The organism is Pseudaminobacter soli (ex Zhang et al. 2022) (assembly GCF_014595955.1).
In the GTDB taxonomy this organism is placed as follows: domain Bacteria; phylum Pseudomonadota; class Alphaproteobacteria; order Rhizobiales; family Rhizobiaceae; genus Kumtagia; species Kumtagia pseudosoli.
Genome location: NZ_JABVCF010000001.1, coordinates 457,692 through 512,149, shown reverse-complemented (window position 1 = coordinate 512,149; position 54,458 = coordinate 457,692). Strand labels below are relative to the sequence as shown.

At 63.7% G+C, this 54,458-nt stretch carries 61 protein-coding genes (2 of these 61 cut by a window edge); 34 read left to right on the top strand and 27 right to left on the bottom strand.

The features are described 5' to 3' along the window. The 9 genes from argS to tatC all read left to right on the top strand — a co-directional run. Window positions 1-1,477: the 3' portion of an arginine--tRNA ligase gene (argS, locus tag HUI96_RS02445; RefSeq protein WP_188253011.1), read on the top strand. The gene continues 281 nt to the left of window position 1, outside the view; 1,477 of the gene's 1,758 nt are visible here — the last part of the coding sequence; its start codon lies off the left edge, out of view; it ends in the stop codon at window positions 1,475-1,477. Window positions 1,478-1,576: 99 nt separating this feature from the next. Continuing rightward, window positions 1,577-6,076, top strand: coding sequence for an SPOR domain-containing protein (locus HUI96_RS02440; RefSeq protein ID WP_188253010.1), 4,500 nt, complete (start codon window positions 1,577-1,579; stop codon window positions 6,074-6,076). 103 nt (window positions 6,077-6,179) lie between these two features. Continuing rightward, window positions 6,180-7,199, top strand: a complete 1,020-nt coding sequence (nagZ, locus tag HUI96_RS02435) for a beta-N-acetylhexosaminidase (protein ID WP_188253009.1) — start codon at window positions 6,180-6,182, stop codon at window positions 7,197-7,199. Between the two features lie 53 nt (window positions 7,200-7,252). Beyond that, window positions 7,253-8,050, top strand: coding sequence for a segregation and condensation protein A (locus HUI96_RS02430; RefSeq protein ID WP_188253199.1), 798 nt, complete (start codon window positions 7,253-7,255; stop codon window positions 8,048-8,050). Continuing rightward, on the top strand, window positions 8,047-8,772 hold the full coding sequence (gene scpB / locus HUI96_RS02425) for an SMC-Scp complex subunit ScpB (protein WP_188253008.1): 726 nt from the start codon (window positions 8,047-8,049) through the stop codon (window positions 8,770-8,772). Before HUI96_RS02430 ends, scpB begins: the two co-directional genes overlap by 4 nt. Window positions 8,773-8,857: 85 nt before the next feature. Then, on the top strand, window positions 8,858-9,961 hold the full coding sequence (locus tag HUI96_RS02420) for an ABC transporter ATP-binding protein (protein WP_188253007.1): 1,104 nt from the start codon (window positions 8,858-8,860) through the stop codon (window positions 9,959-9,961). Window positions 9,962-9,996: 35 nt separating this feature from the next. Then, window positions 9,997-10,230, top strand: a complete 234-nt coding sequence (locus HUI96_RS02415) for a twin-arginine translocase TatA/TatE family subunit (protein ID WP_188253006.1) — start codon at window positions 9,997-9,999, stop codon at window positions 10,228-10,230. 34 nt (window positions 10,231-10,264) lie between these two features. After that, window positions 10,265-11,020, top strand: coding sequence for a Sec-independent protein translocase protein TatB (tatB, locus tag HUI96_RS02410; protein ID WP_188253005.1), 756 nt, complete (start codon window positions 10,265-10,267; stop codon window positions 11,018-11,020). Then, window positions 11,017-11,850 carry a twin-arginine translocase subunit TatC gene (tatC, locus tag HUI96_RS02405; RefSeq protein ID WP_425299181.1) on the top strand — a complete coding sequence of 278 codons (834 nt, stop codon included), beginning with the start codon at window positions 11,017-11,019 and terminating at the stop codon, window positions 11,848-11,850. The genes tatB and tatC overlap by 4 nt, the downstream gene beginning before the upstream one ends. Window positions 11,851-11,979: 129 nt before the next feature. Here tatC and fba read toward each other — a convergent pair whose 3' ends face one another. Beyond that, window positions 11,980-13,044 carry a class II fructose-bisphosphate aldolase gene (gene fba, locus HUI96_RS02400; protein ID WP_188253004.1) on the bottom strand — a complete coding sequence of 355 codons (1,065 nt, stop codon included), beginning with the start codon at window positions 13,042-13,044 and terminating at the stop codon, window positions 11,980-11,982. Window positions 13,045-13,359: 315 nt separating this feature from the next. Here fba and HUI96_RS02395 point away from each other — a divergent pair, with 315 nt between their 5' ends. Then, entirely contained in the window at window positions 13,360-14,373 is a 1,014-nt protein-coding gene (locus HUI96_RS02395; RefSeq protein WP_188253003.1) for a glycoside hydrolase family 25 protein, read from the top strand. Window positions 14,374-14,507: 134 nt separating this feature from the next. On the opposite strand, the gene HUI96_RS02390 is transcribed toward HUI96_RS02395, so the two are convergent. The 3 genes from HUI96_RS02390 to HUI96_RS02380 form a co-directional block, all read right to left on the bottom strand. After that, window positions 14,508-14,957: a hypothetical protein gene (locus HUI96_RS02390; protein WP_188253002.1), complete on the bottom strand. Its 450-nt coding sequence runs from the start codon at window positions 14,955-14,957 to the stop codon at window positions 14,508-14,510. Window positions 14,958-15,167: 210 nt separating this feature from the next. Continuing rightward, the gene (locus HUI96_RS02385) at window positions 15,168-15,734 is read right to left on the bottom strand and encodes a type 1 glutamine amidotransferase domain-containing protein (protein ID WP_188253001.1); all 567 of its coding nucleotides are present in this window, start codon (window positions 15,732-15,734) and stop codon (window positions 15,168-15,170) included. 96 nt (window positions 15,735-15,830) lie between these two features. Then, window positions 15,831-16,121: an acylphosphatase gene (locus HUI96_RS02380; protein WP_188253000.1), complete on the bottom strand. Its 291-nt coding sequence runs from the start codon at window positions 16,119-16,121 to the stop codon at window positions 15,831-15,833. A 203-nt stretch (window positions 16,122-16,324) separates the two neighbouring features. On the opposite strand from HUI96_RS02380, the gene HUI96_RS02375 reads away from it, so the two are divergent. The 3 genes from HUI96_RS02375 to HUI96_RS02365 all read left to right on the top strand — a co-directional run bounded on the left by HUI96_RS02375 (window position 16,325) and on the right by HUI96_RS02365 (window position 19,243). Then, a complete protein-coding gene (locus HUI96_RS02375) occupies window positions 16,325-17,236 on the top strand; it encodes a DMT family transporter (protein WP_188252999.1) in 912 nt (303 codons plus the stop codon). Window positions 17,237-17,334: 98 nt separating this feature from the next. Next, window positions 17,335-18,207 carry a glutathione-dependent disulfide-bond oxidoreductase gene (yghU, locus tag HUI96_RS02370; protein WP_188252998.1) on the top strand — a complete coding sequence of 291 codons (873 nt, stop codon included), beginning with the start codon at window positions 17,335-17,337 and terminating at the stop codon, window positions 18,205-18,207. Window positions 18,208-18,604: 397 nt separating this feature from the next. Beyond that, window positions 18,605-19,243 carry a 2OG-Fe(II) oxygenase gene (locus HUI96_RS02365; RefSeq protein ID WP_210319994.1) on the top strand — a complete coding sequence of 213 codons (639 nt, stop codon included), beginning with the start codon at window positions 18,605-18,607 and terminating at the stop codon, window positions 19,241-19,243. Between the two features lie 111 nt (window positions 19,244-19,354). On the opposite strand, the gene HUI96_RS02360 is transcribed toward HUI96_RS02365, so the two are convergent. Further along, on the bottom strand, window positions 19,355-20,245 hold the full coding sequence (locus tag HUI96_RS02360) for a hypothetical protein (RefSeq protein ID WP_188252997.1): 891 nt from the start codon (window positions 20,243-20,245) through the stop codon (window positions 19,355-19,357). A 270-nt stretch (window positions 20,246-20,515) separates the two neighbouring features. After that, window positions 20,516-21,928: a PLP-dependent aminotransferase family protein gene (locus HUI96_RS02355; RefSeq protein ID WP_188252996.1), complete on the bottom strand. Its 1,413-nt coding sequence runs from the start codon at window positions 21,926-21,928 to the stop codon at window positions 20,516-20,518. 82 nt (window positions 21,929-22,010) lie between these two features. Here HUI96_RS02355 and HUI96_RS30015 point away from each other — a divergent pair, with 82 nt between their 5' ends. Then, window positions 22,011-22,256, top strand: a complete 246-nt coding sequence (locus HUI96_RS30015; RefSeq protein ID WP_188252995.1) for a DUF1127 domain-containing protein — start codon at window positions 22,011-22,013, stop codon at window positions 22,254-22,256. Between the two features lie 19 nt (window positions 22,257-22,275). Here the strand turns inward: HUI96_RS30015 and HUI96_RS02345 are convergent, their stop codons facing one another. From HUI96_RS02345 to purC, 5 genes are read right to left on the bottom strand one after another with little or no spacing between them, the layout of a single operon-like run. Next, complete coding sequence (locus HUI96_RS02345) at window positions 22,276-22,677, bottom strand: hypothetical protein (protein ID WP_188252994.1); 402 nt, start codon at window positions 22,675-22,677, stop codon at window positions 22,276-22,278. A 38-nt stretch (window positions 22,678-22,715) separates the two neighbouring features. Then, a complete protein-coding gene (gene purQ / locus HUI96_RS02340; RefSeq protein ID WP_188252993.1) occupies window positions 22,716-23,390 on the bottom strand; it encodes a phosphoribosylformylglycinamidine synthase subunit PurQ in 675 nt (224 codons plus the stop codon). After that, the gene (locus HUI96_RS02335) at window positions 23,387-23,620 is read right to left on the bottom strand and encodes a hypothetical protein (RefSeq protein ID WP_188252992.1); all 234 of its coding nucleotides are present in this window, start codon (window positions 23,618-23,620) and stop codon (window positions 23,387-23,389) included. Before HUI96_RS02335 ends, purQ begins: the two co-directional genes overlap by 4 nt. Window positions 23,621-23,639: 19 nt before the next feature. Further along, window positions 23,640-23,882 carry a phosphoribosylformylglycinamidine synthase subunit PurS gene (gene purS, locus HUI96_RS02330; protein WP_188252991.1) on the bottom strand — a complete coding sequence of 81 codons (243 nt, stop codon included), beginning with the start codon at window positions 23,880-23,882 and terminating at the stop codon, window positions 23,640-23,642. A 49-nt stretch (window positions 23,883-23,931) separates the two neighbouring features. Further along, window positions 23,932-24,723 (bottom strand): phosphoribosylaminoimidazolesuccinocarboxamide synthase, encoded by a 792-nt coding sequence (purC, locus tag HUI96_RS02325; RefSeq protein WP_188253196.1) that lies wholly within the window; start codon window positions 24,721-24,723, stop codon window positions 23,932-23,934. A 270-nt stretch (window positions 24,724-24,993) separates the two neighbouring features. On the opposite strand from purC, the gene HUI96_RS02320 reads away from it, so the two are divergent. Further along, a complete protein-coding gene (locus HUI96_RS02320; protein ID WP_188252990.1) occupies window positions 24,994-25,314 on the top strand; it encodes a DUF1476 domain-containing protein in 321 nt (106 codons plus the stop codon). Window positions 25,315-25,349: 35 nt separating this feature from the next. Then, a complete protein-coding gene (locus HUI96_RS02315; protein ID WP_188252989.1) occupies window positions 25,350-26,180 on the top strand; it encodes an HpcH/HpaI aldolase family protein in 831 nt (276 codons plus the stop codon). Here the strand turns inward: HUI96_RS02315 and HUI96_RS02310 are convergent. Both HUI96_RS02310 and HUI96_RS02305 read right to left on the bottom strand, forming a co-directional pair. After that, window positions 26,150-27,223, bottom strand: coding sequence for an NAD(P)/FAD-dependent oxidoreductase (locus tag HUI96_RS02310; RefSeq protein WP_188252988.1), 1,074 nt, complete (start codon window positions 27,221-27,223; stop codon window positions 26,150-26,152). The genes HUI96_RS02315 and HUI96_RS02310 overlap by 31 nt on opposite strands. A gap of 87 nt (window positions 27,224-27,310) precedes the next feature. Further along, window positions 27,311-27,865 (bottom strand): RBBP9/YdeN family alpha/beta hydrolase, encoded by a 555-nt coding sequence (locus HUI96_RS02305; protein WP_188253195.1) that lies wholly within the window; start codon window positions 27,863-27,865, stop codon window positions 27,311-27,313. Between the two features lie 199 nt (window positions 27,866-28,064). Here HUI96_RS02305 and HUI96_RS02300 point away from each other — a divergent pair, with 199 nt between their 5' ends. Further along, window positions 28,065-28,877 (top strand): VOC family protein, encoded by an 813-nt coding sequence (locus tag HUI96_RS02300; protein WP_188252987.1) that lies wholly within the window; start codon window positions 28,065-28,067, stop codon window positions 28,875-28,877. A 5-nt stretch (window positions 28,878-28,882) separates the two neighbouring features. Here the strand turns inward: HUI96_RS02300 and HUI96_RS02295 are convergent, their stop codons facing one another. From HUI96_RS02295 to HUI96_RS02275, 5 genes are all read right to left on the bottom strand, one after another. After that, on the bottom strand, window positions 28,883-29,056 hold the full coding sequence (locus tag HUI96_RS02295; protein WP_188252986.1) for a hypothetical protein: 174 nt from the start codon (window positions 29,054-29,056) through the stop codon (window positions 28,883-28,885). A 65-nt stretch (window positions 29,057-29,121) separates the two neighbouring features. Next, window positions 29,122-30,429, bottom strand: coding sequence for an adenylosuccinate lyase (gene purB / locus HUI96_RS02290; protein ID WP_188252985.1), 1,308 nt, complete (start codon window positions 30,427-30,429; stop codon window positions 29,122-29,124). Between the two features lie 59 nt (window positions 30,430-30,488). Continuing rightward, on the bottom strand, window positions 30,489-30,902 hold the full coding sequence (locus tag HUI96_RS02285) for a hypothetical protein (protein WP_237683909.1): 414 nt from the start codon (window positions 30,900-30,902) through the stop codon (window positions 30,489-30,491). A gap of 181 nt (window positions 30,903-31,083) precedes the next feature. After that, a complete protein-coding gene (locus HUI96_RS02280; protein WP_188252984.1) occupies window positions 31,084-32,091 on the bottom strand; it encodes a P1 family peptidase in 1,008 nt (335 codons plus the stop codon). Continuing rightward, window positions 32,088-33,140, bottom strand: a complete 1,053-nt coding sequence (locus HUI96_RS02275; protein ID WP_188252983.1) for a branched-chain amino acid ABC transporter substrate-binding protein — start codon at window positions 33,138-33,140, stop codon at window positions 32,088-32,090. The genes HUI96_RS02280 and HUI96_RS02275 overlap by 4 nt, the downstream gene beginning before the upstream one ends. Before the next feature lie 181 nt (window positions 33,141-33,321). On the opposite strand from HUI96_RS02275, the gene HUI96_RS02270 reads away from it, so the two are divergent. From HUI96_RS02270 to HUI96_RS02225, 11 genes are all read left to right on the top strand, one after another. Further along, entirely contained in the window at window positions 33,322-33,816 is a 495-nt protein-coding gene (locus tag HUI96_RS02270) for a flavin reductase (RefSeq protein ID WP_188252982.1), read from the top strand. Between the two features lie 18 nt (window positions 33,817-33,834). Further along, on the top strand, window positions 33,835-34,761 hold the full coding sequence (locus HUI96_RS02265; protein ID WP_188252981.1) for an AAA family ATPase: 927 nt from the start codon (window positions 33,835-33,837) through the stop codon (window positions 34,759-34,761). Between the two features lie 50 nt (window positions 34,762-34,811). After that, the gene (locus HUI96_RS30220) at window positions 34,812-35,084 is read left to right on the top strand and encodes a DUF4258 domain-containing protein (protein WP_425299184.1); all 273 of its coding nucleotides are present in this window, start codon (window positions 34,812-34,814) and stop codon (window positions 35,082-35,084) included. Then, on the top strand, window positions 35,081-35,293 hold the full coding sequence (locus HUI96_RS02260) for a hypothetical protein (protein ID WP_188252980.1): 213 nt from the start codon (window positions 35,081-35,083) through the stop codon (window positions 35,291-35,293). The genes HUI96_RS30220 and HUI96_RS02260 overlap by 4 nt, the downstream gene beginning before the upstream one ends. Window positions 35,294-35,298: 5 nt before the next feature. Beyond that, entirely contained in the window at window positions 35,299-36,555 is a 1,257-nt protein-coding gene (locus tag HUI96_RS02255; RefSeq protein WP_188252979.1) for a vWA domain-containing protein, read from the top strand. A gap of 67 nt (window positions 36,556-36,622) precedes the next feature. Next, window positions 36,623-36,958 (top strand): XdhC family protein, encoded by a 336-nt coding sequence (locus HUI96_RS02250; RefSeq protein WP_188252978.1) that lies wholly within the window; start codon window positions 36,623-36,625, stop codon window positions 36,956-36,958. A gap of 2 nt (window positions 36,959-36,960) precedes the next feature. Then, complete coding sequence (locus HUI96_RS02245) at window positions 36,961-37,671, top strand: XdhC family protein (RefSeq protein WP_188252977.1); 711 nt, start codon at window positions 36,961-36,963, stop codon at window positions 37,669-37,671. Continuing rightward, the gene (locus HUI96_RS02240) at window positions 37,668-39,284 is read left to right on the top strand and encodes an NTP transferase domain-containing protein (protein WP_188252976.1); all 1,617 of its coding nucleotides are present in this window, start codon (window positions 37,668-37,670) and stop codon (window positions 39,282-39,284) included. Before HUI96_RS02245 ends, HUI96_RS02240 begins: the two co-directional genes overlap by 4 nt. Next, on the top strand, window positions 39,266-40,246 hold the full coding sequence (locus HUI96_RS02235; protein ID WP_337917862.1) for an alpha/beta hydrolase: 981 nt from the start codon (window positions 39,266-39,268) through the stop codon (window positions 40,244-40,246). Before HUI96_RS02240 ends, HUI96_RS02235 begins: the two co-directional genes overlap by 19 nt. A 430-nt stretch (window positions 40,247-40,676) precedes the next feature. After that, window positions 40,677-41,129, top strand: coding sequence for a hypothetical protein (locus HUI96_RS02230; protein ID WP_188252975.1), 453 nt, complete (start codon window positions 40,677-40,679; stop codon window positions 41,127-41,129). A gap of 112 nt (window positions 41,130-41,241) precedes the next feature. Then, on the top strand, window positions 41,242-42,294 hold the full coding sequence (locus HUI96_RS02225) for an aldo/keto reductase (protein WP_188252974.1): 1,053 nt from the start codon (window positions 41,242-41,244) through the stop codon (window positions 42,292-42,294). A gap of 179 nt (window positions 42,295-42,473) precedes the next feature. On the opposite strand, the gene HUI96_RS02220 is transcribed toward HUI96_RS02225, so the two are convergent. Next, window positions 42,474-43,088: a DUF922 domain-containing Zn-dependent protease gene (locus HUI96_RS02220; protein WP_188252973.1), complete on the bottom strand. Its 615-nt coding sequence runs from the start codon at window positions 43,086-43,088 to the stop codon at window positions 42,474-42,476. A 119-nt stretch (window positions 43,089-43,207) separates the two neighbouring features. Between HUI96_RS02220 and folK the strand changes: the two genes are divergently transcribed. Further along, a complete protein-coding gene (folK, locus tag HUI96_RS02215) occupies window positions 43,208-43,717 on the top strand; it encodes a 2-amino-4-hydroxy-6-hydroxymethyldihydropteridine diphosphokinase (RefSeq protein ID WP_337917897.1) in 510 nt (169 codons plus the stop codon). 4 nt (window positions 43,718-43,721) lie between these two features. Here folK and HUI96_RS02210 read toward each other — a convergent pair whose 3' ends face one another. The 5 genes from HUI96_RS02210 to HUI96_RS02190 form a co-directional block, all read right to left on the bottom strand. Further along, window positions 43,722-44,261 carry a DUF924 family protein gene (locus tag HUI96_RS02210; RefSeq protein WP_237683908.1) on the bottom strand — a complete coding sequence of 180 codons (540 nt, stop codon included), beginning with the start codon at window positions 44,259-44,261 and terminating at the stop codon, window positions 43,722-43,724. Window positions 44,262-44,362: 101 nt separating this feature from the next. Next, window positions 44,363-44,908: a hypothetical protein gene (locus HUI96_RS02205; RefSeq protein ID WP_188252972.1), complete on the bottom strand. Its 546-nt coding sequence runs from the start codon at window positions 44,906-44,908 to the stop codon at window positions 44,363-44,365. A gap of 149 nt (window positions 44,909-45,057) precedes the next feature. Then, window positions 45,058-46,149, bottom strand: coding sequence for a YcjF family protein (locus tag HUI96_RS02200; protein WP_188252971.1), 1,092 nt, complete (start codon window positions 46,147-46,149; stop codon window positions 45,058-45,060). Beyond that, window positions 46,146-47,561, bottom strand: a complete 1,416-nt coding sequence (locus HUI96_RS02195) for a YcjX family protein (protein WP_188253190.1) — start codon at window positions 47,559-47,561, stop codon at window positions 46,146-46,148. Before HUI96_RS02195 ends, HUI96_RS02200 begins: the two co-directional genes overlap by 4 nt. Window positions 47,562-47,739: 178 nt before the next feature. Further along, a complete protein-coding gene (locus HUI96_RS02190) occupies window positions 47,740-48,243 on the bottom strand; it encodes a SixA phosphatase family protein (RefSeq protein ID WP_188252970.1) in 504 nt (167 codons plus the stop codon). 250 nt (window positions 48,244-48,493) lie between these two features. Here HUI96_RS02190 and dksA point away from each other — a divergent pair, with 250 nt between their 5' ends. Continuing rightward, window positions 48,494-48,910, top strand: coding sequence for an RNA polymerase-binding protein DksA (gene dksA, locus HUI96_RS02185; protein WP_188253189.1), 417 nt, complete (start codon window positions 48,494-48,496; stop codon window positions 48,908-48,910). 84 nt (window positions 48,911-48,994) lie between these two features. Here dksA and HUI96_RS02180 read toward each other — a convergent pair whose 3' ends face one another. From HUI96_RS02180 to purM, 3 genes are all read right to left on the bottom strand, one after another. Then, complete coding sequence (locus tag HUI96_RS02180) at window positions 48,995-49,510, bottom strand: SixA phosphatase family protein (protein ID WP_188252969.1); 516 nt, start codon at window positions 49,508-49,510, stop codon at window positions 48,995-48,997. Window positions 49,511-49,630: 120 nt separating this feature from the next. Continuing rightward, window positions 49,631-50,341: a phosphoribosylglycinamide formyltransferase gene (gene purN / locus HUI96_RS02175; RefSeq protein ID WP_188252968.1), complete on the bottom strand. Its 711-nt coding sequence runs from the start codon at window positions 50,339-50,341 to the stop codon at window positions 49,631-49,633. Next, window positions 50,338-51,402, bottom strand: a complete 1,065-nt coding sequence (purM, locus tag HUI96_RS02170; protein WP_188252967.1) for a phosphoribosylformylglycinamidine cyclo-ligase — start codon at window positions 51,400-51,402, stop codon at window positions 50,338-50,340. Before purM ends, purN begins: the two co-directional genes overlap by 4 nt. A gap of 143 nt (window positions 51,403-51,545) precedes the next feature. Here purM and HUI96_RS02165 point away from each other — a divergent pair, with 143 nt between their 5' ends. The 4 genes from HUI96_RS02165 to iolG form a co-directional block, all read left to right on the top strand. Beyond that, window positions 51,546-52,100, top strand: a complete 555-nt coding sequence (locus HUI96_RS02165) for a CDP-alcohol phosphatidyltransferase family protein (protein ID WP_188252966.1) — start codon at window positions 51,546-51,548, stop codon at window positions 52,098-52,100. Beyond that, a complete protein-coding gene (locus HUI96_RS02160; protein ID WP_188252965.1) occupies window positions 52,075-53,244 on the top strand; it encodes an AI-2E family transporter in 1,170 nt (389 codons plus the stop codon). Before HUI96_RS02165 ends, HUI96_RS02160 begins: the two co-directional genes overlap by 26 nt. A gap of 60 nt (window positions 53,245-53,304) precedes the next feature. Continuing rightward, the gene (hdaA, locus tag HUI96_RS02155) at window positions 53,305-54,015 is read left to right on the top strand and encodes a DnaA regulatory inactivator HdaA (RefSeq protein ID WP_425299179.1); all 711 of its coding nucleotides are present in this window, start codon (window positions 53,305-53,307) and stop codon (window positions 54,013-54,015) included. 241 nt (window positions 54,016-54,256) lie between these two features. Next, a protein-coding gene (iolG, locus tag HUI96_RS02150; protein ID WP_188252963.1) for an inositol 2-dehydrogenase crosses the window boundary here: on the top strand, window positions 54,257-54,458 show its start. It continues 788 nt past the right edge of the window; 202 of the gene's 990 nt are visible here — the first part of the coding sequence; the start codon lies at window positions 54,257-54,259; its stop codon lies beyond the right edge, outside the window.

Genomic DNA, 54,458 nt, shown 5'->3' with positions numbered 1-54,458 from the left:
CAGGAACTCCTACTGGCACGGATATCTGCGGGACCTCGTGAGGCTCGGTGTGGATTTCGGACGCTCCGACATGGGGCGCGGTGCCAAGGTCAACGTCGAATACGTCTCGGCCAACCCGACGGGACCGATGCATGTCGGCCATTGCCGTGGCGCGGTGGTGGGCGACACCCTCGCCAACCTGCTCGCCTTCACCGGGCATGACGTGACCAAGGAATACCTGATCAACGACGCCGGCGCGCAGATCGACGTGCTCGCCCGCTCGGTGATGCTGCGCTACCGCGAAGCGCTGGGCGAGAACATCGGCGAAATTCCGCCCGGTCTCTATCCGGGCGATTACCTGGTTCCCCTCGGCCGGCAGTTGGCGGTGGAATATGGCGACGGCCTCCTGAAGATGCCGGATGAGGAGGCGATGGAGATCGTCAAGGACCGCGCGATCCACGCCATGATGGCCATGATCCGCGAGGATCTTGCGCTGCTCAACGTCCACCACGAAGTGTTCTTCTCGGAACGCACGCTGCACGCCAACAACGAGCAGGCGATCCGTGCCGTCATTGCCGAACTGACGATGGAAGGGCATATCTACAAGGGCAAGCTGCCGCCGCCGAAGGGCGAGAAGCCGGAAGACTGGGAGGACCGCGAGCAGACGCTGTTCCGCTCGACGGCGGTCGGAGACGACATCGACCGGCCCTTGGTGAAGTCGGACGGGCAGTTCACCTATTTCGCCGCCGACGTCGCCTATCTGAAGGACAAGATTAGGCGCGGCTTCAATCACACGATCTTCGTGCTCGGCGCCGACCATGGCGGCTATGTCAAGCGCATGGAGGCGCTGGCGCGGGCGTTGGGTGGCGACAAGCTCAAGCTCACCGTGCTCCTCTGCCAGTTGGTGAAGCTCTACCGCCAAGGCGAGCCGGTGCGGATGTCGAAGCGCTCCGGCGATTTCATCACGCTGCGCGAAGTCGTGGAAGAGGTCGGTCGCGATCCGATCCGTTTCATGATGCTCTACCGCAAGAACGACGCTCCCTTGGACTTCGACTTCGCCAAGGTCACTGAGCAGTCGAAGGACAATCCGGTCTTCTACGTCCAGTACGCTTCCGCGCGTTGCCATTCGGTCTTCCGGCAGGCGAACGAGCAGTTTGGGAGCGTGCCGAACGCGCGTGAGGAACTCTGCGCAGATGCGCAACTGCTCACCGAGGAAAGCGAGATTGCGCTGATCCGCAAGCTCGCAGAATACCCCCGTCTCATCGAACAGGCGGCGCAGTCGCTCGAGCCTCACAGACTGGCGTTCTACCTTTATGATCTTGCCAGCCTGTTCCATGCGCAGTGGAATCGGGGGACAGACAACCCCGACTTACGCTTTGTTAAGGTTACCGACCCACAATTGAGCTATGCCAGGCTCGGACTGGTCCAAGCGGTATTGGACGTGATCACGTCCGGACTTGGGCTGATCGGGGCCGAAGCGCCAAGCGAGATGCGATAGCCGAGGGTGACCGGGTCACCTTTTGCCCACATTACGCTGGTACGGCGCGGCCACGCCTGACGCTTACGCGTCCTTTTGTGTCGAGATTCGGTACCAAGCATGGCAGAGCAAGCATCCCGCAAGATCGCCGACCAGTCTGCAATTTCGGACGACGATCCCTTCGCGGAACTGACCAGGATAATGGGCTTCGATCCGCGCGAGCCCGCAAAGCCGGCGGCCGTCAAGGAGGTCAAGCCGGCGGTACAGTCCGATCCGGACCCTGCCCACTTCGAGCAATCGGATCTGAGCCTTGATCTTGAGCGCGAACTTTTGGGCGATCTGGCCGACGACACTTTCCATGCTTCCGAGCAGGTGGATTGGCAGTTCAGCGCTGCGCCGGAGGCTCTTTCGCACGAAGCTCAGTCAATCGAGCAGCCCGCAGCCGCGGAAATGGAACTCGCGGATCAGTATCAGCCCGATGAAACGGCGGGCGACCTGTCGGCACAGAGCGCTGAACTTACCCTCGACTATCCTCACGAGGGTTTCCCCGAAGAGGGGAATACAGCGACCGCCGAGGCTTACACATCCAGCGTGGATAAAGAGATCGGCATCGACGAGACCTTCCAGCACGACGGATTCCCGGACCAGGCCAGCGCTGCGCCCGAGGAAGGTGCATGGGCGCAGTCCGAACTAGCGCCTCATTTCGCGCAGGCGGACCCGTCCCTTGATTTCGCTTTCGATGAGCAACTGGACGTTGTGGCCGAGGGTGAGTCGGAAGGCGAACAGATCGCGGAAGATCGCGCCTGGTCGGAAGCTGCTGATCCGGAGTTGCCGCTGGCCGAGGCCCAGACGGAATATGCGGCCGAGGAAACTGCGTGGGCGCAGCCCGAAGCAGCGCCGCTGGCCGCGCAGCCGGAAACCTCCATTGAGATTGAGTCCGATTTCGCTGCCGCTTTTGATGAGCAGTTGAGCGCTCTTGTCGAGGCGGAACCCGAGATCGAGCAGGTCGCGGAAGGCCGCGCTTGGTCGGAAGTTGGTGATGCGGAGTCGCCGCTGGCCCAAGCCCAGACGGAATATGCGGCCGAGGAAACTGCGTGGGCGCAGCCCGAAGCAGCGCCGCTGGCCGCGCAGCCGGAAACCTCCATTGAGATTGAGTCCGATTTCGCTGCCGCTTTTGATGAGCAGTTGAGCGCTCTTGTCGAGGCGGAACCCGAGATCGAGCAGGTCGCGGAAGGCTGCGCTTGGTCGGAAGTTGGTGATGCGGAGTCGCCGCTGGCCGAAGCCCAGACAGAGTATGCGGCCGAGGAAACTGCGTGGGCGCAGCCCGAGCCAGCGCCCCTGGCCGTGCAGCCGGAAACCTCCATTGAGTCCGATTTCGCTGCCGCTTTCGATGAGCAACTGAGCGTTTCTGTCGAAGCCGAACCCGAGGTCGAACAGGTCGCGGGAGACCACGCTTGGCCGGAAGCTGCCGATGCGGAGTCGCCGCTGGCCGAGGCCCCGACGGAATATGCGGCCGAGGAAACTGCGTGGGCGCAGCCCGAAGTAGCGCCCCTGGCCGCGCAGCCGGAAGCCTCCATTGAGTCCGATTTCGCTGCCGCTTTCGAAGAGCAACTGAACGTTTTTGTCGAGGCCGAGTTCGAAGTCGAACAGGTTGCAGAGGACAGCTCTTGGTCGGAAGCTGCACAAGAAGTACCGCAGGGCGAGGCCCGGACGGAGTATGCGGCCGAGAACCAGACTGGCGAGCAGTGGAACGAGGATAGCGACATTGGCCGCTCCTTGACCGAAGCCGCGGATTTGCAGGCGCCGCAGGGCGAGGCCCAGACGGAGCATGCGGCCGAGTATCAGGCCCCCGAACAGTGGAACCAGGAGGGCGTCACAGATCGCACCTGGCCCGAGGCCGCTGATCTGGATGCGCACCAGGTCGAATTTCAGGCTGCTGCTGAGGCCGGTTACCAGATCGGCGAGGAATGGAGCCAGGAGGTCACCCCGGATCACGTCTCCCTCGAAGCCGGCGAATTGGAACTGCCGCAGGGCGAGATTGCGGCAGCCTATGACGTCGCATATCAGGCCGGCGAACAGCATCAGGACTGGATTGGGGAACAGCCTCAGCCGTGGGCCGGTCAGGATGCTATTCAGGAAGAAGAAGCGGCTGGAGTCGGCGAGGCTTCGGAGATTGCCGGGGCGGTTATCGACGATACGGATCATTCCGAGCCGCATGTCGTCGCCGCACCCGAGTGGCATCAGGCGCCGGTAGCCTGGGAAGAGACCAGCGCCTCCTTTGAACAGGCTGCCCACGAAGAGGGGGGGGCGAGCAACGAAGCCTACCCCGCAGCGGTCATACAGCCTTTGGTCGAGCATTGGCCCGAGACCGCAGAAGTGCATGCCGGGAACGCGTCCGCGCCGATTGATCAGCCCTCGCCGGCTGAGGCTCTGGAACTCAGTCTCGAGCAGGAGTTGAATGCGCTTCTCGGCAACGATTTAGCGGCCGAAGACCAGCCGCAGGCCCCTGAGGAGCCGTCGTTCGAGGAAAGCGCCGCTGAAATTGCGCCTCAAAGCGATGTCGAGGACGATTGGGTCCGCGTGCCGCTGCGTGGATCGCTCGCCGGCGATAACGAATGGCGCGCTGCTGAAGCCAGCGATAACCATCGCGCCTCCGCGGCGTATTCAGAAGAAGACCGGCAGGCTGCGCAGTATCATCACGACATTCCGGGGCCGCACGCTTTTGAGGAAGCGCCGGAACCTGATCTGGAGTTTGCTTTCGACGACCATGCGTTTGAAGCCGCTCTGACGAGTGCCGCGGCAGACGGGAGCGTGGACGAGAGGCAGTCCACCCCGGTCGCCGAGCAGGCCGAGGAGCCCACGCATAGGGACGATCCCTACGCCGCGCTCGCAGCTCTGTCCGCGAGCCTGCAGAACCCTCATTTCAACTCTCCAGCGCATGCGCGCGGCGAGCCGCAGTATCCGGAGCACGCTCCGTCCTTCGCGAGTTCCCTGGCGAGGCCTGCCATCCGGGAGGACGTGCCGGAGATCGAAACAATCGACGTGCCGGAGCAGGCGGTAGCGCTGGCGGACGACCTGGAACTGCCGGAGATAGCCTTTGAACCCGAGCCGGTTCCGGCAGCGCCATTCGACGATCTGGACGCCGAGTTTTCGTCCCTGCTCGAGGACATGAATGTCCGCGGTGCAGAAATCGCCTCGGCGGCACCGCAGGCGGACGCTTCGCGAGAGATCCGTTTGAAGGGGCAGGCGGAAGCCGATCCATATGGCGACGACGCGGCTTCGGCAGCGGGTGCGGCTATGACGGCAGCCGCCCTCGCGGCAGGGGCCGCACAGCCTCAGGGCTACGATGTCGGCTACGCGAGCAAGCCGGATGCGGCCACCTACCTGCGCCAGCAATCGGCAAACCAGACCGAACCCAATGATGTCGAATTTGCCTTCGATCCGGACCAGGAGGAGGATTTTTCAGAGCCGGCCTATGCTCCCGTCGGCGAAAGATCGTCGCGCAGGCGCGGAATGATAATCGCGGCAGTTGTAGGCGGCGTTGCCATGCTGGGCGGCATCGGCGCCTTGGCAATGTCGTTCGGCTCCGGGCCCGGCGGCGACGAAGTCGCCTTGGTCAAGGCCGATCCGTCGCCGGTGAAGGTCAAGCCGGAGAATCCCGGCGGCGTCAGCATCCCGAACCAGGACAGCAAGGTCTATGACACGGTGGCTGGCGCCGGGACAGCCGCCGAGCCGACCCAGGAGAAGCTCATCTCCAGCGCCGAGGAGCCGGTCGAGATTCCGATGCCGCAGGATGATCCGTTCGATCTTCCCGGCGTTGACAACGCGGATCTGGAGAGCGCCCAGGCGATGCTGGCTGACGAGGCAGGCTCCGATGCTGCTGCGGCGCCCTCCGCCAAGAGCGAGGACAGGGTCGAGCAGGCCGCGGGCGCCGGCGTGGACGAGACCATGGAAGTCGCCGCCGTTGCGCCTCGCAAGGTCCGGACCATGATCGTCAAGGCTGACGGCACGCTGGTGCCGCGCGAGGAGCCCGCTCCGGCGGCCGATCAAGCCGCGGACTCAGCTTCGGAGAGCATCGTCGATCCGGCCGCTACAGCCCCGCTGTCTGCCAGCGGCGACGCCGCCGCGCTGCCGGCCGAGGCCCAGAGCGGGATGACGGCAGCACCTGCTGGTGCAGCATCGTTGCCGGAAACCGCCGCTGCCGACCAGACGGCGGCCGCCCAGCCGGCCGAGGCCATGCCACAAGCCCAGGGCACGATCGGGATCACGCCCGATCGCGCACCGATCGCGCCGGCCCGTCCCTCCGATCAGCCTATCGACATCGTCGGCGAGGTGAAGCCGCAGCAGGTCGCGGGTCTCGCGCCTGCAGCCGCCGGCGGGTCGTGGTCCATGCAGATCGCTTCCCAGCCGACGGAGGCCGCTGCGCAATCGTCCTATCAGGACCTGCTGCGGCGCTATGGCGGCGTGCTGGAGGGCAAGCAGGCCAACATCGTGAAGGCCGAGATTGCGGGCAAGGGCACCTTCTGGCGGGTCCGCGTCCCGGCCGAAAGCCGCAACGACGCAGTGAAGCTCTGCGAGAGCTACAAGGCCGCCGGAGGCAATTGCTTCGTCACGCGATGATCTGAGCCGCGCTGGCCGCGGTTCCGAACACGAAAACCGGCGCGGGCACCTGCCACGCCGGTTTTGTCGTTCATTGCAGGGCCCAGAAGGCGTAGAAGACGGCATGAGCGAATCAAAGGCGATGATTCTCGGCTGTGCCGGCAAGTCCGTCAGTCAGGACGAAATCCGGTTCTACGCGGACGAACGACCCTGGGGCTTCATCCTGTTCGCCCGTAACATCGGCGAGCCGGCCCAGATTGCGGACCTCGTCGCCTCGATGCGCGACGCGGTCGGCCGTCCGGACGCACCGGTGTTCATCGATCAGGAGGGTGGCCGGGTGCAGCGTTTGCGCCCGCCGATCGCGCCCAACTATCCTCCCGCCGCCGCGATCGGCGCGCTCTATCAGGAGGACCGGGAAGCGGGCCTCAGGGCGGCATGGCTGCTCTCGCGGCTGCATGCCTTCGACCTGAAGCGCTTCGGCATCAATGCCGACTGCCTGCCGGTGCTGGACGTGCCGGTCGAGGGGGCGAGCGATGTGATCGGCAACCGTGCCTACGGCAAGGACCCGAATATGGTTACCGCGCTCGGACGCGCCGCCGCCGAGGGTTTATTTGCCGGCGGCGTGCTTCCGGTGATGAAGCATATGCCGGGCCATGGGCGTGCGCTTCTCGACACGCATCATTCGCTGCCGACCGTGGACGCGCCGATCGAGGAATTGCGACGGCACGATTTCGCGCCCTTCAAGGAACTGGCCGACCTTCCGGCCGCAATGACGGCCCACATCATATTCGCTGCAATTGACCCGGCTGCGCCTGCCACTACTTCCGGGAAAGTAGTCAGCGAGATCGTCCGCGGCGAGATCGGCTTCGATGGCCTTCTCATCAGCGACGACACCTCGATGAAGGCACTTTCTGGGGATTTCCCCTCCAAGGCCGCCGCGATCCTTGCGGCCGGCGTCGACATCGTTCTTCACTGCAACGGGGTCATGGAAGAGATGGCGGGCATCGCCTCGAAGACCTTGCCGCTCACCGGCAAGTCGCTTGCGCGGGCCGAGCGCGCGCTGTCCATGGCGCATGCGGGAGACGGCTCGGACGAAGCGGAGGTCCGAGCGGAATTCTCGCGCTATTTCGAGGCGGTGGCGTAGACTACGAAAGGTTTGAATTGGCCGAAGCAGAGAAGGCCGCGAAACCCATCCCGATGGACCGCCTTTGGGCGGACCAGGCGGAAGAACGCGCCACCAGCGATCCCGAGTTGGTGGTCGATGTCGACGGCTTCGAAGGTCCGCTCGACCTGCTCTTACACTTGGCGCGCAACCAGAAGGTCGATCTCGCACGAATCTCGATCCTGGCGCTCGTCGAGCAGTACCTGGAGTTCATCGAGCACGCTCGGAGGCTGCGGCTTGAGCTTGCCGCCGACTATCTCGTGATGGCCGCCTGGCTGGCCTATCTGAAGTCGCGCCTGCTCATCCCCAAGCAGGCGCGCGACGAGGGCGAAAGCGGCGAGGAAATGGCCGCCGTGCTGCAGTTCCGCCTGAAACGCCTGGAGGCCATGCGCGACGCGTCGGCTCGCCTGGTCAACCGCAATCGGCTCGGACGAGACGTATTTGCTCGCGGCGCTCCGGAACTGGTGATCGTTGAGAAGCGCAACAGGTATAGCGCGAGCCTTTACGACCTGCTCACCGCCTACGCCATCCAGCGGCAGCGGCGGGCGATCACCAATGTCCGGATCGCCAAGCGCGGCGTGTGGTCGCTCAAGGAAGCGCGGGAGATCCTGGCGCGTCTGATCGGGCCGACGACTGACTGGACCGCCCTGGACCGGTTCCTGGCGAAGTATCTTGCCGGTCCGGAGGAGCGCAAGACGGCGCTCGCCAGTTCCTTTGCCGCGACTTTGGAACTCGTGCGCGAGGGCATGCTGGAGGTGCAGCAGACGGGAGCTTTCGCCCCGATCTATCTGAGGGGACGGCAGGGCCAACGGTCGACGGAAGCGGCGAAATGAGCGAAGGGTCAAAGGCGAAGGTTATTCCCTTTTCAGCCGATGCCGTGCCCGGGAGTACGGCCGAGCGGGTGCATCTCGCCGAGGCGGTCCGCATGGCTGAGGCGATCGTCTTCGCCAGCGCCGAGCCGGTGAGCGAAGCCCAGCTTGAACAACGCCTGCCCGCGGGCGCTCCGATCGAGCCAGTGATGGCGGAACTGCAGCAAATCTATTCACGCCGGGGCGTGAACCTCGTCCGGGTCGGGCCTGGTTGGGCATTTCGAACCGCGCCGGACCTCGCCTTCGTCATGACCCGCGACGCCGTCCAGCAGAAGAAACTGTCGCGCGCCGCCCTGGAGGTGCTGGCGATCATCGCCTATCACCAGCCCGTCACCCGGGCAGAGATCGAGGACATCCGCGGCGTCGAGACCTCCAAGGGGACGCTCGATACGCTGCTGGAGACCGAGTGGGTGCGAATGCGCGGCCGGCGCCGCACACCTGGCCGCCCGGTGACCTACGGCACCACCGACCGCTTCCTCGACCATTTTGGCCTGGAGGAGATCCGCGATCTGCCGGGTATCGAAGAGCTCAAGGGCGCCGGACTGCTGGCGCAGCGCATGCCGTCCAACTTCTCCGTTCCGATGCCGCCCGCCGACACCGATGAACTTACCGCCGACGAGGATCCGCTGACCGACATCGATCTCGAGGAACTGGGCCTGTTGACACCCCGCGCTACGGATGATTGACCGGATGCGTTTGCGGCCGGGCGACGTTGTCTCCTTAGCGCCGCACCGCCGCTGCTAGTCGAGACGCGGGAAGGTATCGGGCGAATTGCCGACGGAAAAAATCAGGGCGAACCGCAGGACGGCAGGCGTCACATTCGCCGCCCGGCTGGAATTCGAGAACATCTGGCACTCCTTTGCGCCCGCGTCCGACACGCTGCAAGGGGTGTCGCTGGCCGCCGAGGCGGGGGAGGTGCTCTGCCTGCTCGGCCCATCCGGTTCGGGCAAGACGACGCTGCTGAGGATCGCCGCCGGTATCGAGCCGCAGAGCGCCGGCCGCGTGCTGCTCAACGAACGCGAGATCGCCGGGCCGTCGGTGTTCCTGCCGCCAGAGAAGCGCTCGATCGGGCTGGTCTTCCAGGATTTCGCGCTGTTCCCGCACATGACCATCCTCGACAATGTGCGGTTCGGGCTGACCGCCCTCTCCGGCGAAGAGGGGCGCAAGGAGGCCATGAACGCGCTGTCGCGGGTCGGGCTCGAGGCCTATGCCTCGTCCTATCCGCATGTGCTTTCAGGCGGCGAGCAGCAGCGCGTGGCACTGGCCAGGGCGCTCGCGCCGCGGCCGGCGGTGCTTCTGATGGACGAGCCGTTCTCGGGACTGGATTCGCGGCTGAAGGATTCGGTGCGCGCCGAAACGCTGGCGATCCTGCGCGAAAGCCGCGCCACCGCGATCGTGGTCACCCACGATGCCGAGGAGGCGATGCGCATGGGCGACCGGATCGCGCTTCTGAAGGACGGCAGGCTGATCCAGACGGGGAGGGGGGAAGACCTCTATCTGAGACCGGCCGATCTCTTCGTCGCCGGCTTCTTTTCGGAGCTCAACGTTTTCGAAGGCAAGGTCGAAAGCGGAGCGGTCGACACCCCGCTCGGGAAAATCGGCGCAAGAGAGCTTGCCGACGGCGCACAGGCAACCGTTGCAGTTCGCACGACGGGCTTCAATTTCAGCGAAACCGAGGGAGATATCGAGGCGCGTGTCATCTCCCGGCGCTATCTGGGCGTGGTTGAACTGCTCGAACTGGCCGTCGCCGGGGCCGATTTTCCGGTCCGAGCGCGCGTGCGCTGCGGCGTTTTGTCATCACGTGCGCGAGATATATGGCTTTCTCTTCGGGACAGCGACGTACTTCTGTTTGAATCGGCGCGCAAAAGCGCATAGATCAGTTCCGGGAAGAGTTTCTAGAGAGTTCACCAATGGGTTCCTTTTCTATATGGCACTGGCTCATCGTTCTGGTGGTCGTGCTGCTGCTGTTCGGTCGCGGCAAGATCCCCGAGCTGATGGGTGACATGGCCAAGGGTATCAAGAGCTTCAAGAAGGGCATGTCGGAAGACGACTCCGCCGAAGAGGCGAATGCAGACGGCAAGACGCTTGAGCATCGCGCCGATGAAACCGTGGCCACGCCCCGGGAGAAGGTCAGCAAAGGCTGAGCCGGTTCCTTCGGCCAAGCCGGATTAGATAGCCATGTTGGACGTCGGCTGGACGGAAATGCTCGTGATCGCGGTCGTTATGATCGTGGTCGTGGGGCCAAAGGATTTGCCGAAGATGCTGCGCACCTTCGGCAAGATGACTGCAAAGATGCGCACGATGGCGGGCGACTTCCAGAAGCAGTTCAACGAGGCCCTCAAGGAGGCCGAGTTGGACGAGGTCAAGAAGTCGGTCGACACGCTGCGCGACTTGAACCCGGCCAATCAGATCAAGCAGCAGCTCAATCCATTCGAGAAGGCTGCCGCCGACGTCAGGGCCGGTCTACAATCGCTGAACCCGACCAAGTCGGCCGCTCCTGCTGATCCGGCTGCAACAACCGCTCAGCCAGCCGAGCCGCTTAAGAACGGGGCGACCGAGATGCCGGGCGTGAACGGTCCGGATAAGATGCCGGAGCCGCCGTCTCAGGGGCTTACCGCCTCTCAGGCTACTCCGGCGCAGACGGTAGCAACGCCTGCGCCGTCGCCGGAGCCTGCAAAGGCCGGTGCTCCGGCTACGCCTAACCCTGCACCGGTGAAGGCTCCGAGGACCCGCAAGTCGGCGGCGGCCAAGCCAGCGGAACCGGCAGGCGCGAAGGCGGCCAAACCCGCAGGCACCAAGACGGCCAAGCCAGCTTCCTCCGCAACGCCCCGGCGGAAGTCTTCACCGAAGAGCGCCCCGGCATCTGAAGCCGATTCCGCCAATATGAACGGAACGGGTGCCGACAACGGCGCCTCGCCAGGGAAATCGACGTGAACGCCAAGCGAGACGAAACCGAGATCGAGGCCTCCTCGGCTCCGCTCATCGAGCATTTGATCGAGCTGCGCCGACGCCTGATCTGGGCGATCGGCGGCTTCTTCATCGCCTTCCTGGTTTGTTTCTTCTTCGCCAAGCAGCTCTTCAATCTGTTGGTGATTCCGTTCAAATGGGCGGTTCGCTGGGCCGGGCTCGCCAATCAGCAGGTGGAACTCATCTACACCGCTCCGCAGGAGTTCTTCTTCACCCAGATCAAGCTCGCCATGTTCGGCGGCCTGGTGATCGCGTTCCCGCTGATCGCGGCGCAGATCTACAAGTTCGTCGCCCCCGGCCTTTATCGGGACGAGCGCGCCGCCTTCCTGCCGTTCCTTATCGCATCGCCGATCCTGTTCATCATGGGCGGAGCGCTGGTCTATTTCTTCTTCACGCCGATGGTGATGTGGTTCTTCCTGTCGATGCAGCAGGTCGGGCCAGGCACGGACATCGAGATCTCGCTCCTGCCGAAGGTCTCGGAATATCTCAGCCTCATCATGACGCTGATCTTCTCTTTCGGGCTGGTGTTCCAGTTGCCGGTCATCACGACTTTGCTGGCGCGCGTCGGGCTCCTGTCCTCACAGGGGCTGAAGGAAAAGCGCAAGTGGGCGATCGTGATCGCCTTCATCGTCGCGGCCGTTCTCACCCCGCCCGATCCGGTCAGCCAGATCGGCCTGGCTCTGCCCACGATCCTTCTCTACGAGATTTCGATCTGGTCGGCCCGAATGATTGAGAAGAAGCGTGAGGCGGAGAAGCTGCCGGACGAGGAAACTGCGAGTTCAAGCCCCGCGGAGTAGGGGCGGCTCGCAAGCTGGGCCGGGCTGACGGCCAGCCTTCCAATTCCATACGTCCGACGTCTCAGACAATCGTTGAAACCTATCTCCGCGCGCTTGTTGTAGGCGCGCGGAGATAGTCACTCAGGCTGACTAGCCGAACTTCGGATCGAGGCTTCCAGACTTGTAGCGCTTGGCCATTTCGGAAAGCGGGATCGACCGGATGCGTTCCGCGTGGCCGGCGGTGCCAAACTCCTCGAAGCGCTGCTTGCACAGCTTGGTCATCGCCGCCATAGCCGGCTTAAGGAATTTGCGCGGGTCGAACTCGCTCGGATCCTCGGTGAGCACCTTGCGGACGGCGCCGGTAAGCGCCATGCGGTTGTCGGTGTCGATGTTGATCTTGCGCACACCGTGTTTGATGCCGCGCTGGATCTCCTCGACGGGCACGCCCCAGGTCGGCTTCATCTTGCCGCCGTAGCGGTTGATGATCTCCTGCAGTTCCTCCGGCACCGAGGACGAGCCGTGCATCACCAGATGCGTGTTGGGCAGCTTGCGGTGGATCTCCTCGATGACGTTCATGGCCAGCACCTTGCCGTCCGGCTTGCGTGAGAACTTGTAGGCGCCGTGCGAGGTGCCCATCGCGATGGCGAGCGCGTCGACCTTGGTCTCGGCCACGAACTTGACTGCCTCGTCCGGATTGGTGAGCAACTGGTCGTGGCTGAGCTTGCCCTCGGCGCCGTGGCCGTCCTCCTGGTCGCCCATGCCGGTTTCGAGCGAGCCGAGGACGCCCAACTCGCCCTCCACAGAGATGCCGCCGAGATGCGCCATCTCTGAGACCTTCCTGGTCACGCCGACATTATACTCCCAGTCGGCAGGTGACTTGCCGTCCTCCTTCAGCGAACCGTCCATCATCACGGAGGTGAAGCCGGACTGGATCGCGGTCATGCAGGTGCCCGGTTCATTGCCGTGGTCGAGATGAACGCAGATCGGGATGTGCGGATAGATTTCTGTCAGCGCGTCCATCATGTGCTTCAACATGATGTCGTTGGCGTAGGCGCGCGCACCTCGGGACGCCTGCAGGATCACCGGAGCCTTGGCGGCATCCGCCGCTTCCATGATCGCCAGCGCTTGCTCCATGTTGTTGATGTTGAAGGCCGGGACGCCGTAGCCATGCTCGGCGGCATGATCCAGCAGCTGACGAAGGGTGATGCGGGCCATCAGGTTCTCTCCTCACTCATTGCGGAAGCTGAAGTCCGACGCTTAGTGGAAAAATACGCCTGGGCAAGCCCACTTTCCATGCATTTCAAAGCCTCAAGCCGCCCAAACCTGGGAACGTCCATACTCAATCGTTTGAACCGACCAAGGCTGGTCGCATGCCCCGGAGACGACGGCAATCGGCCGCAGCCGTGCAACTGCCGATGATCGATCGATCACCGGCCTTCGATTAAAACTTTATTTGGAATTTCCCCGCAAAGCTCTGTCGCCCCGCGCTCTGGCGGCCACCGGTCTGTTTTGTCTCGCGTACAGGTATTCATGCGGTCGCAAAGCCTTGCTCTTCTCGCCTGCCTCTTGCTGGCCGGGTGCATGTCTAAATCCATGGACGTGCTGCAGATCGCCAAGCCGTCAGGCGAGACGACGAGTTCGGTAAGGCCGAGCGCGCCCGTGCCGTCGGGCGATACGGTCGCCGCAGTGCTGGAAGAGACTGCGACCGAGCAGGTGGCGGTTGCCGCTCCAAGACCTCCTGAAGGCATTAACGCCCTTGCGTTGGCGGCAACGACTCGGCCGGATACGATCATTCCCGCTCCTCGTCCAGCGGCGCGAGCTGTTCCGCCGAAGGTCGGTCCTGTTCAGCGTCACCGCTTCCGAGACGCCAAGCCGATCAATTTCGGCAAATACAAGCCGCAGAACTATCCCGTTCACGGGGTCGACGTGTCGCGTTGGCAGGGCGATATCGACTGGGTGACGCTGCGCAGCCAGGGAGCGAACTTCGCCTACATCAAGGCGACAGACGGGGGCGATCATCTCGACCCGATGTTCAAGAAGAACTGGCGCGGCGCGCACGAGGCGGGCTTGAAGCGCGGTGCCTATCACTTCTTTTATTGGTGCCGGACAGCCGGGGAGCAGGCCGACTGGTTCATCCGCAACGTCCCCAGGGTGGAGGGTGCGCTGCCGCCGGTCATCGACGTAGAATACAACGGCGAGTCAAATTGCAGGTTCAAGCTCTCTCCTGCGAGAGTGCGCGAGAAGATGCGGGTCTTCCTGGACAAGCTCGAGGCCCATTACGGACAGCGGCCGATCATCTACACGGCCCCGGACTTCTACAAAGACAATCTGGAGGGCCACTTCCTCAACCATCCGTTCTGGCTGCGGGCCGTCGCACAGCATCCGAGCAAGGTCTATCCGGGCCGGAACTGGGTTCTCTGGCAATATTCTGGATCCGGCCTCTCACATGGCGTGAAAGGCAAGATTGACCTCAATGTCTTCTATGGTACCGAGAAGCAGTGGCGCACCTGGATTGGCGGCCAGACCGCGGTCGCCGCCAACTGAGGCAATTCATCAGTACTCGGGCGTACTATAGAGTGCGGCGGGCAGGAGACCGCACCTATCACCGGAAGGCGCAGTAAGACGCCTTCCGCCAATTCGTTCAAAACGCCACCAACCTTGGGCGCCGATCCGGACGCTCAACGCGCCCAGCCGAACACCCTGCGGGCGACCCTGGTCCAGCCCTCCCAGCGTTCCTGGCGCCGCATATGCTGGCGGATCCGCGATGCAAGCCCGGAGGCCGTCATCGTGCCATGGTAATGGCAGTCGCACAGCAGGTGATGGGCGTCTTGATCTGACAGGGCGAAGAAATCCATCGCCTCGCCCAAGCTGTCGCCGCGCAGGCCATCGGCACGCAGGATCGGGTCGTTGAAGGCGACCGTCAGCGGGGTGTTCGTGCCACGATATTCGCGAAGCTGGTCGCCTCTCAAATATTCCAGCCGGCGAAGCGCGCAGATCGGGCCGTCATACTCGTCCAGAACCTTCGCCCAACGATCCATGCGCTGGGCAGGGGTCAGCTTGGGCGCAGTCTCAAGGCTCGGGAAAAGTTCGGCAGTCGATAGCAGCTCGTCAGGGTTCAGATGCTTCATGGCATGCTCCTGTCGTCTGGGGACATTAAGTCCAGCTAGTGCAGCATAATCCTAGAGACAGGAGAGATGACGATTCTATTTGATCACGTTTTTGGGACGAGCCGCCGCAACCGCTTAGCAAAGGGGCGAGGTCATATCCGCGGTGCTATCTGAAGCCGTCGTGTCGGTTTTGGGGGCCTCCCGCAAGGTTCCGAGGCGGCCCTGGCTTGGTTAGGCAGCGGTACGGTGTTCGTGTACGCCCTCGCGGATTTCCTCGATCAGCTTCGCGCTGAATGCCTCGAGGTCGCCAGGGTTGCGGCTCGTCACCAGGCCCTGGTCGACAACGACCGTGCTGTCTTCCCACCGGCCGCCGGCATTGATCACATCGGTCTTGATGGAATGGTAGGAGGTGACGCGGCGGCCCTTGACGATGCCGGTCTCGATCAGGAGCCAGGGCGCGTGACAGATCGCGCCGACCACCTTGTTGGCCTTCCAGAAGCTCATGATGAACTGCAGCGCCTTGGGCTCGACCCTTAGCAGGTCAGGGTTGATCTGGCCGCCCGGCAATACCAGCGCGTCGTAGTCGTTGGGGCTGACCTCATCCAGCGTCTTGTCGACCGGAACAGGATGACCCCAGTCCTTCATCTCCCAACCTTTGATCTCACCACCCTGCAATGAGACGACATCGACCTTTGCGCCCGCCTCTCTCAGTTTTTTAAGAGGTACTTCCAACTCAGATTGCTCGAAGCCGTTGGTGGCGAGAATGGCGATTTGTTTTCCGGATAGTTCTTGTGCCATGCTGTTTCTCCGTCCTTGGAAAACCGGGTCGACAGCTCAATTGTAGGAGCGAAGAGGGGTTCCGTAAGCGCTGCTGCGGCCATTTAGCACGCCAGTTCAGCGTACGATCTCGAAACTGCCGCCGAACTCCTCTAGCTCGGCCTCTTCGACGACGACATCAACGACACGGCTCCCCGGGGGACCTTGGTGGAGCCGCTCAAGCATGGCGCGGACGGTAGCCGGATCGCCAGCGAGGAGCGCGGTAACCGACCCGTCCGGCTCATTGCGCACCCATCCCGAGATCCCGAGCGACTGCGCTTCATCGCGCGTCCAGAAGCGGAAGCCTACGCCCTGGACACGGCCGCGGATGCGAACCTTGAGGATTTCAGAGGCGTGCTGTTCGGTCATGGCGGTCTCGCGGGTGTCTCTCGCACTAGATGGATCAACGATCGGTCGAACCAAGAGATCCGAAGTAACGCTCTCCAGGCAGTGGCGGATCACGCGGTCGCGCGGCAAACATCAGTGGCGGCAAGACTTCCTATTGGTCCTCTTCGGCAATACCGTTGGCCGTCCTCTCGACACGTTCCGAGCGCGCATGCGACCTCGTTGCAATGCACGCTTATGAAAATCGCGCCGCCGGAATCGCCTGTATCATCGGGTCGACGGTGTTCTTTGCGTCTGCGGGCATTTTCACGAAATTGACTGCTGCCGATGCCTGGACGATCGCGGGCTGGCGCGGCCTCGTCGGCGGAGTGCTGATCGCTGCTTATGCCTATTGGCGCGGAGGTCACGAAGCCCGGCAACTCTTCCCGCGGCTCGGCATTCGCGGCTGGATGCTCACAGCCGCCGGAGCCGTCTCGAGCATCTTCTTCATCGGCGCCTTCAAGGCGACCTATGTTGCCAATGTCGCAGCCATTTACGCGACCGTGCCGTTCTGGGCGGCCGGGCTGGATTTTCTGCTGAGGGGCTTGCCGGCGCGCAAGCTGACGATGGCGATCTCCGTCGTATCGGTGCTGGGCGTGCTGATCATCGTTTCCGGCGGGCTCGGGGCAGGGAAGCTGCATGGCGATCTGCTCGCGCTCGGTATGACCCTCGCATCCGCGCTTTATCTCGTGATGATCCGGGCCTTCACGACGACGCCGGTGATGTGGGCGGGAGCCGTTATGGGCTTCCTGCTGTTCGTCGTGAGCTGGTTCGTGACTGATCCCCTCGCGATCAGTTCCGTCGATGCGCTGATCATTGGCGGGTTCGGCGTTTCCTATGCGGCAGCAGTCATCCTCTGGACCGAGGGCGGACGGCGTTTGCCAGCGGCCGAAGCTGGGCTGCTTGGGGCCGCCGAGGTCCCATTCGCGGTTCTCGCAGCCTGGATGTTCCTTGCCGAATTGCCGCCCTATGCCAGCGTACTCGGCGGGCTGATCGTGCTCAGCGCAGTTCTGGTGCATGCCGGCGCGGACCTCGCAGCCGACGCCCGGCGGAAGCCGGGTCCGGCGGCTGAGCACCCGGGGGCGTCTCCGACCGCTTAGGCCTAGGATTGTGGCGCATTCGGTTTTCGGGACTATTCGATTGCTCCGCAACGGCCTCGTCCCCATGTTAGGCGCACAACCTAAAGCCGAGAGTGAGCATGACCGAGAACGACGATTACACCCCGCCGAAAGTCTGGACCTGGAACAAGCCGAGCGGCGGCGCCTTTGCGAGCATCAACCGTCCGATCGCCGGACCGACCCACGAGAAGGAACTGCCGGTCGGCAGGCATCCGCTGCAGCTCTATTCGCTGGGAACGCCCAATGGCGTGAAGGTCACGATCATGCTGGAGGAACTGCTTGCGGCGGGTCACCGCGGCGCCGAGTACGACGCCTGGCTGATCAGGATCGGCGAGGGCGAGCAGTTCGGCAGCGGTTTCGTCGAGGTCAACCCGAACTCGAAGATCCCGGCGCTGATGGACCGCAGCGGGCCGGAGCCGATTCGCGTGTTCGAATCGGGTGCGATCCTCATGTATCTGGCGGAAAAGTTCGGCGCGTTCCTGCCTGCCGAGCAACCCGCGCGTGCCGAGGCGCTCTCCTGGCTGTTCTGGCAGATGGGCAGCGCCCCTTTCGTCGGCGGCGGCTTTGGGCACTTCTACGCCTATGCGCCGGTCAAGATCGAGTATGCCATCGACCGCTACGCGATGGAGACGAAGCGCCAGCTCGATGTGCTCGACCGCCGCCTGGCCGAGGCGGAATACGTCGCCGGCAGCGAATACACGATCGCCGACATGGCGATCTTCCCCTGGTATGGCGGCATGGTGAAGGGCTGGAACTATGATGCCGCCGAGTTCCTGTCGGTGCACGAGTACAAGAACATCCTGCGCTGGGCCGACCAACTCTATGCCCGGCCCGCCGTAAAGCGCGGCCGCATGGTGAACCGTACCTATGGCGATCCGGCCACACAACTGCACGAACGTCACGACGCCAGCGATTTCGAGACGAAGACGCAGGATAGGCTAGCGGCTGAGTAGGGTTTCCTTCTCCACCCGGGCTGGTCGCGACCCGCCACTGCGGCGGGTCGATGGCGGCGGTGGCAGATCGCGCGCCCCTTAGGCAGAGCGCAGCCCGCTGCGACTCGCTCTTGCTGCCGCTGTTGAAGGCGGGGAGCCGTGCGCGGCGGCTGACTTCTGAGGGTCGAGACAGAATCACTAGGATGGCAAGATCATCCCTCAGGGAGATCCTGGTCCGCTGCATGACGTTCTACATGAAGAATGAAGAGCAAGAGCAGATAAGCGCACAAAGATCGGTCTAAAGAGATTAGCTATTTCGACTAGCAATAAATCTCATGACCTTTCTGGGATAAGCAGGTTGGACAAAACGTTCTGACCCGTGCAGTATCCGGTTCGGATATATCCCGGAGGGGCCTGCATGATGTATCTGGATCTGCCGTCTCTTGAAGCCACCCCGCTCAGCACTGATCCGTTCCGGCACGTAGTGGTACCCAAGTTCGTGCGCGCGCAGCGGCTGCCCGAGGTCATTGCAGACTTTCCTGATGTTCCCGGGCCAGGTTCTCACCCGCCGAGCGAACTGAAAGTCAGGGGCGCTTTCAAATCGGTCATGGACGAACTGCTCGGGGACGAATTTCGAAATGCCGTCGAGCGCAAGTTCGATGTCGACCTTTCGGGGAAGCCCACCATGTACACGGTGCGCGGCTATACCCGGCAGAAGGATGGGGGCATCCATACCGACAGCAAGACGAAGATCGTGACGGTGCTGCTCTACCTCAACGAGGCATGGGATCCGGATGGCGGCAGGCTTCGGCTGCTTAGGAATGGCATGGACCTCGACGACTATGCGGCCGAGATCTCGCCGACGGAGGGCAACTTGCTGATCTTCCTGCGCTCCGACTCGTCCTGGCACGGTCACAAGCCGTTCCAGGGGCGTCGCCGAGCCATCCAACTGAACTGGGTGACTTCCCAAGACGTGGTGGACAAGGAACAGGCGCGCCATCGCTTCTCGACCCGCATCAAGAAGCTCACCTCGCTGATCGCGGGGCGTAGCGCCTAGAGGATATACGGCCGAAGCGTGTCATCCTGGAGGCCGAACGGCGCGCCAGCGCCAAGCAACTTCAGGGGCCATTCCGGGACGAAGAAGGCCGGGTGAGTCGAGCCGGCCAAGTCACGGAGTGGCTCCCGGCTGTCTCTTCGCTTCACTCTGGTCGGCCGGGATGACCCGGAGATGTGGTCGCGATACGCCCAGCAGTTCCGATCCGCTCCCGGGATTGCGGAATGCATCCTCCGGCTCGAATTCGGTCTCGGCCCGCCCGCCTTGAGCTCGTACTTTCAAGGCCACCAGCAGACGGCGTCTCAAGCTGCGCAGCGGCACGGCGAAAGACCTGTGCGCCGAGATGAAGCCCGGCGGCGTTTTCAGGCGGCGGATTTCCTCAGGGGAGAGCAGGTCCGCCATGCAGCGCGCATAGTGCTTGTTGACGTGGTAGTCGTCCATCTCCTGGAGCTTGCCGACGAGGAAGCGCATGAGCCGCCCGTTGTACGGCCAGCGGTCCCCGGTCGCGAGACAAACCTGGAAGTCGATGAGGTAGGGCCGGCCGGCTGGGTCGACGATGATGTTCTCGCGTTTGTGCAGATCGACATAGGCGACTGCGTCGGCGTGAATCTCGGCAACCAAGCGGCGCAGATCCACAAAGAAGGCCCCCCGGTCTTCGGGCGGGTCCCGAAATGGATTACCGTCGACATAGGTGCGCGCGATCGCGTTCGGCAGAACGCGGCCGCCCGCTGTCACCGGGCCGAGATCCTTCGGAAGAAACTCGATACGCTCCAGCCGCCGCAGGAAACCGGCCTCCCGCCGCGCCAGCAGCCGGCCGAGCCATGACATCGGGATACCGAGCACGCTCTGCGTTCTGCCGAATTTGCAGGTGATGCGCTCGCCCGTTTCGTCCGCATAGATGGCGGTGGCTGCCCAGGAGTCGTGCTTGAGCGGAACGGCCAACTGATAGCGCGATCCCAGGACGCTTACGTATCGTGGCGGCTCGTCTGCGCCGAGCGCGCGCAAGAGGGGTGGTCTCTTACGTACTACCATTGCGCGAAAGTGGCATTCTCCTGGGATTTTGCAACAAGAATCCTCAAGGTCGAATGAAAACGCGGAGGCTGTGAGACTATAGATGAAGATCAGACGCGTACAAGCCTGCTTGTAATCGGTGCGTGAACTTGGCCTGAACCTAACGGTACAGGCCATGACTCCGCTTCACGAATATTGGGAAAATGGACTTTGTGCCGGAAATCGAAAGTCCGCCGGAAAAGTTCGGAAAGACTCTCGCGTTCCTCAGCCGTAGCTGTCGTAACCGGCCCGTCCATGCTCCATCAGGCGAAGGATCGTCTCGAAACCGGTCCTTACATCCTCGCGCGAAGGCGGCATGGAGAAGCTGACGCGGATGCGATGGAACACCTTCTCGCCGCGACCGGCCTTGTACTCGTCCTCGTCATCGACCAGCACGCCCTCGTTCGCGGCGACCTGCTTGAAGGTGCCCGAAAGCCACGGCTCAGGCAGCTTCATCCAGAGATAGGGCGCGTTGCGGTGGGACTGGAACTCGAACCCCGAGAAGATCTGGCGGGCCATTTCTTCGCGGACAGCGAGTTCCCGCCTCACCTTCACACGTGCCTTCGCCGCCTCGCCACTGTCGACCAGCGTTGCGGCAATCTCCGCGAGCAGGAAGGGGAGGCCGCCGGTCACCATCTTGTGCGCCGTCTGCACCCGCGGCGCGAAATGCGCAGGGCAGGCGACCCAGCCGCCGCGCACGCCGGCCGCCACCGCCTTCGAAAGACCGCCGACGTGAAATGTGCGCTCCGGTGCCAACTCCACGAGGGTTGAATAGCCCTCCTCGAGAAGCGTGCTGTAGATCGCGTCCTCGATGATCCAGACATTGTACTTGCGTGCAATGTCGACAATCGCCTTTAGCCGCTCGGGCGGCATGATCGCCAGCGTCGGGTTCTGCAGCGCCGACATCAGAAAGACGAGCTTCGGATGCTGCTGTGCGCAAAGCCGCTCGAAATCGTCCGGGTCCGGACCGAACTCGTCATTGCCGAAGACGACGGTACGGCGGCCGAGCAGATTGGCGCTGCGCGATATCGACGAATAGGTGAGGTGCTCGAAGGCGATCTTGTCGCCTGGCGCCGTTGCCACCGCGATCACGGCCATGATGGCGGCATGACAGCCGGTGGTGGGCACTATGGTTTGCGGCTCGGGGCGCCAGTCGGGCGTCGATAGCCATTGTGCGCCGGTTTCCCGCCACTTGTCCGGCCAGACACGGGTATAGTCGATCACTTTCTCCGGCTGTTCCCGGACGATGCGGTCAGTAATCTCACGTAAAACCACTCCCTGGCCGAGGTCGGGAGCGGAAGTGGTGTCCATGCGGATCTTGCCCGCGGGGGCCGAGACGGTACGGTTCCAGACCGGCGCCATCGGCGCGGGTACGGTGGCAGCGGGCTGTGCACCCCCACCCAGCACATAGGTGCCGCGCCCGACCTCGCCGCTCACCAGTCCCCGCTCGCGCACCATTGAATAGGCGCGCGTTACCGTCCCGGTCGTCACGCCGATGTCGAAGGCCAGATTCCGCTGCGGGGGAAGTTTCGCTCCGGGCGGGAGCGTCCCGTTCTCGATGTCGCTTTCGATCTGGTCCGCAAGGCGCAGATAAAGTGGGCCCGAGCCCTTCGACAGATCCGGCAGCCAATTTGTCATGATGACAATTCTGTAGATTGTCATCGAAGTTGAGTCAATGCATTGATTGTCATGGCGGGGCTGAATAGCCGAGGACGAGACAATGCCTACAAGTTGGACGATTGCCCGAGATGAGAGAGCAATTTCGAGACTGGAAGCTGGCTTTGCCTCACGGCTCTTCGCCGCCGCAGTCTATGCCGGAAATCGGGCGGCTGCCGCTCTGGCGGAGATGCTCGAGCGCCGGCACAGCCGGTTGGTCCTCCTCAGCCTCACCGACGAACAGCTAAAGGATATTGGGCTATCGCGAGCCGACGCGGAACGCGAAGGACTGCGAAACCCTTGGGAGTGACGGGAATGCTATGCGCCCTTCAGGCCGCCGTGCCGCAGGACGTGTCTCCTGCGGTCCAGCGGCGGAGATCGCTCGAAATCCTGGAGCCGATCGGCTCCTGAAGCAGCGGTCCGAAGGCATCCACCTTGGGGGAACTGCCCTTCGCCTGCACGACCAGCAACGGCCGACCACCGAAATCCTTGGCCGGGACGAGCAGGAATCGCGGATTTCCAGTCATTGAATTCAACTCGTTCGCGAAGCGGTACCCCTTGAAGGCCGGGTCCTTTGAGGCGAACCAGCATTTGTGAGCGGCTGTCGCCACGGTCTCCATGGCTTTCAGCGATGCACTCTTGCCGCCGCTAGGGGTAGGCTTGGACGACCCCGACTGGCAGGCCGCCAGAGCGAGAGCCAGTGACGGCAGCACGGCCAGAGCAAGTCGCATCCGAGACCTTTTCGATCGAGTGATGGCTGTTGGGAGACTCACGCGGCCTTGGCGAGGCCAAGCGCGCTTTCGAAGAGCGGGCGCCCATCGATGCCGCCATGGGCGGCCTCGATGAGGTCCTCGGGGTGCGGCATGATGCCGAGAACATTGCCGCCCTCGCTCATCACGCCGGCAATGTCGTTCATCGAGCCGTTGGGATTGGTGCCCTCGGCATAGCGGAACACGACTTGGCCTTCACCCTCGATCCGGGCGAGCGTCTCGGGGTCGGCGAAATAGTTGCCGTCGTGATGCGCAACCGGCGTGCGGATGATCTGGCCGGGGGCATAGTTGCGGGTGAACAGCGTGTTGGCGTTGGCAACCTCGAGATTCACCTCGCGACAGACGAACTTCAGCGAGGTGTTGCGCATCAGCGCGCCGGGCAGCAGGCCGGCCTCGAGCAGGATCTGGAAGCCGTTGCACACGCCGATGACCGGGACACCCTTGGCGGCCTTCTCGGCCACGGTGCGCATCACCGGCTTGCGCGCCGCGATGGCGCCGCAGCGCAGGTAGTCGCCATAGGAGAAGCCGCCGGGGATGACGATCAGGTCGACGTCCGGGATTTCCGTCTCTGTTTGCCAGACGGTGACGGGCGGCTTGCCGGATATCTTGGTCAGCGCCGCGATCATGTCGCGGTCGCGATTGAGGCCGGGGAGAAGGATGACTGCAGATTTCATTCGGGCTGATAGGGTCTTTGGGCTTCGGCTAGTTCGCGCAATTCCAGGCGGTGCTCGATGCGCTCGAGGCGATCATCTTGGCGGTCCAGTCGGCGGTTGACGCCTGCGAGAGCCTCCTCCGCGCCGGTCATGCGCTTTTTCAATTCATGAATATCGAACTTCATCTCCGATAGATCAGAGTGAATTCGTTTCAGAAGCTCGTACATGAGTTCGTTGGTCGCATCCGCCATCGCGCCCTCCGGTACAACCTCAGATAAGCGTCACACTGTAGTTCTCAATCACCGTGTTGGCGAGCAGCTTCTCGCACATCGACTTGAGTTCGGCTTCCGCTTTGGCTCTGTCGGCGCTCTCCAGTTCGATGTCGAACACCTTGCCTTGGCGCACCGCACCGACGCCGGAAAAGCCCAGCGTACCGAGCGCGCCTTCGATCGCCTTGCCTTGGGGGTCGAGCACGCCGTTCTTCAGCGTGACGGTGACGCGGGCCTTGATCACGAGTTTATGGTTCCTTGCAATCGGGTAGTTAAGCGGGGGAGGGCGCCGCTCAGTGCGGCTTGCCCTTGCCTCCGCTGGAGGCGACCAGGATCGGTCCGGTCGGACGCGGCGCCTCGTTCTCGTTCATGATGCCGAGCCGGCGAGCGACCTCCTGATAGGCCTCCACCAGCCCGCCCATGTCGCGGCGGAAGCGGTCCTTGTCGAGCTTGTCCTGAGTGGCGACGTCCCAGAGCCGGCAGGAATCCGGCGAGATCTCGTCGGCCACGACGATGCGCATCATGTCGCCCTCGTAGAGGCGGCCGCACTCCATCTTGAAATCGACAAGTTGGATGCCGACGCCGAGGAAGAGGCCGGAGAGGAAATCGTTGACGCGGATGGCGAGTGCCATGATGTCATCGATCTCCTGCGGGCTCGCCCAGCCGAAGGCGGTGATGTGCTCTTCCGAAACCATCGGGTCATCGAGCGCGTCGGCCTTGTAGTAGAATTCGATGATCGAGCGAGGCAGAACCGTGCCTTCCTCGATGCCGAGCCGCTTCGACAGAGAGCCGGCAGCGATGTTGCGGACGACCACCTCCAGCGGAATGATCTCGACCTCCTTGATCAACTGCTCGCGCATGTTGATGCGCCGGATGAAGTGGGTCGGGATGCCCATCCGGTTCAAGTGGTTGAAAATGTGCTCGGAGATGCGGTTGTTGATGACGCCCTTGCCATCGACGACCTCATGCTTCTTCTTGTTGAAGGCGGTGGCATCGTCCTTGAAGAACTGGATGAGCGTCCCCGGCTCCGGTCCTTCATAAAGGATCTTGGCCTTGCCTTCGTAGATGCGGCGGCGATTTTTCATCATGAAATCTCTGAAAATGCTGGAAGGCGGATCACTGCCGTACCCTCCGACTCGCGCGGCAGGAGCGCGCTGATGGGCCTTAAGGGCGGTCTCTATCGCAATCGCGACCTTTCCTCAACGTGCATTTCCGCATTGCGGCAGGCTATCAAAAGCATTGTTCGTCAAGGCGGAATGCTCTCGCGATATTGACCCTGTCACGCTGTTTTGGTTTGTGCTTCCTGACAACGTATATGGGAATGACTGAATCAGATTCCCAGCAGGAGATCAGGTATGACGAGTTTCAAGGATCGCGAGGAAGGTTTTGAGCGGAAGTTCGTCATGGACGAAGAAGCTCGCTTCAAAGCCACCGTGCGCCGCAACAGGATGCTCGGCCTCTGGGCCGCCCAGAAACTCGGCAAGACCGGCGAGGCCGCCGAGGCCTATGCGAAGGAAGTCGTCAACTCGGACTTCGAGGAGGCGGGCGACCACGATGTTCTGCGCAAGATCAGCAAAGACTTCCAGGCGGCCGGTGTCGACCAGTCGGAGCATCAAATCCGCCGGACCATGGACGAGATGATGGCGCAGGCCATCGAGGCGATCAGGAACAACTGAGGCCAGTCGGCCTATCATTCGGAGAGGCAGTGAGAATGAACCTTCAGGAAAGGCTTGCAGCCGACCAGGTCGTGTTCACTGCCTGGTCCGGGGTGCCGGACGCACTCACTGTCGAGATCATGGCGCTGCAGGGGTTCGACGCCGTCACGCTCGACATGCAGCATGGCGGACATCACGAGGACAGCGTGCTGCGCTCGGTCGTGCCGGTTCGTCATGCCGGCAAGCATGCGATCGTGCGCATTCCGGTGGGCCGCTTCGACATGGCGAGCCGGGCGCTCGATTTCGGCGCCGAGGCGGTGATTGCGCCGATGGTCAACTCCGTCGCCGATGCCCGTCTCTTTGCCGAGTCGATGAAGTATCCGCCGGTGGGCGGCCGCTCGTGGGGCCCGACCTTCGGGTTCGCCCGGATGGGCGGCACCAGCCAGATGGACTGGCTCAGGTCGATGAACACTGCGACCGTATCATTCGCGATGATCGAGACCCGCAGCGCGCTCGAGGATCTGGACGGCATCCTGGCGACGCCCGGCATAGACGCCATCTTCCTCGGTCCGTCGGATTTCTCGATCGCATGGACGAACGGCGCGGCCATCAATCCGACCCTTGAGGACATGATGGAGGCCGTCTCCGACATTGCCGCCCGGGCGCGTAAGGCCGGCAAATATGCCGGCATCTTCGTCATGGATGCCGCCTACACGGGCCGCTATGTCGAGATGGGCTATCGCTTCCTCGCTCTGGGGAACGAGCAGCGCTGCATGGCGCTTGGCGCCGAGGCGCTGATCACGGGCGCCCGCGAGTCGATCGCCGGGCGCAAGGTCGATGGCGTCGACGCCGACCCCTATGCCAGCGCTTCGCGGAGCGGATCGTAGGGCGCGAGATCCGGGTCGCGCTCGCCTAATGCGATCGCGCGGGCGGCAAGCTCGCCGACGATCGGCGCAAGCGTGACGCCGGAGTGCAACACGGTCACGTAGATTCCTTCCGCGACCCTGCCGATGGCCGGAAAACCGTCTGCCGGAGTGGGCCGCCTTCCGACCGTAAAGAAATCCAGGTCCAGTTGCTCGGCGCCTTCGACCATCGCCCGGACGCGGTCGAGCAGATCGCGCGCCATCTCCTCCGGCCTCCCTTGCGGATCGCCTCCGGCAAAGTCGCTCCCGGCGATCAGCCGGCCCTCTTTGGTCTGCCGGACATGCAGGTCCGGTGAGATCAACAGGCCGTTGAGCAGCCGCTTCTGCGATATGGTCGAGTGCATGATCAGCCCGGGTGGCGCGCTCATGCGCAGTTCGATGCCTGTGCCGGATAGCAGCTTTGCCGTGTTCTCGCCGGCGGCGGCGACAATCTCGTCCGACTCGATGACCGCTCCGGCATCTGTCTCGAGACCGACCGCGCGGCCATTTCGGAGGACCATTCTCGCGACCGAGGTTTCCGTCAGGACGCGCGCTCCGTTCGCCTGCGCGCCTTCGATCATGGCGCGGGCTGCGGCGACCGGCTCGACCATGCCTTCCTCGGAAACGTGAAGGGCCCGGTCAGGCGGCGTCCTGAGGTTCGGTTCGATGGCCGCCATCGCCGCGGGATCCACCCACCGCAGATCGTACCCCCAGCGTCCGTGCTCATCCGCATATTCGGCCAGTTCGGCAGGCGAAAGGTCCCAGGTCAGGCTGCCGCACCAGTCGACCGAAATGCCGGGCACCTCGGCCTGCAGGCGCTTCCAGCCTTGCATGGAGCGCCGGCGAAAGTGGGAATAATATTCGGGGTTGCCCCAACTCGCATTTATCCAGGCGAAGGAGCATGGGGTCGCGACGCCGCCGCCGTCACCGGCATCGATCAGCGTGACCGCACAGCCCGCCCGGCTCAGATGCCAGGCGACCGACGCTCCTATGATGCCGGCGCCGATCACCGCGACGTGCTTGGCCATGGATTCCACCCCATTCAAAGAACGGCAGAGTTCAGGCGCTTCGCGCTTCGCGTCAATCCTCGATCGCGTCTGCGCTTTGGGCCAGTTTCAGCCTTGGAGGCGGGTCAGGAAATTGGCGAAGGCCATAGAGCCCTCTGGCCAGGGTCCGTATCCGGCATCCGCATTGATGTGGCCGGCTTCGCCCGCATGGATGAACAGCGATCCCCACGCATTGGCGATGTCCTGCGCGACGTCGAGCGAGCAGAATGGGTCGTTGCTGCTGCCGATCACCAGCGACGGAAAGGGCAGAGGATCGCGCGGGTACGGGCCGAAGGTCATCAGATGCTTCGGGCGGATCGATGGGTTGGCAACGTCGGGCGGGGCGACCAGAAACGCGCCGGCTATGGTTCGGCGGAACATGGGGATCGCCTGCACGGCTGTCGCGACACCCAGCGAATGCGCTACCAGTACCACCGGCCGATCGGCCTCGTTGACGGCGTCGGCGACGGTGCGCGTCCAGTCCTCGCGCACCGGCTTCGACCACTCGGCCTGCTCGACCCGGCGCGCCGTCGAGAGTTTTGCCTGCCACCGGCTCTGCCAGTGGTCCGGGCCGGAATTGGTGTAACCCGGCACGATGAGGATATCGGCGTCCTTGACTCGCATGGCCGCCATTTAGGCCGAGCTTCGCGCAGCGGCAACCGTCTGCCCGTCATTCGCAGATGAGAGGTCGGTACCCGGGATCGTGAACGGCGTGTTCGCAGTTCGAAGGCTTGTATCGAATTGCCTGCCCCACGATGTTCTGAGGAAGTGGGGCCTTGCGGCAGATTGTATGCGAAACTGTTCGGCTCCGAAGGAGAACGCCATGTCAGAACTGCCCTTTGCCGCCGACGCGCCGGTCAGCGTCGGCATGATCGGCCTCAAGGTCCGGGACCTGGAAAGGGTCACAAGCTTCTATAGGGACGCCATTGGGCTGACCGAGTTGTCGCGGCGTGGCAATGCGGTCACGCTGGGCGCCGGCGACCTGCCGCTCCTGGAACTCGAGCACGTTCCAGGCGCAAAGCCGGACGATCCACGCTCCGCTGGCCTCTTTCACGCTGCGTTCCTGCTGCCGTCCCGGAAAGACCTGGCGAACTGGACGAGGCACGCCGCTGAGCGCCGCATTCCCGTGACGGGCGCGTCGGACCACCTGGTGAGCGAAGCGATCTATCTGAACGATCCGGAAGGCAACGGCATCGAGATCTATGTCGACCGGCCTCGGTCCGATTGGGCCTTCGAAAGGAACGGCACGGTGAAGATGGCAACGCTGCCGCTCGACGTGCAGAATCTGCTGGGTGAGTTGGAAGTCGCCGATCCCGTCTGGCCGGGCGCTCCGGCTGGCACGATGGTCGGCCACGTGCATCTGCGCGTCGGCAGCGCCGCAGACGCAGAGAACTGGTGGCGCGAGAAGCTCGGCTTCGACACCATGGCGACCTACGGTAGCGCGGCGGTGTTCCTCTCGACCGGCGGATATCATCATCACGTCGGCGCCAATGCCTGGCAGAGCGCCGGGGCCGGCATGCGACCGGACCGGGCCGGCCTCAGCTATGTGCAGCTCAATTCGCGGCTTGCGGACGAAGAGAGCCTTCACATTGATCCATGGGGGACGTCCGTAAGAGTGGTTCCCTCAGGCGCCTGACAGCGTCACTGTTTGCCTTCAATGATTGTGCGCTGTCCGTCGGCCTGTGCGCTCAGGCTGGCATCGGCTTCGAAATAACCGTCCGCAAATAAAAAGAGAGCAACGGCCGCCGCTGCGGCGAGTGCGCCGGCGGCGAACCATGTGACGCGGCTCGCGTCTGCACTGTCGACCTGGCTCATCGTTCCAAACCCCAAGTTGCAAGTACTGTGGAGTGAGAACGTGTACATTGGAATGGAGTTCCTGCTCAGGCCGCTCCGAAGACGCGCCGGAAGATCGTATCGACTTGCGCGGTATGATAGCCAAGGTCGAACTTGTCCTTGATCTCTTCTTCCGAGAGAGCCGCGCGTACATCCGGATCGCTGAGAAGTTCCTGCAGGAAATCAGCGCCTTGTTCCCAGACTTTCATGGCGTTTCTCTGAACGAGGCGGTAGGCGTCCTCGCGCGAGACCCCGGCCTGCGTCAGCGCCAGCAGGATGCGCTGCGAATGGATGAGGCCGTGCAGCCTCTCCACGTTCTTCATCATGTTCTCGGGATAGACGACGAGCTTGTCGATGACGCCGGCCAACCGCGCCAGGGCGAAGTCGAGGGTGATGGTGGCGTCGGGGCCGATCATGCGCTCCACCGAGGAGTGCGAGATGTCGCGCTCGTGCCAGAGCGCCACGTTCTCCATCGCTGGCAGCGCATAGGAGCGCACCATCCGGGACAATCCAGTGAGATTCTCGGTGAGCACTGGGTTGCGCTTGTGCGGCATTGCCGAGGAGCCCTTCTGCCCGGGCGAGAAATACTCTTCCGCCTCGAGCACTTCGGTGCGCTGCAAGTGCCGGATCTCGGTCGCCAGTCGCTCGATCGAGGAGGCGATCACGGCGAGCGTGGCGAAGAACATGGCGTGGCGGTCGCGTGGAATGACCTGCGTCGACACCGGCTCGGGCTTCAGGCCGAGCCTTGCCGCGACATGCTCCTCCACCCGCGGATCGATGTTGGCGAAGGTGCCGACGGCGCCGGAGATCGCGCAGGTCGCAATCTCCTCGCGCGCCCGCACCAGTCGCTCGCGGCAGCGCGAGAACTCGGCGTGGGCCTGCGCCAGCTTGACGCCGAAGGTGGTCGGCTCGGCATGGATGCCATGGCTGCGGCCGATCGTGACGGTGTTCTTGTGCTCGAAGGCGCGGCGTTTCAGAGCCGCCAGCAGGGCGTCGATATCGGCCAGAAGGATGTCGCTGGCGCGGGAAAGCTGGACGGCAAGGCAGGTGTCGAGCACGTCGGAAGACGTCATGCCCTGGTGGATGAAGCGGGCATCCGGGCCGACGAACTCGGCGAGATGCGTGAGGAAGGCGATGACGTCGTGCTTGGTCACGCGCTCGATCTCGTCGATGCGTTCGATGTCGAACTTCGCCGCGCTTCCCTTTTCCCAGATGGTGCGGGCCGCCTCCTTGGGGATCATGCCGATATCGGCCATGGCCTCGCAAGCATAGGCCTCGATCTCGAACCAGATGCGGAAGCGCGTTTCGGGCGACCAGATGGAAACCATCTCGGGCCGCGAATAACGGGGGATCATGGCCAATCCTGACGTTCTTGAGGAGTTCTGGCGCGTCCTAACAGAGGAGGGGACGAGGCTCAACGTGCGTGGCGCGCAAACCAGCAGGATACCGCCAGCAGGCCCACGAAGCCGATCGGGAAATAGAGCCGGACCCCGCTTACGACAAACTGCACCAAGGCGCCCAGGATGGTGAAGGCGAACTCGAAGAACCATCTGATCGACAGCGCCTCGGCATGCCAGGCGGCGTAGTAGGTGCGGTAGTCGAGAGCATAGACAAGCGCCGTCGTCCCGATCGTCACGGCCGTGAAGCATAGCAAAGCGGCCGCGAGCCGCGCCTCTAGGTGGCGGCCGCCGGCCACGAGGCGGGTGAGGGCATAGGCGAACGGAAAGGCGATCGCTGCTCCGACTGCGTAGAGAATCGCTACTTCGATGATCTGGGATGGCGTCTGCCAGCCTTGGATCAGCACATCGAATGCTGCGCTGGCCGCCATGACGCTGGCCCACAGTAGCGCGCCGAGGACGGCGGTGCGGAGCGAGGGCAGGGCTCCGAGGAGACGCGCTAGGCCCCGTCGATCGGGGGCGAGGTGGTCGGCGATGTCTACCGGAGTGGGGGTCGAACCAAAATGCGATAGCCCTGCGCCAGGGTTGGGCTCTGAGAGTGGGTCGACAGACTCAGCCACGCGAGGACCAGACCGGAAACGGGTCGCCCTCCGCCGGCGTGGCAGCATGGACGCCCCGGGCGATTGCGCGCGCCATGGTTGCGCCGGCGGCCGCGTAGAGTTCGATGGCTTCGTAGCCCGTCAGCGTCTTGCCGCTGGCCCCAGTGGCGAGTGCGAAGACGAGATCGCCGTCGGCAGGCGTATGTGTCGGCCAGATGGCGCGCGAAAACCCGTCATGGGCGGCCGTTGCCAGCCGCTTGGCTTCGGCCTTGGTGAGCACCGCGTCCGTGGCGATGACGGCGATCGTCGTGTTGGCTATTGCCGCGGGATCGCGGAATTTCAACCTGACCCGCGTGGCGTCCTCCGGCATCGGGGCTGGATAACCGAATCCGCCGAACTCGTGGCCGACCTCGAAGGGGGCGGCCCAAAAATATCGGCTCTCCCCAATAGTGACCGAGCCCATGGGATTCGCAGCCACCAGCGCGCCGATGGTGATCCCGCTGGGCAACACGGTCGAAGCGGACCCTAGACCACCCTTCAGGCCCGCTGTCAGGGCGCCGGTGCCAGCCCCGGCTGTGCCGATGCCGAAGTCAAGGGCGGCTGTCTTCACTGCCTCATTGCCAAGCTCCCGGTACGGCGGATATTTTCCCCACGCCTTGTCGCCGCCATTGTGGAGATCGAACAGGATGGCTGCCGGCACGATCGGTATGCGGTGCTCGCCAACGGCAAAGCCGATGCCATTCTCGCGCAGCGCGGCCTGAACGCCGGACGCCGCATCAAGACCAAAGGCCGAACCGCCGGAGAGCACGACGGCATTGACCGTCTGGACCGAGTTGTGGGGCTCGAGCAGGTCGGTCTCGCGGGTTCCTGGCGCACCGCCCAGCACCTGTACGCCTGCAGTGGCGGGTTCGTCGCAAAGAACGACCGTCACCCCCGATTTCAGCCGCGCATCGGAGGCGTTGCCGACCTTCAATCCCTCGACGTCGGTGATCAGGTTACGCGGGCCTGTTCTCATGGTCATTGGCTTTCGAGCGAAACAAAGCGGGAGCCGTCGAAGCGGAACAGGCGGTAAGGGTTGTCGACCAAATCGCCTTTCTGGTCGAAGCGGATTTCTCCCAAAGCGGTGGCGAAAGGTCCTGTCAGGACAGGGCTCCCGCTCCCCGCGCTGCTGGCTGCAGCAAGGGCGATCTGCATGGCGGCATAGCTCGGCAGGAAATAGCCTTCGGGGAGGATGCCGCTCTGCTTGATCTTCGGGAGTATCGCAGGATCGGCGATCTCGGACCATTCCGGCAGGCCGACCATGAGAGTACCGGCAGGCAGCGGAACGCCATTCGAAGCGGAACGAAGCACTTCCCCGCCGGCGAATGTCATTCGGGCACCGAGCGCCGCAGCATCGCGCGCCATGACGGCGACGTCGTCCCGGTCGCCTCCGACCATGACGTTCGTTGCACCCGCCCGCCGCAGCCGGCCGATCAGGCCGATCTGGTTCTCCATCTGTGGGCGATAGGTGTCGAAGAAGACGGGCTTCAGCGCCTTGTTTTCGGCGGCCGCCCGAAAGGTCTCGGCCAGATCGCGGCCATAGATCGTGCCGTCGTCGATGATGGCGAACAGGCTGTCGCGCCAGAGCGGCACCAGCAGGTTCGCGATCGCTTTGCCCTCCGCGTCCGCCCGTGGTGCGAGACGGTAGACCAGCCAGCCCGTCTTCTCGCGGCGATCCGTCAGGCTGTCGGTGCGGACACCCGGCGTGATCGTCGGGATTCCGGCCTGCTTAAGGATCGGCAGTGCCGCCTCGATCGATTCCGTACAGAGGAACCCGACGACGAACCGCACCTTCGCGGCGACGAATTCGCGCGCAGCCTCGGCGCCGCCTTCAGCCGTGCAGCGATCGTCGGCAATCTCGACCCTGGCGCCCCCAGCCGCCGCTTGCGCCCCCGCGACAACCTGTTTGCCGAGCATCTCGGATTCACCGCTCAGCGGAGCCACTACGCCAATCGCCGGCACCTCCGCCCGCGCGGCGGCTACGGCCACGCCGAAGGCCATGAGCGCGATCGCCGTCGTGGCAAGCTTCATGAGGGCGAACTGTCCTGTTCCAGGTCCCCTAGGCGGGAGAGGGCCTTGTCCGGTAGCAACACCTAACGGCCGTACAAGGCTGGCGCAACTGGCGATTTCGGTCGCGCCAGGCGGCGTGTTCCTTGTGGGCTTGTGGCGGCGGCCATATATAGCCCTCTATCCTCCAGCTTCGGGACTTGTGGTGCTTAAGAAGAACGATGTCGAGCCTCAGGCCTATCGCGACGCAATGGCTCTGTTCACCGGGGCCGTTCATGTCGTGACCACCGACGGGCCAGCGGGCCTGCGCGGTGCCACCGTGATTGCCGCTTGCTCCGTCTCCGACAAGCCGCCGATGGTCCTAGTCTGCGTGAACCGCGAGAACCCGAAGAATGAGGCATTCATTCAAAATGGCAGGTTCGCGCTCAATACCCTTTCCGTGAAGCACGAGCCGCTCGCCGTTGCCTTTTCGGGGGTGACAGGCCTGTCGGTCGAGGAGCGCTTCGCCATGGGTAATTGGTCCACCATCGCCACGGGTGCGCCTACGCTCGTCGACGCCCAGGCTGTGTTTGACTGCGAGTTGTTCGATACGAAAGATCTTGCCACGCACAGGGTGCTTTTTGGCAAGGTGACAGGGCTTCGCATCGCCGATAGCGTCAAGCCGCTGCTCTACTACAATCGGTCCTATCGCACTCTCTAGGGCCGCCGGAGGTTTCAGTTGGAAGCCACATCCCGCCCATTTCCCCAGTCCATCGACGAGACTCTGAAGCTGCTTTCGGAGGCGGACTATGTGGCGGACCGCGCCCTGGCGACGGTGCTCTTCCTCGCTCTACGCATGAAGCGGCCGCTGTTCCTCGAAGGCGAGGCGGGGGTCGGCAAGACGGAGATTGCAAAGGTGCTGGCTGAGGCGCTGGGCCGGCCCCTGATCCGCCTGCAGTGCTATGAGGGGCTGGATGTCTCCTCCGCGGTCTACGAGTGGAACTATGCCGCGCAGATGATCGAGATCCGCATGGAGGAGGCGGAAGGCCGCGTCGACCGCGGAGCGATGGAGAAGAACGTCTTTTCCGAAAAATACCTGATCCGACGCCCGGTCCTGCAGGCGCTCGAGGGCAAGAAAGGCGCGGCTCCGGTCTTCCTGATCGACGAGCTCGACCGCACCGACGAGTCGTTCGAGGCCTTCCTGCTCGAAATACTCGCCGACTTCCAGGTGACTGTCCCGGAACTCGGAACGATCAAAGCGGAGGAGCCGCCGATCGTCATCATCACCACCAACAGAACGCGGGAAATCCACGATGCGCTGAAGCGCCGTTGCCTCTATCACTGGGTCGATTATCCCGACGCGGCGCGGGAGCTCGACATCGTCGCCAGGAAAGTGCCGCAGGCGAACCAGCGGCTTTCGGCGGAAGTGGTCAGCTTCGTGCAGAAGCTGCGGCAACTGGAGCTCTTCAAGGTTCCGGGCGTGGCCGAGACGATCGACTGGGCGGGCGCGCTCACCGAGCTCGACAAGGTGGCGCTCGATCCTGAGACCGTGTCCGACACGATTGGCGTCCTGCTGAAATATCAGGACGACATCGCGCGGATCGAGCAGGGCGAGGGGCGGCGCCTGCTCAAGGAAGTGAAGGCGGAACTGGCGGCGGCGGAATGAGCGCGCTGCTGGAGGAAATTAAGTCACTCGTCGCTTTGGGATAGGTCCGGATTTCGGCACACGGATATGACGAACTCGTCAATGATGATCTTACAGCGGCCGAGATCCTAGATGGCTTGCCTTCAGCGGTCGCTGTGGAGGAATACTTGGACTACCACAAGGGTCCGTGTGTGCTCGTGCTTCAGTCCACCTCGGAAGGCTCTCCGGTTCATGCTCTGTGGGGAATCGCAAACGCAGATCCTGAGGGCGCTACGCTCATAACCGCCTATCGACCGGACCCTGACCGTTGGACAGGCGACTATCTAAAGAGGAGATCGAAATGACTCGTCGATCCACTCGTTTTGTTCATGCAGGCAAATATGCCGCCGAAGTCGAGATCGATACGATACCCGATGATGGTGCATGGGGTCCCTATTTTTCGATGGATGACGCTTTGAAGCTTGACCGGGTGCGCTCGGCCTTGAAGCGGGGGGACATTGCCGCGGCAAGCCGAGATGCGCGGGTGTTCGAGCTTATGCCCTTATCCGGGTGAGTGTTTTGGCGAATCCTTCGGCTAGCGAAAGGAACAGAAACAAGGCGGATGCTCACGGCCGCCTGGCCGACAACATCGTCTATTTCGCCCGAGCGCTGCGCAAGGCGGGGATCCGGGTGGGGCCGGCCACTGTGAAGGATGCGATCGAGGCGGTGCTGGCGGCCGGCATTGGCTCGCGCGAGGATTTCTACTGGACGCTGCACGCGGTGCTGGTCACCCGCCACGAGGACCATGCCGTGTTCGACGAGGCCTTCCGGCTGTTCTGGAAATCACGCGAACTGGTCGAAAAGCTGCTCGCCATGTTCTCCCCAGTGGCGCCCGATATGCGCGAGAAGCAGAAGCCGCGCGCCGCCGAAAGCCGCGTCAGCGAGGCGATGTTCGAGGGCCACCGGAACAAGGCGCCGCAAGAGGTGCCCGAGATCGAGGTGGACGCGCGTTTCACCGTCTCCGGCAACGAGGTGTTGCGCGGCAAGGATTTCGCACAGATGACGGCCGCCGAATTGAGCGAGGCGAAGCGCGAGATCGCCGACTTGCGGCTGCCCTTCGACTTGGTTGCGACTCGGCGGTTCCGTCCCGACCCGCGCGGCCGCAAGATCGATCCGCGCGCCATGATGCGCTCCTCGGCCCGAACCGGCGGCGAACTCATCCTTCCGAAGTTCCGGTCGCCGCGCGAGGTGCATCCGCCGCTGGTTATCCTCGCCGACATCTCGGGCTCGATGAGCCAGTACTCGCGGATCTTCCTGCATTTCCTCCACGCCATCGCCGAAAAACGGCGTCGGGTGCACGCCTTCGTCTTCGGAACGCGGCTCACCAACCTGACGCGGCAACTGCGCAATTGTGACCCAGATGCCGCACTTGCCGACTGTTCGGCCGCGGTAAAGGATTGGTCCGGCGGGACGCGCATCGGCGACACGCTGCACGAATTCAACCGGTTGTGGTCGCGCCGCGTGCTGGGGCAGGGGGCCGTGGTGCTCCTCATCACCGACGGGCTGGAGCGCGACGATGTCGCCGGCCTATCCAGTGAGATGGAGCGGCTGCGCAAATCCTGCCGCCGGCTGATCTGGCTGAACCCGCTGCTCAGGTTCGACGGCTTCGAGGCGCGTGCCCGCGGGGTGCGTGCCATGCTGCCGCATGTCGACGAGTTCCGCCGGGTGCACAATCTCGATGCTCTCGCAGACCTCTGCGCCTCGCTGGGCGAACGCCAGCCGGAGAGCGTCGATCCGCGCCGTTATCTGGGCCCGCGCCAAGGTAGCGCTGCCTGAAGGGCGTAGGATAGCCTATGCGTCGTCCGCGACACGGTGTGGTAGGCTGAACCAGAGGAGAAAGCCGATGGCCAAGACCGCTCTCGACGAATCCCGCGACCCGCTAGCGATCGCGGAGGAATGGCTGGACGGCGGACGCAAGGTGGCGATCGCGACGGTCATCGAAACCTGGGGTTCGGCGTCGCGGCCGGTCGGCAGCCATCTGGTCATCGATTCGGAAGGCAATTTCCACGGCTCCGTCTCGGGTGGATGCGTGGAGGGCACGGTCATCAGCGAGGCAATCGACGTAATCGATGCCGGGAAGCCCAAGATGCTGGAGTTCGGCGTCGCGGACGAGACCGCATGGCGCGTCGGCCTGTCCTGCGGGGGTCGCATCAAGGTCTATGTAGAGAGGCTGGGCTGAGCATGGACCCGCAGTCGCTAAAGACCTTGAACGCAGAGAGGCGGGCCCGCCGCGCGGCGATCCTGCTGACCGACCTGGCAAGCGGCGCGAGCCGCGTCATCCGCGAGGGCGAGACGGTATCCGGCGATCTCGGCGCTGAAGTCGCGAAGGCGTTCCGGACCGGCCTCTCCGGCACCGTGGAGGCAGGCGGCGTTAGCTACTTCCTCAACGTCAGCGTGCCGCGCCCACGCCTGGTGGTGATCGGCGCTGTCCACATCAGCCAGGCCCTGGCGCCAATGGCCAAGGTGGCAGGCTTCGACATGGAGATCATCGATCCGCGCACCGCCTTCGCGACCGAAGTACGTTTTCCCGACGTGCCGCTCCATGCCGATTGGCCGGAGACCGTGCTGAAAGATCGTCCGCTGGACGGCTATACAGCGCTGGCGGCCGTCACCCATGACCCAAAGATCGACGATTTCGCGCTGAAGTCTGCGCTCGAGGCGGGCTGCTTCTATGTGGGTGCGCTGGGCAGCCGAAAGACGCATGCCAGTCGAGTGAAGCGCCTGCAGGACGCCGGCATGAGTGACAGCGAGATCGCGCGTATCCACGCGCCGATTGGGCTCGACATCGGGGCGAGCAGCCCGGCCGAGATCGCGGTGGCCGTGCTGGCGCAGGTGATCCAGGCGTTGCGCTCGCGCGGCCTGTCCAAAGCCGACGCAGGGCGAGCGGCATGAAATTCGGGCCCGTACCGGTCGGCGAGGCGGAAGGCGCATTACTGGCACACGCGCTGCTGGTTGGTGAGCGAAAGTATCCCAAGGCACACCGCATCACGCAATCCGACATAGAAGTCCTGCGCGCCGCTGGCCTCCAGGAGATCATCGCGGCCGTGCTCGAGCCGGGCGATCTCGACGAGGACACCGCGGCCGCCCGTATCGCCGCCGCTATCCGGAGCCGCAATGTCGAGGTGAAGTCGCCTTCGACGGGACGGGTGAATCTCCATGCGGCCGCCGCGGGCGTCTTCACGGTCGATGCCAAGCTGATCGACGCCGTCAATGCCCTCGACCCCGCCATCACCATCGCCACGCTGGCCGACAAGGCTACCGTCGAGCGCGGGCAGATGGTAGCAACCGTCAAGATCATACCCTTCGCAGTCGCCGGGCATCTGGTCGATGCCGCCTGCGCGGTCCTGAGCGGCAGCAGGCTCCTCGAAGTTCATCCGTTCGCCGCGCAGCGCGTCGGCATCGTCCACACCGTGCTTCCGAGGCTCAAGGAGGGTGTGATCGCGAAGACCATGCGGATCACCGAAGCGCGGCTGGAACGGTCCGGCAGCTTCGTTTCCGGAGAGCGGCGCACTGCGCACGATGCAGGCGAGGTCGCGGCAGCGCTCGGCGACCTCCTCGCCGACAGCGACTTGGCGATTGTCTTCGGCGCCTCGGCGCTATGTGATTTCGACGATGTGATCCCCGCGGCAATCCGGGCAGCCGGAGGCGAGGTCGTGCGCGCCGGCATGCCGGTCGACCCGGGTAACCTTCTTGTCCTCGGGCAAGTCGGTGGCAAGATGGTCTTGGGCGCGCCCGGCTGTGCCCGCAGCCCCAAGGAGAACGGATTCGACTGGGTGCTCGACCGCCTACTTGCCGGGCTGGAGGTCTCATCCGGCGACATCGCCCGGATGGGAGTCGGCGGCCTGCTGATGGAGATCGCCAGCCGGCCGCAGCCGCGCGAGCGTCCCGGCGGCGAGATCGTGCACGCGATCGTGCTGGCCGCAGGCAGGTCGACGCGGATGGGTGGACCCAACAAATTGCTGGCGCTCTTCGAGGGCGAGCCGCTGATCCGCCGTGTCTGCCGCACTGCCAAGGCGAGTCGGGCGAGTTCGGTGACGGTGGTCACGGGACATCAGACCGAACGCATCCGCGAGGCGCTCGACGACCTTGAGGTTCGCTTCGTGGACAATCCGCAATTTGCGAGTGGGCTGGCCAGTTCGTTGAAGGCGGGAATCGAGAGCCTGCCGGACAATGCGGCCGGGGCGCTCATCGTGCTGGGCGACATGCCGGAGATCTCTTCCCGTGACCTGGACCGGCTGGTCTCGACCTTTCTGGCGGCGGGCGGACAGCAGGTGGTGCGGGCATCGTACGAAGGCAAGCGCGGCAACCCGGTCATCCTGCCGCGCTCGGTTTTCCCGGAGGTCCTCCGATTGGAGGGCGACGTCGGTGCTCGAAACCTGGTGGAATCCGGGATCGCGAGCATCATAGACGTGGAACTCGGACCGGCAGCAGCCGTAGACGTCGATACGGCCGAGGCGCTAGCCGAGGCGGGCGGGGTGTTGCAGGAGTGGACTATGCCCAAGTGATCGTCGCCATGCGCGTCTTCGCGCCCCCGTCTGTCCTGCCGGACATCTCCCTCACAAGGGGGAAGATTGGACGGCCGCGCCGAAGGCGCGCTTCGTTTGCAGCACTCTTTACTGCCGCCTTGGTGCTGCTTTCAGCCCCAGCATCCGCCGACCAGCTAAAACCCTTCAAGGACGAACTCTTCGCCTATCCCGGTATACTGGAGAGTAGGGACGGTGGCTCCTATCTCGTCGTCGACTATCGGGAAGCCCGCGATATCAATCAGCGGGACCAGATCGCGGAGCGCCGCGTCCAAGGAAAGTATGTCTACACGGCCGTGCGGAGAGTGCAGCAGGACCTCGTTCTGCGCACGCAAGTCGGAGACGTGCGCCATTTCGCGGTCGGCGCCACCACGAATGCCCGCTACATCACCGTCTACCTCCACGGGCGGGGCGGCAGCCGCAAGCAGGGCATCGATGACTTCAGCTTTGGCGGCAATTTCAACCGCATCAAGAACCTGATGGCCGCCAATGGCGGCCTCTATCTCTCGCCGGATTTCCCGGATTTCGGCGAGGCGGGTGCCGCCCAGGTCGCCGCACTCATCCGCCACTATGCGGAACAGTCGCCCTCCGCGAAGGTCTTCGTCGCCTGCGGCTCGATGGGCGGTAGAATTTGCTGGCTGCTGGCGAGCGATAAGACGGTTGCGAGAAGGCTGTCGGGGATTCTGCTGCTCGGCTCCCATTGGGACGAAGATTTTCCGGCCAGCCCGGCCTTCAAGCGGCGCGTTCCGGTCTTCTTCGGACATGGCAGTCGCGACACCGTTTTTCCAGTCGACAAGCAGGAGGCCTTTTTCCGTTCGCTTTCCGCCAAAGCGCGCGGCTATCCCGCCCGCTTCGTCCGCTTCGAGACCGGCTCCCACGGTACGCCGATCCGCATGAGCGACTGGCGCGACGCGCTGAACTGGATGCTCGCCCGCTCGCCCTGAGTTCTCGCCGAACCTCACACGGAATGGGGCAATAGCCCTGGAAGCGCTAGAGTCGGAACCCCGTGCGCGGGTGACGGGGAAAATCCGCTGGCCGCAGCCGGAAATCCGGCCTGCTCCTTCCGTTGAAGGTCTCGATTGCGGCGAGCGCGGTCCGGATCGGTCCGGTGCATCCCGGTCGGGGTCGGCAGAAGAGTTCGGTCAGGAAGGTCGTCATAATCAGCACCCCGTTCTTCCTCCCGCATGCGCATCTAGGTGATTCGATCGAATTGTGCAGTGCAGCATAAGCATGACGGCAGTGCGACATAGCATCCCGGCGCCAAACTCAAATTTCTTCAGATTCTCGTGTGGGTCGCCGCATGTTTCTTAACCCTCGCCCCCTATGCATCGGATCAAAAAGGCGGTCTGTCGGTTCTCGGCAGAGGAGGCTGTCATGGGAACGCAGGCAAACCGGGATTTCGCGACCCTGCTCGACGAACTGATAGCGGCGCGCGACGAACTCGAGCCGTCCGGCCCGGCGCCTACGATTCCGTTCGACTATCTCGCGGTTGCCGACGAACTGCATTCCGGACGCATCCGCGTCGCTGAAGACGCAGTCGAAGCGGAGTATCGCGACGTCTTCGGAGAGGATGCGATCAAGATCACGCCCGAACCGGCCGTTGCTGAACTGCCAATCGCAACAGACCCGCAGGCGATTGCGGCCGAGCTAGGCTTGGACAAGGCGAATCCGGCCGAGTTCACGCGGATCCGCCGTCGCTTTGCCTTTGCCAATCATCCGGATCGGGTGGCGCCGCACCTGCGCGAGCACGCCATGCTTCGCATGAAGGTGGCGAACGTGCTGATCGACGAAGCCTGCAAGCGGGCAATCCGTAGAAGCCGCCGCTGATCGTTCCTTCTGCGCGATGATATGATCGCGCGAAGCCCCTTGGCTTTGCGATTTTGCGCATTAGTTTGTGGCCGCCCGCAGCCTGCCTAACCAAAGATCCGGAGAGTCCCCGATGGAAATGCGCCGCCTCGGCCGCACCGACCTGCTTGTCTCGAGAATTTGCCTCGGCACCATGACCTGGGGTCAGCAGAACACCGAGGCCGAGGGTCACGAGCAGATGGATCTTGCCTTCGAGCGCGGGGTCAATTTCCTGGATACGGCCGAGCTTTACTCAATCCCACCCAAGCCGGAGACGCAGGGCAGCACTGAACGGATCGTCGGCTCCTGGATCAAGGCGCGGAAGAACCGGCAGGACGTGGTGCTGGCGACCAAGGTGGTCGGGAGGACGGCCAATGACTGGTACCGGGGCGGCCGCCCCTCGCGGCTGGTGCGCGCCGACATTTTCGACGCCATCGACAAGTCTCTGAAGAGGCTCCAGACCGACTATGTCGATCTCTATCAGATCCATTTCCCCGAGCGGAAAGCCCCCTGGGGCGCCAACCCTACGCGCGTCGGTGCCTGGCCGGCTGAGCGGGACCCGGACGAAACCCCGATCGAGGAGACGCTGGCCGTCTTCGACGACCTCGTGAAGGCCGGCAAGATCCGCCATCTCGGCCTGTCGAACGAAAGTTCATGGGGCGTGATGCGTTTCCTCTTTGCCGCCGAGCGTGGCATCGGGCCGCGCGTTGTCTCCGTGCAGAACGCCTACAACTTCGTGAACCGCACCTTCGAGGTGAATCTCGTGGAAGTGGCGGACCGGGAGGATGTAAGCCTGCTTGCCTACTCACCCTTGGCGCAGGGCTATCTCACCGGCAAATACAATCACGGCGCACGGCCGGAAGGCGCGCGCACGACCCTCTTCAATCGCGGCCAGCGCTACGAAACTCCCCATGCCGCCGAAGCCTTCGTCGCCTACACCGACCTTGCGCGCTCGTTCGAAATGGATCCCGCGCTGTTTGCCGGCGCCTTCGTGCTCAACCAGCCCTTTGTCACGTCGAGCATCATCGGTGCGACCAGCATTCCGCAGCTTCGGGTCGCATTGCAGTCCGCCGAGGTAAAGTGGACGAAGGATATGCAAGCCGCGGTCGACGACCTTCACCAGCGCATGGGCAATCCCTGCCCCTAGGTTCTTACGCCAGCACCGCTACTCCAGAATCCGGCGAGGTGGCCGACGAAAGCGAGGGGCATCCGGAAGCCGCGAGCCGATGCAACCGTGGCGAGGCTTATGCCGCACGCTCACTAAGCTTAAAGCCATCGTAGCTCGGTAAAGGCTTCCGCCGGAGGCGAAGACCAACTCTTACAGGGTTAACTCTTGCCGCTTGCTTCCATGCGTTCCAGGCGGTTCTGGAGCAGCCGCAGCAGGCGACGCTCGAAATTGATGCCCTCGACCCGATCGAACTCGCTTTGGGCCGCATCATGTTTGGCGAGGAATTTGGAGGTGATCGCCTTTGCTTCGTGGGCAGCCTGCTTGCAGGTCTTGTGAGGGGACATCTTGAGGAGCGCCTGCTCCATGTCGCGCGCATGATTCTTCGCGATGACGACGTGGCTTTCCTCGTGGCGCTTGATGTCGGACTCCAGCGTCGACCAGATCAGGCGCACGTCGGGGTCTACGCCATTTGCCTGGCGCCATTTTGGCAGAATCACTTTCGCCTTCACGATTACGTTGGCCTTGACGATCCGGCAGCGGCCGTTCTTCTCGCCGTAACCGATGCGCGTGGTGAACTCCATCCGGGTGGCGCCCGGATGCCGGTCGCCGCTCCGCTTGACCTGAGGACCGCGCTTCAGGAGTTCGGCCTCGATCTCGTCAAGCGTGCGTCCGCCGATGAAGAAATAGCTATAGCTCTTCGTAAGCGTCGCCGCTGGCGCCGCCACGATGGTGCACGCCATCAGGGCAAGACAAGTCAGTGTTCGTGTCAGCATGTTGCCTCTGTTTGTACCTTGCTTTAGGGCCGGGGCCGGCGCAACGAAAATCGGCACGAGGCCGTTCATTCGCAGCGATCCGGATGCGGGGCCGGCGCCAGTCAGGTAGGTGAGTCTTGATTACCCAGTCCGGGGAGCGTGTCTTCCTCAGTCTAGGCGGCAATATCGGCGATCCTGCGACTGCAATGGGCGACGCGCTGCGGATTCTGGACGCCGACTCGCGAACTGAGGTCGTCGCCGTCTCCTCGCTTTATCGCACGCCGCCCTGGGGAAAGCTCGATCAACCGGATTTCCTCAACGCGGCCGCCGAACTCGTCACCAGCCACGAGCCGAGGGAGTTCCTCGAGCTTTGCCTCGACGCGGAGCGTCGGCTGAAGCGGGAGCGCAGGGAGCGCTGGGGTCCGCGGCTTATCGACATCGACATCCTCCTGTTCGGGGACCGCAACATAGCCGAGCCGGGGCTGGAAGTACCGCATCCCCGCATGCGCGAGCGTGCCTTCGTGCTGGTTCCGCTTACGGAGATCGCGCCCGATCTTCAGATCCAGGGCGTTCCTGTCGCGCGCCTGCTCGACGGAGTCGAGCGGGCAGGGATTGAACGGCAGGACCTCGGCCGCGACTGGTGGCGTTAGCCGCTCAGCCAGCGAACCCGCCACCCTCGAGAAAGGCTCGCTCCTCAGACGTGGTCTCGCGTCCCAGCATCGGATTGCGGTGCGGGAACCGGCCAAACTCCGCAATGATGGCGCGATGCTCGATGGCCGCCTCTTCGTAATCGCCGCCCAACGGCGAACAAAGCCGGACTGCAAGATCCTGGTCGGCAAGATCCTCGGAGTGCATGAACGGCATATAGAAGAAGGCGCGGATCGGCGCCTCGATAGCCATGTCATGCCCGGCGGCTATGGCCCGTCTTGCAAAAGGGCGCGCCAGCGGGTCGGTCGCATACATGTGACCTGTGCCGCGGAAGCAGTTGCGCGGGAACTGATCTAGCAGGATCATCAAGGCGAGCGCGCCTTGGGGATCATCGGCCCAGCCATCCATCTCCCGGCGCGCGGCAGCGAGATGGGCTTCGGCGAAACGCTCGTGGAAGGCGCGGTCGAAGGCCTCGTTCTTCGAAAACCAGCTCTGTGCCCCGGCATCACGCCAGAACTGGACGACTTCCCCGCTCGATGCGATCAACTCCGCCCCTCGCTTTGCATTAACATGCTGCGTTCTTAGCAGCAGCGTGAGCTCGCATATAGGGGTAGGCGCTTTGACCAGCCTTTCGGCTCGCGATGGGACTACTGGACGGAGCCGACGGCCGTGCTGTCCAGGCGCTTCAGGCTCATGCCGATGACCGGTACGAGTTCCTCCTCGACGCGGACGGATACCGTGACGTTCATGGTGTGGGCATCGGCCATGCGGGCCTGCATGATGCCGTTGAGCTGCTTGCGGTTGATCGCAAACACCACCTTCTGGCCGCCCTCGATGACATTGCCGCCGACGACGTCGAGCCCCTTGCCTTCAGCGCCGTCCATGAAGGTTCCGCGATAGGTCTTCCCCTTCCGCTCGATCGATGCCGACATCTTCTGCGTGAAGACACCGACGCGGCAGCCTCCGTCCAGCATCATCCCCGTCTTGGCGCCGGGCGTGCTGCCGGCGAAGGTACAACTGAACTTCGTGCCCTTGTACTTACCGGCGACGATCTCCCCCGGTCCCGCCCAGTTACCCTTTACGGATTCGAAGAACTTCTGGTCGCGGTCGGCTGCGCTCGCGCCACCGGCCGGCAGCGTTGCCGCCGCGATCGCGAGGGCCATGGACAGGGAAGGAAGACGGGCGAATTTCATGGGGTCGATCCGAGCGACTGGATGGCAGGCTGATGTCCCTCAACCATGTCGAATAATGGTTAATGGTTTGCTCAAACACGAACAGAACGGCTCCTTTCAAGGAGCCGTATGATCGATTGTGGCCCGGATCGGCGCCGCGCTGAACACCCCTATTTGGTGGATGAGCCCCGGTCCGTCGCCCTGCTTCTGGCGAAGGAGGCCAGGGCGGACAGGAAGTCGGCCAGCCTGGGGCGCTTCAGCGCGACGAAGGGCAGGGGGCGTACCGTTTCGATCGCGGCGATGCCGATCCGCGCGGTCATCGTGCCGTTCACGACGCCCTCTCCGAGCCGCGCGGAAATGCGCGCGGCGAGCCCCTGGCCGACCAGTTGGTGCACGACTTCATCGCCGGCAGCGATCGCTCCGGTCACCGCGAGATGCGCAAGCACGCGACGCGCCAACGTCAGAAAGCCGAGCGTGCCCGGCCGCCCGCCATAGAGCTCGGAGAGGCGGCGAATCAGCCGTCCCGCTTCGAACACGACGTAAGCCAGATCGACCACCGCCCGAGGGCTGACGGCAGTCACCACCGAAACGCGCTTGGCCGCGTCGAGCACCAGCATCTTCGCGCGGGCGTCGAGCGGTCCGAGGATTTCCGTTTCGGCGAGACGGATCAGGTCCGCGCCGTCGATGATGTCGCCGCTCAGTTCGGCCAGGGCCCGCCGGCCCGCTGCGGTCTCCGGGTTCGAGGCCATCAAAGCAGTCAGTTCGCCCACGACCTTGCGCGCGGCGCGGGTATCATCGCGTGCTACCGCATCCGCCGCGGCAGCCCGGAGCTTCTGCATCGAGGAGAGACGCGAAAGCGCAAGCAGTTCGCGCAGGAGGATCAGAATGAACGCGGCGACTGCGATTAGGGCCGCAGCCATGGCCACCCAGCCCAGCCAATCAGCGCGGGCAAAGAGATCGCGGACCACCCTGTCCGCCCACAGGCCCAGCGCCAGCCAGACGAGGATGCCGAATGCGGTTACGAAGATGGTGCTCAGCCAGGAGCGCCCCTTGGCTGGGGTCGGGGGAGGAGGACTGGCCTCCTGGACGCCGGGTTCTGCGAACACGTCGATCTCCGCCGGCACGACGACCGCGTCCTCCGCTCTCAGCGCGCGGGGAGCACGCGGAGGCTGCGGAGGTGCGGAAACCTGCTCTCGAGCCGCCGCCGGGCGGGATTTCTCGGGATCGACACGGAACGCTGCGGGCTTGCGGGGCTCTGTCATGCCAGCCGATCTCCCAACAGGAACTGCATGGCCCGGTCGAGACGGATGTGCGGGAGCGAGAGGGTCAGCCCGTCGGCGCCGCGCTCGAGTCTCGGCGGACGAAACCGCACGAAGCGGATGGAGTTCTCCGCCGAAGCGGCGTCGCCGGTCGTCTGGAACATCGAGTCGATGCCGACCGGCAGGTCGCCGGGAAAGACCGCCGTCTCGCTCTTCCCGTCAAATGTTTCTCCGCCGATCGTCTCTCCTTCCAGCGGGGTGCCGATGATCACCGGAAGCTCTTCGCGCCCCTGCTTGACCGTGCCTTCGCGCGTGGCGCGTATGGCTGCGAGCGCAAGCACGTCCACCTCCGCGCCGGAGAAGTCGGCGCGCTTCACTGCACGGTCGGCAAGCCGCTTCACGATCCCCTGCAGCCGGTCATGGCTTTCATGGTGCAAATGGTCGGCCTTTGTCGCCGCCACCAGGATGCGGTCGATCCGGTGCGAGAACAGGTCGGAAAAGAAGCCGCCGCGGCCTATGCGGAAGCAGGCGAGGATTTCGCTCAGGGCCCGCTCCAGATCGGCCAGCGCCCAGGGACCGGCATTCAGCGCCTGCAGTGCGTCGATCAGCACGATCTGACGATCGAGCCTCGCGATATGCTCGCGGAAGAAGGGTTTCACGACGTGTGTCTTGTAGGCCTCGTAGCGGCGCTCCATCATCGCGTGCAGCGAGCCGGGGCGCGGCGAGCGGTCGTCCTTTAGCAGTAGTGGCGAGACGGTGAGGGCGGGCGACCCTTCCAGATCCCCCGGCATCAGGAAGCGACCGGGGGGAAGGGTCGAGAGCGCCCGCTCGTCCAGCTTGCAAGCCTTGAGATAGTCGGCGAAGCTTTCCGCGAGCCGGCGCGCGGTCATCTCGTCGGCATCGGCATCAGGATCGGCTTCTGCCTCCAGCGCACGCCAGGGCCCGGCGAGATCGGTCCGAACCGGGAGATTGGAAAGTTCCAAAGCCTCGCGAGAGAACTGGCTAAAACTCTTGGTCAAGAGCGGCAGGTCGAGCAGCCACTCGCCGGGGTAGTCGACGATGTCGACAGAGAGCCGGCCTCGCGAGAGCAGCCGGCCCCAGGCCGATGCCGATTCGAATTCGATGGTCAGCCGCAGTTCCGAGATTGCCCGCGTGGATTCCGGCCAGTTCCGAGCCTCGAGAAGGGCCGCGATGTGGTCTTCGTATTGGAAGCGCGGCACCGTGTCGTCGGGCTGCTCCTCCAGGAAGGCCCGGGCGATCCGGCCTGACTTGCTCGCCTCGAACATCGGCAGGCGGCCGCCATGGATGAGGTTGTGCACGAAGGCCGAGATGAAGACGGTCTTGCCGGCACGGGACAGGCCCGTGACGCCGAGGCGCAGCGACGGCGAGAGGATGTTCGCCGCTCGTCCCGCCATCGTGTCGAGAGCGATGAGTGCTTCGTCGGTGAAACTGGTGAGAGACGGCAATCCATTGTCCCGCTGTGCCTGTGCCGGCGATATAGGATTATGAACGGGCCATTGTAATCCCCGCACGAGCGGAGCAAGCGCTTACGTTGTTTCGGCCGCCGCTCTCGTCGCGCGGATGGCTAACGGGTCATAGATCGGCTGGTGTGACGAAGTCGACGAGCCGCCCCTTGCCGGGAGCCGCGGACGACAGCGGTCCGTCGAAGTCTATGACGGCAAGCCCGGAGGTCGGGAACCCGGCGCCGAGCGTCGCGAGGACGCCGTCATCGCCGCTTCCGGAGACCGCGATCGCGAGGTCTTCCATCATCGGGTTGTGTCCGATCACCAGGACCGAAGAGTGGGCGCCGTTCTCCTGGATGATGCGAAGATAGCCCGCCGCATCTTCCGAATAGAGCGTATCGAGAAAGACCACGCGCCCGGTATCGGCATGCTGGGCGATCGCCTCGAGCGTCTGGCGGCAACGCGTTGCGTTCGAGCAGAGCGTGATGTCGGGCATATAGGTGCGATCACGCATGGCGATCGCCGTCGCCTGCGAATCCGCCGTTCCGGTCTCGTCCAGCGGCCGGTCGAAATCGCGCATTCCGGGCGCAGCCCAACCCGCTTTGGCGTGCCTGAGAAGGTAAAGCGTGCTCAATCCCAGGCCTCTCCTCCCCCATCCGACCCGTGTAGCCTGCATACGAACTGCTTCGGAATCGCGCCTCGTCCTATCAGCGCAGGCATACTACCGGCAAATCAAGCTGATAATTCGGCTTGGCAGACCTCATGCAATATGACCGCTGCCACGTTCTGACAATTCCGTTACATCCGTCAGGATTGTTCTTGTGCCGCTTCGTAGCCCCGAATATATAGGCCGCAAAAACGGCAGGGGAAATGGGATGAGTCGAATGAGCGTTCTCGTAAGTTCCGACTATGTGCCGTCGGAAGATGAGCCCTTCATGAATGAAAGGCAGAAAGCATACTTCCGCGCAAAGCTGATCAACTGGAAAAGCGAAATCCTCAGAGAAGCCCGAGAAACACTAGAGATACTGCAACAGGAAAACGCCAACCACCCCGATCTGGCGGATCGCGCTTCCTCCGAAACTGACCGGGCCATCGAACTCAGGGCCCGCGATCGCCAGCGCAAGCTGATCGCCAAGATCGATTCGGCACTACAGCGCCTAGACGAGGGCACCTACGGCTTCTGCGAAGAAACCGGCGAACCGATCTCCCTCAAGCGCCTCGATGCCCGTCCGATCGCGACGCTGTCGATCGAGGCGCAAGAACGTCACGAGCGTCGCGAGAAGGTCTATCGCGACGACTGAGTCGATCGCTGAGGACCTTTGGATCTCTGAAGACACGAAAACCCCGGCCCTGCGCCGGGGTTTTCGTTTTCGATCTTCCAAGTCTCAGTCCAGGTCGCGTGGCCGTATGAAGTCGGTCAATCGAGCCGACTCCGGCTGCAAGCCACTCCACGGGCCCTCCAGAGCGAAGCGCGCCAATGCGGCTGTTGGGAATTTCTCCTTCATCCTGGAAACGAGCGACTGAGTGGATTGTGGTCCCGCAAGGCGGAGGGCGGCATCCTGCAGCCCGGGGTTGTGACCGAGCAGCAGCACCGACTCGACTTCGTCCGGGATCTGCCGGAGTTCCGCGAGTAGCGATTCCGCTGGAGCCTCATACAACGCCCGCGGTGACTCGACTTTAGACTGGCGCGGCACAGCGAGCGTGAGCAGTTCCCATGTCTGGGCCGTGCGGCGGGCCGGCGATACCAGCGCAAGATCTGGAATCCATGCGAGTCTCGCGATTTCCCTTCCCATCCGCGACGCTGCCCGTACCCCGCGCGGTGCCAGCGGCCGGTCGAAGTCGCCTAAACTAGGGTCATTCCGGCTGGACTTGGCGTGGCGGAGCAGCAGGAGTGTCTTCATGAGGGTCGCGAGACAAACTCGGCTTAGAACGGAGGGTTCCCCGCCATTTTATCGAAGGCACTGCCAAGGTTCGCCAGTTCGAGCCTTCCACAAGGCGCCTCGTCAGTCCGAGCCTCTCTTTCACGGAGTGAAGCGCGCAAGCGCCTCCACATCCACGTCCTCTTGCGCAGCCGAAAGCGAAAAAAGGGCCCAGTCTTCCGGCGGGCTCGCCGTCATCCCCTCGAACCGTACCTTGTCGCCCTCGATGCGCGCCTTGCCTTCGGCGACCAGCCTCAGCGCCATGGGGTATAGTCGATGTTCCGCTTTCAGTACCCGGGCCGAAAGGGACTCCGGGCTGTCGTCCGGGAGCACTGGCACGGCCGCCTGTGCGATGATGGGCCCGCCATCCATCTCGGCGGTGACGAAGTGGACCGAGCAGCCATGCAGGCGCACACCGGCCTCCAGCGCCTTCCGATGCGTGTCCAAACCTCTAAAGAGCGGCAGCAAAGCGGGATGGATGTTGATCATGCGACCCTGCCATTCGCGCACAAAGGAGGTCGTCAGGAGGCGCATATAGCCGGCCAGGCAGACGAGTTCGGCGCCGAGGGCGTGCAGCGTCGCGTCGATCGCGAGGTCGTGCGCTTCCTTCGTCTGATAGTCGCGGCGCTCCAGCACCTTTGTGGCGATTCCGGCTGCCTCCGCGATATGCAAACCTGGCGCATCAACCTTGTCCGAGATGACGCCGACGATCTCAGCCGGATAGTCGGGTTCCTTCGCCGATTCGATCAGCGCCGTCATGTTGGAGCCGCGGCCCGAGATCAGGACCGCCACCCTCTTTCGCTGCGTCGTCATAGGGCGAGCGAACCCCGATAGACCACGCCTCCATCCCGCCTCGGCACAATCTGGCCGATCGGCGTGACGGCCTCGCCGGCTTCCTGCAGGACGGCCGCAACTTGTGCGGCCTGCCCAGCCGCGACCACTGCGATCATGCCGATCCCGCAGTTGAAGGTCCGCATCATCTCTTCCGGCTGGATGCCCCCGGTCGACGCCAGCCAGGAGAACACCGGCGGCACGTCGATCGCATCGAGGTTCAACTCTGCGGCGAAGTCCTTGGGGAACACGCGCGGAATGTTTTCTGGGAAACCGCCGCCGGTGATGTGCGCCAGCGCCTTGACGCCATGAGTGCCGCGGATCGCCTTCAGGATCGACTTGACGTAAATCCGAGTCGGCTCGAGCAGCGCCTCGGCGAGCGACATCCCGTCGGCGAAGGGGGAGGTGTCCGTCCAACCGAGGCCCGACCTCTCGACGATCTTGCGTACCAGCGAGAAACCGTTTGAGTGGACTCCGGAGGAGGCGAGGCCGAGCAGGACGTCGCCTTCGACGATGTCGTCGGTGGGCAACAACTGGCCACGCTCGGCCGCGCCGACCGCGAAACCCGCAAGGTCGTAGTCATTGCCGTGATACATTCCGGGCATCTCGGCCGTTTCGCCGCCGATCAGGGCGCAGCCGGAGAGGCGGCAGCCTTTGGCGATGCCAGCCACGATCGATTCCCCTTGGCGCGGATCGAGCCTACCGGTGGCGAAGTAATCGAGGAAGAAGAGCGGCTCGGCACCTTGGACCACGAGGTCGTTCACGCACATGGCCACGAGATCGATGCCGATCGTGTTATGGCGGTCGGATTCGATGGCGATCTTGAGCTTGGTGCCGACACCGTCATTGGCGGCGACGAGAACCGGATCGGAAAAACCCGCCGCCTTGAGGTCGAAAAGACCACCAAAGCCGCCAATCTCGCCATCCGCGCCGGGCCGGCGGGTCGAGCGCACCAGCGGTTTGATGCGCTGCACCAACTCGTTGCCGGCATCGATGTCGACGCCGGAATCCGCGTAGGTGAGACCTTTGCTGTTTCCGCTCATCGTCTTAACCCCGGCTAGAATGTGGGGGCTCTTCGCATGATCCTCACCCGCCCGCAAGCGCGAGCGACAGGCGTCGAAAGGCGGCCTTGCGACCGCGGCCCTTCTCCGCCATCTACGCTGCCTGAGCCAGGAGAAGTCGGTTCGTGACCATTCCGAACCTTATCACCATCATGCGATTCCTGCTTGTGCCGGGCGTCGTCTATGCGCTGCTGTCCGAGCGCATGGAGTGGGCATTTATCGGATTTGTGATCGCCGGAGTCTCCGACGGCGTGGACGGATTCATCGCCCGCCATTTCCATCAGCACAGCGAACTGGGCGCTTATCTCGATCCTGTCGCGGACAAATTGCTCCTGGCCAGCGTCTTCGTCGTGCTCGGCTTCATGGGTGAACTGCCACTCTGGCTCGTCGTTGCAGCCGTGGCACGTGACGGACTCATCGTCAGTGCCGTGCTGTTGTCGTCGGTGATGGGAAACCCAGTCAAAGTGCAGCCGCTGATGGTCTCCAAGGCAAACACGGCGGTGCAGATCGTGCTCGTGATAGCGGTCCTGGCGGCTCTGACCTTCGACCTTGAATTCGGATGGTTTGGAGATGCTTTGGAGTATCTGAGCGGGCTCTTGACCGTCGCTTCGGCTGCGGCCTATCTCGTCGCGTGGCTGAGGCATATGAACGGCTATGGCGAAACCGATATTCAGGGCTGACGTCACGGCCGACCAACCGGCCGCGGCGGTGTGGCGCCGCCAGATCCGCTTCTGGGCCGTAACGGCTGCGCTCCTCGCCCTCTTCCTCTATGTTTTCAGCGACATACTGCTACCGTTCGTAGCGGGCATGGTGCTTGCCTATTTCCTCGACCCTGTCGCCGACCGGCTTCAGAGATGGGGATTGTCGCGCGTCATGGCGACCATCCTGATCTTGGTCGCGTTCATCCTCGTCTTTGCGCTCGCCCTGATGCTCGTCATTCCGCTGGTGGCGCAGCAGTTGTCCGAGTTCATCTCGTGGCTGCCGGACTATCTCAGCCGGCTTCAGGCGCTGGTCACCAACATAGATCCCGGCTGGATCGAGCGCCGTTTTGGCGTCAAGGCGGCCGATCTCCGGCAAGGTCTGAATTCGCTGCTGTCCTCGGGCGTGGGATTCGTGACGGCGATTTTCACGTCGATCTGGAGCTCCGGTGTCGCTCTATTCAACATAGCGAGCCTGTTCGTCGTCACGCCGGTCGTCGCCTTCTACATGCTGCTCGATTGGGACCGCATGGTCGCCAAGGTCGACAGTTGGGTGCCGCGCGACCACGTCCAGACCGTCCGCGAGATCGCGACCGACATCAATGCCGCTACGGCCGGCTTCGTGCGGGGGCAGGGCACCCTCTGCCTCGTGCTCGGTGTCATGTACGCGATCGGCCTCACCATTACCGGATTGAAATTCGGCGTGCTGATAGGCCTCTTTGCCGGCCTGATCAGTTTCATCCCATATTTCGGGTCGCTGCTCGGCCTTGTGGTCGCGCTGGGAGTCGGCTTTGTCCAGTTCTGGCCGGACTGGATCATGATCGCGGCGGTCGCCGGCGTCTTCTTCGTAGGCCAGTTCATCGAAGGCAACATCCTGCAGCCTCGCCTCGTCGGCAAGAGCGTGGGACTTCATCCGGTATGGCTGATGTTCGCCCTGTTTGCCTTCGGCGCGCTGTTCGGCTTTGTCGGGCTGCTGATCGCCGTGCCCGCATCCGCTGCGATCGGCGTACTCGTCAGGTTCGCCATTTCGCGCTATCTCGACTCGCCGTTGTATGTCGGTCACTCCACCGAGATCGAGTCCGACCCTAAGACCCGGCCTCCCAATTCGCCAGGATCAGTGGATTGACAGTGCCGTACTCTCTTCAGTGGGGCGGGCCCGCCACAAGGCCCGGCAAGGGAAATGACGATGTCAGGCGCGGATAAGCCCCGACAGTTGCCGCTCGAACTGCGGCATGCGGCAGGCCACTCGCGCGATGACCTGATGGTCTCGGCGGCGAATGCCGACGCTGTCGCCTTGATCGACCGCTGGCCCGACTGGACCTCGCCAGTCGTCGTGCTGGCCGGCCCGCCCGGCGCCGGCAAGTCGCATCTGGCGGCGATTTGGCGGGACGCGTCCGGAGCCATCCTTTTGTCCGCCGATGCGATACGCGATCGTGAGGCTTCGGGGGAAGCGGCGCTGGAGGTCTGCGTGGAGGACGCCGATCGAGCGGACCTCGACCAGACCGGCCTCTTCCACCTCATCAACCGCATCCGGGCTGGAGGGGGGCACCTGCTGCTCACAGCGCGGCGCTTTCCGGCCGCCTGGGGCGTCACGCTTCCCGATCTGGCGTCGCGTCTCAAGGCCGCGACCACTGTCGAGATCCACGAGCCGGACGACGCCTTGCTGGCCGGCGTTATAACGAAGCTGTTCGCCGATCGGCAGGTCGAGGTCGATCCAAGCGTAGTGCTGTACATCGCACGACGCATCGAGCGCTCGCTCTCCGCCGCCATCCGGGCGGTGGAAATTCTTGATCGCCTAGCGCTGGAGCGGAAGTCGCGGATCACGCGGGTTCTCGCGGCAGAGGCCATTGCGGCGCTCGAGGCCGGATCGCGCGGGCATGACAACCAGGACCGTTGACGGCTCGGCCTGAGCCCGGGTGAGCTACTACGCCTCACTGCGTGGCGACCATTCCGGTTCTTCATCACTGAATCGTGCTTGACGCAGCGGCAGATTATCCTGAACTCTCGCGTGGAGGTTCCGAAATTCGGACCGGTCCAACGGGTGCGCCTGCGAAGGATCGCCGGCCAGCCGAGCCGACCGTGCAGCCGCGCCAACGAAGCTCACTTTGGCTCTTGCTCAAGACGAAGGGGGAACAACGATGACGGTACGTTTTGGACTGCTGGGTGCCGGGCGCATCGGCAAGGTGCATGCGCGGGCGATCGCGTCGAACCCGTCTGCGCGGATCGTCGCGGTCGCGGATGCGATTGAGCAGGCGGCCACTGACCTCGCTGCGAACTATGGCTGCGAGGTCAGGACCATCGACCAGATCGAGAAGGCATCCGACGTGGACGCGGTGGTGA

Excerpts from the sequence above, each read along its gene's own strand:
- purM (WP_188252967.1), bottom strand. The coding sequence starts at position 51,402 with ATGAGCGGAAACAGCAAAGGTCTCACCTACGCGGATTCCGGCGTCGAC.
- tatB (WP_188253005.1), top strand. The coding sequence starts at position 10,265 with ATGTTGGACGTCGGCTGGACGGAAATGCTCGTGATCGCGGTCGTTATG.
- fba (WP_188253004.1), bottom strand. The coding sequence starts at position 13,044 with ATGGCCCGCATCACCCTTCGTCAGCTGCTGGATCATGCCGCCGAGCAT.
- HUI96_RS02440 (WP_188253010.1), top strand. The coding sequence starts at position 1,577 with ATGGCAGAGCAAGCATCCCGCAAGATCGCCGACCAGTCTGCAATTTCG.
- dksA (WP_188253189.1), top strand. The coding sequence starts at position 48,494 with ATGAGCGTTCTCGTAAGTTCCGACTATGTGCCGTCGGAAGATGAGCCC.
- HUI96_RS02390 (WP_188253002.1), bottom strand. The coding sequence starts at position 14,957 with ATGAAGCATCTGAACCCTGACGAGCTGCTATCGACTGCCGAACTTTTC.
- purB (WP_188252985.1), bottom strand. The coding sequence starts at position 30,429 with ATGATCCCCCGTTATTCGCGGCCCGAGATGGTTTCCATCTGGTCGCCC.
- HUI96_RS02230 (WP_188252975.1), top strand. The coding sequence starts at position 40,677 with ATGGGAACGCAGGCAAACCGGGATTTCGCGACCCTGCTCGACGAACTG.
- HUI96_RS02430 (WP_188253199.1), top strand. The coding sequence starts at position 7,253 with ATGGACCGCCTTTGGGCGGACCAGGCGGAAGAACGCGCCACCAGCGAT.
- HUI96_RS02285 (WP_237683909.1), bottom strand. The coding sequence starts at position 30,902 with ATGGCGGCCAGCGCAGCATTCGATGTGCTGATCCAAGGCTGGCAGACG.
- purN (WP_188252968.1), bottom strand. The coding sequence starts at position 50,341 with ATGACGACGCAGCGAAAGAGGGTGGCGGTCCTGATCTCGGGCCGCGGC.
- HUI96_RS02280 (WP_188252984.1), bottom strand. The coding sequence starts at position 32,091 with ATGACCATGAGAACAGGCCCGCGTAACCTGATCACCGACGTCGAGGGA.
- yghU (WP_188252998.1), top strand. The coding sequence starts at position 17,335 with ATGACCGAGAACGACGATTACACCCCGCCGAAAGTCTGGACCTGGAAC.
- HUI96_RS02305 (WP_188253195.1), bottom strand. The coding sequence starts at position 27,865 with ATGCGAGTCAAGGACGCCGATATCCTCATCGTGCCGGGTTACACCAAT.
- HUI96_RS02355 (WP_188252996.1), bottom strand. The coding sequence starts at position 21,928 with ATGACAAATTGGCTGCCGGATCTGTCGAAGGGCTCGGGCCCACTTTAT.
- HUI96_RS02225 (WP_188252974.1), top strand. The coding sequence starts at position 41,242 with ATGGAAATGCGCCGCCTCGGCCGCACCGACCTGCTTGTCTCGAGAATT.
- HUI96_RS02245 (WP_188252977.1), top strand. The coding sequence starts at position 36,961 with ATGGACCCGCAGTCGCTAAAGACCTTGAACGCAGAGAGGCGGGCCCGC.
- HUI96_RS02220 (WP_188252973.1), bottom strand. The coding sequence starts at position 43,088 with ATGCTGACACGAACACTGACTTGTCTTGCCCTGATGGCGTGCACCATC.
- HUI96_RS02395 (WP_188253003.1), top strand. The coding sequence starts at position 13,360 with ATGCGGTCGCAAAGCCTTGCTCTTCTCGCCTGCCTCTTGCTGGCCGGG.
- purQ (WP_188252993.1), bottom strand. The coding sequence starts at position 23,390 with ATGAAATCTGCAGTCATCCTTCTCCCCGGCCTCAATCGCGACCGCGAC.
- HUI96_RS02320 (WP_188252990.1), top strand. The coding sequence starts at position 24,994 with ATGACGAGTTTCAAGGATCGCGAGGAAGGTTTTGAGCGGAAGTTCGTC.
- nagZ (WP_188253009.1), top strand. The coding sequence starts at position 6,180 with ATGAGCGAATCAAAGGCGATGATTCTCGGCTGTGCCGGCAAGTCCGTC.
- HUI96_RS02385 (WP_188253001.1), bottom strand. The coding sequence starts at position 15,734 with ATGGCACAAGAACTATCCGGAAAACAAATCGCCATTCTCGCCACCAAC.
- HUI96_RS02295 (WP_188252986.1), bottom strand. The coding sequence starts at position 29,056 with ATGAGCCAGGTCGACAGTGCAGACGCGAGCCGCGTCACATGGTTCGCC.
- HUI96_RS02375 (WP_188252999.1), top strand. The coding sequence starts at position 16,325 with ATGCACGCTTATGAAAATCGCGCCGCCGGAATCGCCTGTATCATCGGG.
- HUI96_RS02195 (WP_188253190.1), bottom strand. The coding sequence starts at position 47,561 with ATGGCGGGACGAGCGGCGAACATCCTCTCGCCGTCGCTGCGCCTCGGC.
- HUI96_RS02160 (WP_188252965.1), top strand. The coding sequence starts at position 52,075 with ATGGCGAAACCGATATTCAGGGCTGACGTCACGGCCGACCAACCGGCC.
- HUI96_RS02345 (WP_188252994.1), bottom strand. The coding sequence starts at position 22,677 with ATGCGACTTGCTCTGGCCGTGCTGCCGTCACTGGCTCTCGCTCTGGCG.
- HUI96_RS02310 (WP_188252988.1), bottom strand. The coding sequence starts at position 27,223 with ATGGCCAAGCACGTCGCGGTGATCGGCGCCGGCATCATAGGAGCGTCG.
- HUI96_RS02180 (WP_188252969.1), bottom strand. The coding sequence starts at position 49,510 with ATGAAGACACTCCTGCTGCTCCGCCACGCCAAGTCCAGCCGGAATGAC.
- HUI96_RS02205 (WP_188252972.1), bottom strand. The coding sequence starts at position 44,908 with ATGAAATTCGCCCGTCTTCCTTCCCTGTCCATGGCCCTCGCGATCGCG.
- purC (WP_188253196.1), bottom strand. The coding sequence starts at position 24,723 with ATGAAAAATCGCCGCCGCATCTACGAAGGCAAGGCCAAGATCCTTTAT.
- HUI96_RS02415 (WP_188253006.1), top strand. The coding sequence starts at position 9,997 with ATGGGTTCCTTTTCTATATGGCACTGGCTCATCGTTCTGGTGGTCGTG.
- HUI96_RS02315 (WP_188252989.1), top strand. The coding sequence starts at position 25,350 with ATGAACCTTCAGGAAAGGCTTGCAGCCGACCAGGTCGTGTTCACTGCC.
- HUI96_RS02380 (WP_188253000.1), bottom strand. The coding sequence starts at position 16,121 with ATGACCGAACAGCACGCCTCTGAAATCCTCAAGGTTCGCATCCGCGGC.
- HUI96_RS02275 (WP_188252983.1), bottom strand. The coding sequence starts at position 33,140 with ATGAAGCTTGCCACGACGGCGATCGCGCTCATGGCCTTCGGCGTGGCC.
- HUI96_RS02240 (WP_188252976.1), top strand. The coding sequence starts at position 37,668 with ATGAAATTCGGGCCCGTACCGGTCGGCGAGGCGGAAGGCGCATTACTG.
- HUI96_RS02300 (WP_188252987.1), top strand. The coding sequence starts at position 28,065 with ATGTCAGAACTGCCCTTTGCCGCCGACGCGCCGGTCAGCGTCGGCATG.
- hdaA (WP_425299179.1), top strand. The coding sequence starts at position 53,305 with ATGTCAGGCGCGGATAAGCCCCGACAGTTGCCGCTCGAACTGCGGCAT.
- HUI96_RS02250 (WP_188252978.1), top strand. The coding sequence starts at position 36,623 with ATGGCCAAGACCGCTCTCGACGAATCCCGCGACCCGCTAGCGATCGCG.
- HUI96_RS30015 (WP_188252995.1), top strand. The coding sequence starts at position 22,011 with ATGCCTACAAGTTGGACGATTGCCCGAGATGAGAGAGCAATTTCGAGA.
- HUI96_RS02260 (WP_188252980.1), top strand. The coding sequence starts at position 35,081 with ATGACTCGTCGATCCACTCGTTTTGTTCATGCAGGCAAATATGCCGCC.
- HUI96_RS02365 (WP_210319994.1), top strand. The coding sequence starts at position 18,605 with ATGATGTATCTGGATCTGCCGTCTCTTGAAGCCACCCCGCTCAGCACT.
- HUI96_RS02335 (WP_188252992.1), bottom strand. The coding sequence starts at position 23,620 with ATGGCGGATGCGACCAACGAACTCATGTACGAGCTTCTGAAACGAATT.
- scpB (WP_188253008.1), top strand. The coding sequence starts at position 8,047 with ATGAGCGAAGGGTCAAAGGCGAAGGTTATTCCCTTTTCAGCCGATGCC.
- HUI96_RS02200 (WP_188252971.1), bottom strand. The coding sequence starts at position 46,149 with ATGACAGAGCCCCGCAAGCCCGCAGCGTTCCGTGTCGATCCCGAGAAA.